Annotated in this window: 27 protein-coding genes (1 of these 27 running past the window's edge); 7 read left to right on the top strand and 20 right to left on the bottom strand. The window is 70.4% G+C overall.

Features of this window, described 5'->3' with window-relative positions; genetic code table 11:
- Window positions 1-660: the final stretch of an adenylate/guanylate cyclase domain-containing protein gene (locus tag D7X99_RS07000; protein ID WP_121777066.1), read on the top strand. Its footprint begins 882 nt before the window's first position; the window shows 660 of its 1,542 coding nt (coding positions 883-1,542); its start codon lies beyond the left edge, outside the window; its stop codon occupies window positions 658-660.
- A gap of 3 nt (window positions 661-663) precedes the next feature.
- Here the strand turns inward: D7X99_RS07000 and D7X99_RS06995 are convergent, their stop codons facing one another.
- The 8 genes from D7X99_RS06995 to D7X99_RS06960 all read right to left on the bottom strand — a co-directional run bounded on the left by D7X99_RS06995 (window position 664) and on the right by D7X99_RS06960 (window position 29,629).
- Entirely contained in the window at window positions 664-1,344 is a 681-nt protein-coding gene (locus D7X99_RS06995; RefSeq protein WP_120563505.1) for a Crp/Fnr family transcriptional regulator, read from the bottom strand.
- Window positions 1,345-1,762: 418 nt separating this feature from the next.
- On the bottom strand, window positions 1,763-4,198 hold the full coding sequence (locus D7X99_RS06990) for a penicillin acylase family protein (RefSeq protein ID WP_121777065.1): 2,436 nt from the start codon (window positions 4,196-4,198) through the stop codon (window positions 1,763-1,765).
- On the bottom strand, window positions 4,195-5,586 hold the full coding sequence (locus tag D7X99_RS06985) for an MFS transporter (RefSeq protein WP_121777064.1): 1,392 nt from the start codon (window positions 5,584-5,586) through the stop codon (window positions 4,195-4,197). The genes D7X99_RS06990 and D7X99_RS06985 overlap by 4 nt, the downstream gene beginning before the upstream one ends.
- A gap of 92 nt (window positions 5,587-5,678) precedes the next feature.
- Entirely contained in the window at window positions 5,679-10,214 is a 4,536-nt protein-coding gene (locus tag D7X99_RS06980) for a type I polyketide synthase (RefSeq protein ID WP_158626939.1), read from the bottom strand.
- Window positions 10,207-13,530 (bottom strand): non-ribosomal peptide synthetase, encoded by a 3,324-nt coding sequence (locus D7X99_RS06975; RefSeq protein ID WP_121777129.1) that lies wholly within the window; start codon window positions 13,528-13,530, stop codon window positions 10,207-10,209. The genes D7X99_RS06980 and D7X99_RS06975 overlap by 8 nt, the downstream gene beginning before the upstream one ends.
- 2 nt (window positions 13,531-13,532) lie before the next feature.
- Entirely contained in the window at window positions 13,533-19,505 is a 5,973-nt protein-coding gene (locus D7X99_RS06970; RefSeq protein ID WP_121777062.1) for a type I polyketide synthase, read from the bottom strand.
- A gap of 39 nt (window positions 19,506-19,544) precedes the next feature.
- Window positions 19,545-24,203, bottom strand: coding sequence for a type I polyketide synthase (locus tag D7X99_RS43505; protein ID WP_121777061.1), 4,659 nt, complete (start codon window positions 24,201-24,203; stop codon window positions 19,545-19,547).
- A 44-nt stretch (window positions 24,204-24,247) separates the two neighbouring features.
- Window positions 24,248-29,629, bottom strand: coding sequence for a non-ribosomal peptide synthetase (locus tag D7X99_RS06960; RefSeq protein ID WP_158626938.1), 5,382 nt, complete (start codon window positions 29,627-29,629; stop codon window positions 24,248-24,250).
- Between the two features lie 741 nt (window positions 29,630-30,370).
- Between D7X99_RS06960 and D7X99_RS06955 the strand changes: the two genes are divergently transcribed.
- The 3 genes from D7X99_RS06955 (at window position 30,371) to D7X99_RS06945 (ending at window position 31,948) form a co-directional block, all read left to right on the top strand.
- Complete coding sequence (locus tag D7X99_RS06955; protein WP_147476045.1) at window positions 30,371-30,925, top strand: hypothetical protein; 555 nt, start codon at window positions 30,371-30,373, stop codon at window positions 30,923-30,925.
- A gap of 94 nt (window positions 30,926-31,019) precedes the next feature.
- Entirely contained in the window at window positions 31,020-31,739 is a 720-nt protein-coding gene (locus tag D7X99_RS06950) for a YcnI family protein (protein ID WP_121777058.1), read from the top strand.
- 8 nt (window positions 31,740-31,747) lie between these two features.
- Window positions 31,748-31,948, top strand: a complete 201-nt coding sequence (locus D7X99_RS06945) for a hypothetical protein (RefSeq protein WP_121777057.1) — start codon at window positions 31,748-31,750, stop codon at window positions 31,946-31,948.
- Here D7X99_RS06945 and D7X99_RS06940 read toward each other — a convergent pair.
- The 8 genes from D7X99_RS06940 to xdhC form a co-directional block, all read right to left on the bottom strand.
- The gene (locus tag D7X99_RS06940) at window positions 31,942-33,198 is read right to left on the bottom strand and encodes a hypothetical protein (RefSeq protein ID WP_233613168.1); all 1,257 of its coding nucleotides are present in this window, start codon (window positions 33,196-33,198) and stop codon (window positions 31,942-31,944) included. The two genes, D7X99_RS06945 and D7X99_RS06940, sit on opposite strands and share 7 nt — an antisense overlap.
- A gap of 56 nt (window positions 33,199-33,254) precedes the next feature.
- On the bottom strand, window positions 33,255-34,991 hold the full coding sequence (locus D7X99_RS06935) for a hypothetical protein (protein WP_233613166.1): 1,737 nt from the start codon (window positions 34,989-34,991) through the stop codon (window positions 33,255-33,257).
- Window positions 34,992-35,479: 488 nt separating this feature from the next.
- Complete coding sequence (locus D7X99_RS06930; protein WP_121777055.1) at window positions 35,480-36,823, bottom strand: hypothetical protein; 1,344 nt, start codon at window positions 36,821-36,823, stop codon at window positions 35,480-35,482.
- On the bottom strand, window positions 36,820-38,556 hold the full coding sequence (locus D7X99_RS06925) for a hypothetical protein (RefSeq protein ID WP_233613164.1): 1,737 nt from the start codon (window positions 38,554-38,556) through the stop codon (window positions 36,820-36,822). Before D7X99_RS06925 ends, D7X99_RS06930 begins: the two co-directional genes overlap by 4 nt.
- 334 nt (window positions 38,557-38,890) lie before the next feature.
- Entirely contained in the window at window positions 38,891-40,039 is a 1,149-nt protein-coding gene (locus tag D7X99_RS06920) for a methanobactin export MATE transporter MbnM (RefSeq protein WP_121777054.1), read from the bottom strand.
- Between the two features lie 15 nt (window positions 40,040-40,054).
- Window positions 40,055-40,921 carry an MbnP family copper-binding protein gene (locus D7X99_RS06915; RefSeq protein WP_121777053.1) on the bottom strand — a complete coding sequence of 289 codons (867 nt, stop codon included), beginning with the start codon at window positions 40,919-40,921 and terminating at the stop codon, window positions 40,055-40,057.
- A gap of 84 nt (window positions 40,922-41,005) precedes the next feature.
- The gene (gene xdhB / locus D7X99_RS06910) at window positions 41,006-44,839 is read right to left on the bottom strand and encodes a xanthine dehydrogenase molybdopterin binding subunit (protein ID WP_121777052.1); all 3,834 of its coding nucleotides are present in this window, start codon (window positions 44,837-44,839) and stop codon (window positions 41,006-41,008) included.
- Window positions 44,836-45,666: a xanthine dehydrogenase accessory protein XdhC gene (gene xdhC / locus D7X99_RS06905; protein WP_121777051.1), complete on the bottom strand. Its 831-nt coding sequence runs from the start codon at window positions 45,664-45,666 to the stop codon at window positions 44,836-44,838. Before xdhC ends, xdhB begins: the two co-directional genes overlap by 4 nt.
- Window positions 45,667-45,820: 154 nt before the next feature.
- Between xdhC and D7X99_RS06900 the strand changes: the two genes are divergently transcribed.
- Both D7X99_RS06900 and D7X99_RS06895 read left to right on the top strand, forming a co-directional pair.
- Complete coding sequence (locus D7X99_RS06900) at window positions 45,821-46,258, top strand: DUF2383 domain-containing protein (protein WP_120597892.1); 438 nt, start codon at window positions 45,821-45,823, stop codon at window positions 46,256-46,258.
- A gap of 168 nt (window positions 46,259-46,426) precedes the next feature.
- Window positions 46,427-47,266, top strand: a complete 840-nt coding sequence (locus tag D7X99_RS06895; protein ID WP_121777050.1) for a hypothetical protein — start codon at window positions 46,427-46,429, stop codon at window positions 47,264-47,266.
- Between the two features lie 12 nt (window positions 47,267-47,278).
- On the opposite strand, the gene D7X99_RS06890 is transcribed toward D7X99_RS06895, so the two are convergent.
- The 3 genes from D7X99_RS06890 to D7X99_RS06880 form a co-directional block, all read right to left on the bottom strand.
- Complete coding sequence (locus tag D7X99_RS06890; RefSeq protein ID WP_121777049.1) at window positions 47,279-48,373, bottom strand: hypothetical protein; 1,095 nt, start codon at window positions 48,371-48,373, stop codon at window positions 47,279-47,281.
- Between the two features lie 12 nt (window positions 48,374-48,385).
- Window positions 48,386-48,943, bottom strand: a complete 558-nt coding sequence (locus D7X99_RS06885; RefSeq protein ID WP_121777048.1) for a DUF2378 family protein — start codon at window positions 48,941-48,943, stop codon at window positions 48,386-48,388.
- Window positions 48,944-49,073: 130 nt separating this feature from the next.
- Complete coding sequence (locus D7X99_RS06880; protein WP_121777047.1) at window positions 49,074-50,963, bottom strand: M4 family metallopeptidase; 1,890 nt, start codon at window positions 50,961-50,963, stop codon at window positions 49,074-49,076.
- A 258-nt stretch (window positions 50,964-51,221) separates the two neighbouring features.
- Between D7X99_RS06880 and purL the strand changes: the two genes are divergently transcribed.
- Complete coding sequence (purL, locus tag D7X99_RS06875; protein WP_121777046.1) at window positions 51,222-55,118, top strand: phosphoribosylformylglycinamidine synthase; 3,897 nt, start codon at window positions 51,222-51,224, stop codon at window positions 55,116-55,118.
- Window positions 55,119-55,148: 30 nt separating this feature from the next.
- Here purL and D7X99_RS06870 read toward each other — a convergent pair whose 3' ends face one another.
- Window positions 55,149-57,041: a glycoside hydrolase family 18 protein gene (locus tag D7X99_RS06870; RefSeq protein ID WP_121777045.1), complete on the bottom strand. Its 1,893-nt coding sequence runs from the start codon at window positions 57,039-57,041 to the stop codon at window positions 55,149-55,151.
- Between the last annotated feature and the right edge of the window lie 630 nt (window positions 57,042-57,671).

Below are 57,671 nucleotides of genomic sequence, written 5' to 3'. Positions count from 1 at the left end.
CGGCTGGAGGAGGAGGCGGTGCTGAGAAATGCCTACCAGCGCTTCTTCCCGCCGGACGTCGTGCGCCAGCTGAAGGCGCTGCGAGGCGTGCCGCTGGAGGTGCGCGAGGCGAACGTCACCATCCTCTTCTCCGACATCACCGGCTTCACCGCCATGTCCTCGCGCCTCAAGCCCCGGCAGGTGGTGGACATGCTCAACGCGTACTTCCCGGTGATGGCGGACGTCGTCTTCCGCCACGAGGGCACGCTGGAGAAGTACATCGGCGACGCGCTGATGGCCGTGTGGGGCGCCCCCTTCGCCCGGCCGGACGACGCGGACCGGGCCGTGCGCGCGGCCGTGGAGATGCAGCAGGCCCTGGCGGACCTCAACGCCCGTTGGCGGGCGGAGGGCGTGCCGGAGATTCAAGTGCACATCGGGCTCAACTCCGGTCCGGTGGCCGCGGGCAACATCGGCTCGGAGCGCTACCTTCAGTACGCCACCGTGGGAGACGCCACCAACGTCGCGGCCCGCGTGTGCGGCGTCGCGCGGCCGGGCGAGGTGCTGATCACGGAAGCCACGCGAGCCCTCCTGGACGCGGACGGCTTCGCGCTGGAGCCCCTGGACCCGGTGCTGGTGAAGGGCCGTGACGAGCCCCTGTCCCTCTTCCGCGTGCGCGGCTGACAGCTACTCCGCGTCCTGTCCCAGTCGCTCCGGCTGGAGGAGGATGATCTGCCCGCCCTCGAAGCTGAGCATCCCCTCGCGCACGTAGTAGCGCAGCCACTTGTTGACGCTCTCGCGGGTGACGCCGCACAGGTTGGCCAGCTCTGACTGCGTGAGCTTCGGGGTGATGACCAGCCCGTCGGGGGCCTGCTTCCCCTGCGTCTTCGCCAGCTCCAGCAGCACCCGCACCAGCCGGCTTCGCGCGTCCAGGAACGCCGAGTCGTACACGAGCTGCGTCGTGCGCCGCACCAGCCGGCTCATGTTCGCCAGCAGCGCCAGGCTCACCTGCGGCCGCGTCTCCAGGTAGCGCCGGAAGTCATCGCGCTGGAGCGTCAGGAGGTGGGCCTCCTCGCGCGCCATCGCGTCGGTGGAGCGCATCTCGCCGTCCAGCAGTGACAGCTCTCCGAAGGCGTCCCCCCGGTCCAGCAGCGCCAGGGTGATTTCGCGCCCCTCGCTGGAGGAGAGCCGGATGGCCACCTGTCCGCGCCGGATGATGAACAGCGCGGTGCCCACGTCCCCCCGGTGGAAGATGACCTCCCCCCTCGCGAAGCGCCGGGGCTGGAGGAGCGACGACATGTTCTCCAGGTCCTCCCGGCCGAGGCTCTCGAACATGGGGATTTCGGCCAGCAGCTGCGCGTAGGACATGGGGGGAGGTCCATTCTGCCCGGAATCCCTGGATACAGGTAGGGAAGCCTCCCATCCAGGTCCGGTGGACAAGTCCGGCGGGTGTGAACGCCTTCACACCGGGCTTGTGGGCCGCTTCACAGATCGAAACAGGGGGTCCCGGTACTGTTCCTTCATCGCAGCACGGGAAGCAGGGGGGCCCGCGCAGCAGCAACACGGTGAGTCACGGAGTCGGGGGACTTCTTAGCTCACCGCGGCATGCGCGGGAAATGGGGGGGACCGCAGGGGCTGGCACATAGAAGGGGGAAGCGTCGAGTTTCTGAGGGGGAATTCGACGCGAATACGAGTGCCGGCTCCCGCTGGAGCCTGAAAGCAATGGAACCCGGGCCTGAAGGCCTGTCGCTCCGGGGGGAGTGACGGCCTTCAAGTCCGGGTTGTTTTATTTGGCCAGGGCCACCGCGGGCGTGAGCGTCAGCGTGGCCTCGCGGTGCTGCTCCACGGCCTGGCGCGTGTGGAGCATGGGGTGGAACTCCACCTTGCGGTTGAGCTCCATCAAGTCGTCGCGGTGCTTGTGGAACAGGTGTTCCGACTGCCCCGGCGAGTGGATGGACACGGAGCGGGACAGGTCCCCCAGGTCCACAATCATCCGCAGCGCGGTGCCGTGGACCACCTTGAAGGGGTTGCTCCAGACGAACGACGCGCCGTCCACGGAGTAGTTGTCGCCCCGGGCCGGCACCGGGCGGCTGTTGAAGACGCGCCGGATGGGGCCGGGGATGGCGGGCCCGCCCAGCATCTGGTGCGCGTACGTCAGCTGGTGCACCTGGCCCCAGGCCCACGCCTCCGGCTTCGGGCCGTACGTCTTCGTAAGCCACGCGATGGCCACGCCCAGGGCCGCGCGGAGGATGTCGTCGCGCGTCTCCTTCTCCGGCGTCTTCGGGTCATCCCACCAGGCGCTGTCCGGCTGGGACATCAGGCCGATGACGAAGGGCATGTGCAGGCTGCCGTGCCGTTCGTACTGGCCCATCAGGTATTCCTTCACCAGCGACGGCTCCAGCTTGTGCTGGAGCAGCTTGCGCAGCACTTCGATGTACCAGGCCTGGAACACCGTGGCGCCCACGGCCTCCGGCTCGAAGCGCAGGTCCCACGCCTTCAGCGCGTCCACCGCCTGGCGCTGGAGGTCGTCCGCCGGGAGCGCCGCCGCCAGGAAGTAGGGGCGCAGCGTCTCCGCGGGCAGCGAGTACGTCTGCGCCTGGATGTCCCGCATGGACTCCACGGTGTGCTGCGTGCCCGCCTCCAGCAGGTCGGTGATGCGCTTCGCGCGGTAGCCGGGGAACCAGTTGTGCGCGATGAGGTGCGGGTAGTCGTCGGACGTAATCTTGTTGTTCGCCGTGGCCGCGTAGCCCGCGGGCGGGTTGAAGGACGCGGGCAGCTCCTCGAAGGGGATGAAGCCCGTCCACTCGGATTCGCCCGTCCAGCCCGGCATGGGGACGAGGCCCTGGTGGCCCTGGCGGATGGGAATCTTCCCCGTGGCCTGGTAGCCGACGTTGCCGGCCGTGTCCGCGTACACGAAGTTCTGGCCCGGTCCCTCCCAGCACTTCATGGCGGCGCGGAAGGACTCCCAGTCCGTCGCCAGGTTGAGCTTGAGCACGGCGTTGATGAGCGGCTGGCATTCGCGGTGCGCCCACCTGAGCGACAGGGGCTCGCTGTCCTTCAGGTCCTCCGCCATGACGACATTCATCAGCGGGCCGTGGCGGGTGCTCTGCACCTCCAGCACCACGGGGGCGCCGCCCTTGACGGGGATCTCCTCGCGGCGCACCTCCAGGTCGTGCCAGACGTCCTGGTAGAGGTACTTCTTGGGCGCCTTCGGGTCGTCCAACTTCTCGATGTAGAAGTCCTGGGTGTCCGGCCCCAGGTTGGACATGCCCCAGGCCACCTTCCCGTTGTGGCCCACGATGAGCATGGGCACGCCGGGCAGGGAGAAGCCCACGTGCTGGAAGCGGCCGCCGTGCAGGCCGTTCTCGTACCAGGTGGACGGCATGCTCAGCGGGATGTGCACGTCGTTGGCGAGCAGCGGCTGGCCGCTCTTCGTGCGCTGGCCGTGCACCACCCAGTTGTTGCTGCCGGAGACGATGTTGGGGTCGCCCAACACATCATCCACGCTGTCCAGGCCGGACATCGCCTTCACATTCTTCAGGCCCGGCAGGCGCGCCTCCTTCGGAACGATGAGCGGCGTCTCCGGCGCGTTCTGCGGCAACAGCGCGTTGGCCACCTCCTCACCCACCGCCGCCACCAGCCGCGCGCGGAAGAGCTCGATGCGGTGATTGCCGCCCAGCATCAGCGCCAGCATGTTGCCGCGCGCGAGCGAGTCCACGGGCGTCCACGGCGCGGGCGCCGTGGCCATCACGGTGAACTCGTAGGGCAGCGGCTCCGCGGCGATGCGCGCGTTCATGCCCGCGCTGTAGGCCTCCAGGATGGCGCGCGCCTCCGGGTCCACCTGCGCCCAGGCCTTTTCGGCCATGTCGCGCAGGCCCATGGTGAGCAGGAACTTGTCCGCGCCCACGCCCATGGGGCCCAGCAGGGTCCCGAGCCGTCCGTCCACCAGCCGGCGGCCCATCTCCAGCTGCCACAGCCGGTCCTGCCCGTGCACGTAGCCCTGGGCGAAGAACAGGTCGTGCTCGTCACTGGCGAAGATGTGAGGCACGCCCCACGTGTCGCGCAGCACCTCCACCTTGCCGTGCAGGCCGGGCAGGGTGAGCGTGCCTTCCTCGCGCGTCCAGCGGCGGCGGGCGAGCCAGGGGCCCACGCCCGGGGTGGCCACGGCCATGGCGGACGGCAACATGCGCAGCATGCGCAGGACCTGGGAGATGGCACTCATGACGCGGAGGCTCCGGCGGTGGGGGCGGCGGTGTCGGGGGCTGCGGGCGGCGTGTCCGGGAGCGCGTCCGGCAGCTCCTTGTCCAGGTTGCGCAGGCGCGGGTTGAGCCACCCGACCGTGACGTTCGCGAGCGTCAGCAGGCCCAGGACGATGAAGATGACGGCGATGCCGCGCCCCGGGCCCACGCCCAGCAGGCGGCCCATGGTGCTGGCGAGCGCGCCCCCTTCGCGCATGGCGGGCTCGAAGATGTCATCCGCGAGCGGCCCCGCGATGAGGCTCGCGAACGGCGACACGCAGAGGATGATCATCCGCTTCACGGCGGCGGCGCGGCCCTGGAGGTCCGAGGGAATCTTGCGCTGCCAGATGGACTGGATGCCCGCCATCACGGGCGGCATGGTGAACAGATAGAGCGCGGCGGCGGCGGCGACCAGCGGCACGCTGGGCGACGGCGCGGCCATGAAGAGCACCACGCCCGAAAACGCATGGAAGCCGAGGATGCCGTACAGCGGGTTCTTGGGGCCGCCCCACACGCCCATGCCGATGCCGCCCAGGAGCGCGCCCACGCCCGCGATGGACGCGATGCGGCCCAGCGTGGAGATGTCCGTGAAGGCGAGCACCAGGGGGGTGATCAGCAGCACCACCAGGTCCATGCACAGCACGGCCACGCCGGTGAAGGCCATCAGGGACAAGAGCCCCTTGCGCGCGCTGATGAAGCTCCAGCCCTGCTTCATCTCCGTGAGCAGCGACCCCTTGCCCTGCTGGCCCGCCTCGGAGGCGACGGGCCGAGGGAAGCGGACCATCAGCAGGGTGGTGACGGCGATGAGGAAGCTGCAGACGTCCACCGTCAGCACTCCCACCAGGCCCACGCTGTCGATGAGCGCTCCCGCGATGATGGGGGAGAGGATCTGGCTGGCGCCGCTGGCCACCTCCGCCATGGCGTTGGCGCGGCCCAGGTGCTGCTTGGGCACGATGAGCGTCACGGTGGCGAAGAAGGCCGGCCAGCGGAAGGCGCCGAAGCACGAGCCCAGGGAGACGGGCAGGTAGAAGTGCCAGGTCTCGAGCTTGAACATCCCCCGGTCGCTGGCCATCAACATGCCGAAGATGAGCATGGTGGTGAAGCCGTTGCCCAGGTCCGCCAGCAGCATGGCGCGGCGGCGGTCCCACCGGTCGATGAGCGTCCCCGCGATGGGGGACAGCACCACCATGGGGGCGAGCGCGAAGAAGGACAGCAGCGCGAACTGCGTGGTGGAGCGCGTGTCGAGGAAGACCTTCGCGCCCACGCCGAAGGACGTGAGGCCGGAGCCGAGGATCGAGATGAGCTGGCCGAACCAGGTGATCCAGAAGACCCGCATGGGCTGGGTGATGGTCAGGCGTTGCGCGAGGCTCATTCCACGTCTCTTTCTCCTGGGGGGCAGGAGGGTCAAGGGCCCGCGCACCGTACTACGGGAGTGCGCGCGGGCCCGGCGTTGCTAGGGGGATTTCAGCTCTGCTCCAGCTCCGCGAGCATGGCTTCCAGGGCTTCGGGGTCGAGCTGACTGGCGCTCGCCTCCACGATGGCCACCGTCATCACCTCCACGGTGGGGGACTCGAAGAGGGCGCGCATGGACAGCTCGACCTGGAAGGCCTCGCGGATGCGCGACAGCAGCTGCACGCCCAGCAGCGAGTGGCCGCCCAGTTCGAAGAAGTTGTCGGTGATGCCCACCGACTCCAAGCCCAGCAGGTCCTGCCAGAGCGCGGCGACCTTCTCCTCGGTCTCGTCGCGCGGAGCGACGAAGGCGTTGGCCAGAGGGGGACGCGGGTGCTTGCCGCTGGCGCTTCCGCCCGCGCGGGAGGCGGAGGCACCGTCGCGAGCCACCTGACGCCGAGCCTCCAGTGACCCGAGCGACGCGAGGAAGCGTCCACCGGTGGGCTGGGTGAGCAGCGCGCGCAGGAGGCGGAAGCCCTCGGCGGGGGGGATGACGGCGTCGGGACGGAAGCCCTCACCCACACCCCACACGTCCCAGTCCACGGTGTACCAGCGGGTGCCGCCCAGCCGGGCCTGCCGTGCCGCCACCGCGTCCATGCCGGCGTGTGCCGCCGCCACCGCGCTGACCGCCATGCCGCCCAGCACCACGGTGAGCGAGGACTGCACGACGACGAAGTCCGGCTGCCGTGACGACAGGGCCTCCGCCAACTGCGTGAGGCCTCCGAAGCGGCCGGACAGCAGCGGGGTGGTGGCCTCCGGCGTGGCCTCGGCCACGGAGATGCGGGTGGCCATGCCGCCGTCGCCGGCCGCGTAGAAGACGCCGTCGATGCGGCCGAACTTCGTCTCCGCGACCTGGAGCGCCTTGTCGAGCTGACCGGGGACGCCCGCGTCCGCGCGCAGCGCAAGGACCTGTGCGCCCGAGCGTTCCAGCGCGCGCATGCGGTCAATGGCCTTGGACGTCGCGTCCTGGGCGTCATGGCCCGCGCGCCACGCGTCCCATTCGCCGGGGGCGGGGAGCGTGCGGCGCGACAGCAGCACGAGCTTCGGCTTCACCGCCTGCGTGAGCTGCTCCGCGAGCGCAAGGCCCACGCGGCCCAGGCCACCGACGATGACGTAGACCCCGCCGTCCTTGAGGCCGGCCTGTTCCGTGGGGGCCGGGACGTCGATGGTCTCGAACGCCTCGACGTGGCGGTACGGACCGCGCAGCGCGACCACGGGGTCCTTGCCGGTGGCGAGTTCCGTCACCATCCGCTCCAGCCACGGGCCCGACGCGGATTCGCCCGGCGCGGGCCAGGTGACGTCGACGGCGCGCACGGTGAGTCCGGGGTACTCCTGCGGCAGCACGCGGCTGGCACCGACTGCGGCCGCCTGCCAGGGCAGCAGCGGCTCTTCGCCCGTGACGTCCTGGGCGCCGGTGGTCACCACGTCCAGCGACACGGGCGTCTTCGCCGCGCCCGGGCCCACGGCCTTCGCCAGCGCGAGCAGCCCGTGGAACGACGTCGCGAGCCCAGACTCCAGGTCGCGCGGCTCCTTCACCAGCGGCCACAGGTAGGCGATATGCGCGGGCGTCCAGTCCTCACCGCGCAGACGCTCCAGGTGCTCGCCCAGCGCGTCCGGGGACGACGGGTCCACGGCGAAGCGCTTCGTCACCGGATCCGACGCGCCCTGTCCCGCGACGAGCGACACCACGTCCGCGCCTGCCTGGCGCAGCCGCTCCGACACGCGCGCGGCCACCGGCGTGTCCGCCTCCAGCACCAGCCAACGCTGGCCCGTGAGCGACGGCACCTGCGGTGACGCGCGCGTGCGCGGCCACGCGGGCACGGTCAGCTCCATGCCCTGCGTCGTCACGGTCCGCGCGGCGGCGGCGCGGGGCAGTGCGGGCGGCGGACCCTTGAGCAGGTCGTAGCGCTCGCGCTGGAAGGGGTAGGCGGGCAGGGGGATGCGGCGGCGGGCCTCGCCCTTGTAGATGCGGCCGGCGGTCGACTTCGCGCCCGCGAGCCACAGCTTCGCGAACGCGTCCGCGGCGTGCGTGAGCGCGTCCTGCTGGGCGTCGCGCGGCGCGGGCAGCGTCGAGAGGATGGCCGGGAAGGTGCCTTCGGGGGCGTTGCGGCGCACCAGCGTGGCCAGCGCGTTGCCGGGACCGACCTCCAGGAAGACGTGCTCGGGGTCGTTCAACAGCAACGTCGCCGAGTCCTGGAAGCGCACGGCGTCGCGCAGGTGACGGGCCCAGTACGCCGGGCTCACCGCGTCCTCGCGCGTCACCCATGTGCCGGTGACGTTGGACAGGTACAGGTCCTTCGGCTCCTTGCGCGAGACCTTCGCCACCGCCTGGCGGAACTCCTCCACGATGGGGTCCATCATGTGGGAGTGGAACGCGTGCGACGTGTGCAGCCGCGACACCTCCACCTTCTGCGCCTCCAGCTTCGCCTGGAGCGCGTCCACCGCGTCGGTGGGGCCCGCCACGACGGTGAAGCCCGGCGCGTTCACGGCGGCCACGGAGATGCGCGCGTCCATCAGCGGCGCCAGCGCCTCCGGCGTCATCCGCACGGACAACATGGAGCCCGAGGGCAGCGACTGCATCAGCCGGCCGCGCGTGGCCACCAGCGCCAGCGCGTCATCCAGGCTGAACACGCCGGACAAGCACGCGGCCACGTACTCACCGATGCTGTGGCCCACCATCGCCTGCGGCGTCACGCCCCACGACGCCCACAGCTTCGCGAGCGCGTACTCGATGACGAACAGCGAGGGCTGCGTAAGCGACGTCTGCTTGAGCTGCTCCGTCGCCTTCTCGCGCCCGTCCGCGGGCGGATAGAGCACGGTGCGCAGGTCCAGGCCCAGGTGCGGCTTGAGCTTCTCCGCGCAGGCGTCCACCTCCGTGCGGAAGACGGGCTCCTGCTCGTAGAGGCCCCGGCCCATGTCCACGTACTGCGAACCCTGGCCGGAGAAGAGGAACACCACCGGCCGGCGCGTGTTGGTGCCGGAGCCGCCCAACAGCCGCCGAGCGTCCCGCAGCGCCGCCTTCGCGTCCGCGACGTCCTTCACCACCACCGCGCGGCGGTGCTCGTGCGCGTGGCGTCCCACCTGGAGCGTGTAGGCCACGTCCGCCAGGGACACGTTCGGGTTCGCGTCCAGGTGCGCGGCCAGCCGCTCCGTCGCCGCGTCCAGCGCCGCGGGCGTGCGGGCGGACAGGGGCAGCACATGCCACGCGCGGCGCGACGGCGCGGGGGCGGCGCTCTTCGGGGCCTCCTCCAGGATGACGTGCGTGTTGGTGCCGCCGATGCCGAAGGCGCTCACGCCCGCGCGGCGCGGCCCGTTCGGGGACGTCCACGGCCGGGGCTGCGAGGGCACGAAGAAGGGGCCCGCGTCGAAGTCGATGACGGGGTTGGCCTGTTGGAAGTGGGGGCTCGCGGGAATCTCGCCGTGCTCCATGGCGAGCACCGTCTTCACCACGCCCGCGATGCCGGCCGCCGCGTCCAGGTGACCGATGGCCGCCTTGAGCGAGCCCAGCGCCACGCGCTTCTGGCCCGTCTCCTTGCCGCCGAAGGCCTGGTTGAGCGCGGCCACTTCAATCGGGTCGCCGAGCGGGGTGCCTGTCGCGTGGGCCTCCACGTACTGGATGTCGTCCGGCGTGACGCCGGAGATGGCGAGCGCCTCCGCGATGACCGCGGCCTGGCCCTCCACGCTGGGCGCGGTGAAGCCCACCTTGCCCGCGCCGTCGTTGTTCACCGCCGTGCCCAGCAGCACGCCGTGGATGGTGTCGCCGTCCTTCAGCGCGTCCGACAGACGCTTGAGTACGACCACCGCCGCGCCCGCGCCGCGCACGGTGCCGTTGGCCTTCGAGTCGAACGCGCGGCAATAGCCGTCCGGCGAGAAGATCATCCCCTCCTGGTAGAGGTAGCCCGCCGTCTGCGGGAAGGACACGGACGAGCCGCCCGCGAGCGCCATGTCGCTCTCGCCGGACAGCAGGCTCTGGCACGCCAGGTGGAGCGCCACCAGCGAGCTGGAGCACGCCGTCTGCACCGTCGCGGAGGGGCCGCGCAGGCCCAGCCGGTGGGACACGCGCGTGGCCACGTAGTCCTTGTCGTTGGCCAGCATCACGCCGAACGAACCGGCCGCGTCCATCAGGTCCGGCTGCCGCATCAGCGCGCGCAGCAGGTACGAGCTCAGGCTCACGCTCGCGTAGACGGCCACCGCGCCCTTGAAGCGCCCCGGGTCGTAGCCGGCGTTGTCCAGCGACTCCCACGCGCACTCCATGAAGATGCGCTGCTGGGGGTCCATCAGCTCCGCCTCGCGCGGACTGTAGCCGAAGAGGCCCGCGTCGAAGTCCGTCGCGCCCTCCAGCACGTAGCTGGAGCGCACCCACTGCGGATGGGCGCGCAGGGCCTGGGGAACGCCCGCGTCGTCCAGCTCCGCGTCCGTGGGCACGCGACGCGCGTCGCCACCACGGCGGAGCATCTCCCAGAAGCCCTCCAGCGTCCGCGCACCCGGGAAGCGGCCCGACAGGCCGACGATCGCGATGCGCTCCTCGCCACCATCCACTGCATCACTCATCCGCGTCTCCATCCGTTTCCACCCGACCGCGCGAGGCCCCCGCGCGGCGGTTGACCGTGCGTCGCGCCTCGGCACGGGAGCGGCCCGCCTGCGCCGCGTCCTCCGAGGGCGTGTCCTCCCGACGCGACAGCCGCGCCGCCAGTGCCCGCACGGTGGGGTACTGGAAGAGGTCCGTGAGCGCCAGCGTCACGCCCAGCTCCGCCGTCAGCCGGCGGTGGAGCTGGAGGGCGAGCAGCGAGTTGCCACCCAGCTCGAAGAAGGGGTCGTCCAGGCCCACCTGCTCCACGTGGAGCAGGTCCTTCCACGCCTGGGCGATTTGCTGCTCGATGGCCGTCCCCGGCGCCACGAAGGGCCGTGAAGGATCCGCGCCACCGGACTCCGGCGCGGGCAGCGCCTTGCGGTCCGCCTTGCCGTTGGGGCTGAGCGGCATGCGCTCCAGCACCACGATGTTGGACGGGACCATGTACTCGGGCAGCCGCTCCAGCAGGTAGGTGCGCAGCGCCGCGCCCTCCGGCTTCGCGTCCTTGCCGGTGACGTAGGCCACCAGCCGCTTCTGTCCCGGCCGGTCTTCGCGCGCGAGGACCACCGCCTGGCGCACCGTGGGGTGCTTCTCCAGCGAGGACTCAATCTCGCCCAGCTCGATGCGCAGGCCGCGGATCTTCACCTGGAAGTCCGCGCGGCCCAGGTATTCGATTTCTCCGTCCGGCAGCCACCGCGCCACGTCGCCCGTGCGGTACATGCGCGCGCCCGGCACCGTCGCGTACGGATCCGGGATGAAGCGCTCTGCCGTCAGCGAGGGCCGCGCCAGATAGCCGCGCCCCACCTGCACGCCGCCGATGTACAGCTCGCCCGCCGCGCCCTGGGGCACCGGCTGGAACTCCGCGTCCAGGATGCAAATCCGCGTGTTGTCCACCGGCCGGCCAATGGGCACGGAGCGGCGGCCGTCGTTCGCCTGGCACGCGTGGAACGTCACGTCCACCGCGGCCTCGGTGGGGCCGTAGAGGTTGTGGAGCCCCGCGCCGGGCAGCGTGCGCAGGCACAGTTCCTTCAGCTCCAGTGGCAGCGCTTCACCGCTGCACACCACGCGCTTCAGCGACGTGCACTCGGCCACGCCCGGCTCGTCCAGGAAGGCCTGGAGCATGGACGGCACGAAGTGCAGCGTGGTGACGGACGCGGAGGCAATCAGCGACTTGAGGTAGCCCGGGTCCTGGTGCCCGCCGGGCTTCGCGACCACCAGCTTCGCGCCCGTCATCAGCGGCCAGAAGAACTCCCAGACGGACACGTCGAAGCTGAACGGCGTCTTCTGGAGCACCACGTCCTGAGGCGTGAGCCGGTAGGCGGACTGCATCCACAGCAGGCGGTTCACCACCGGGCCGTGCGCGTTCATCGCGCCCTTGGGTCGGCCCGTGCTGCCAGACGTGAAGATGATGTACGCCAGCGAGTCCGGCGTGGCAGTGGGCGCGGGCGCGGTGGTGGGCTCGCGGGCAATCTCCTCCCAGCCCGTGTCCAGCTTCACCACCTTCGCATCCGACGCCGGCAGCCGCGCCAGGAGCCGCTCCTGCACCAGGAGCACCGGCGGACGCGCGTCGTCCAGCATCCAGCCCAAGCGCTCCTGCGGGTAGCCCGGATCCAGAGGGACGTAGGCGCCGCCCGCCTTCAGCGTGCCCAGCAGGCCCACCACCATCTCCAGCGAGCGCTCCACGCACAGGCCCACGCGGACTTCCGGTCCCACGCCGTGCTTGCGCAGCGCGTGCGCCAACTGGTTCGCGCGGGCGTCCAGCTCCCGGTAGGTGAGGCGGCTGCCCTCGAACTCCAGGGCGACGGCGTCTGGCGTGCGCGCCACCTGCGCCTCGATGAGCGACGTCAGCGTCGCGTCCTTCGGGTGCGTGACGGCGGTGTCGTTCCAGTCCTTCAGCACGCGCTGCCGCTCGGCGGAAGGCAGCAGCGGCAGGCGGGAGATGGGCAGGTCCGGCTGCGCGACGATGCCTTCGAGCAGCGTCAGGTAGTGGCCCAGCAGGCGCTCCGCGGTGGAGCGCTCGAACAGGTCGGTGCTGTACTCGGCGATGACGCGCAGGCCCTGCGGCAGGTCCACCAGCAGCAGGGACAGGTCGTACTTCGTCGTGCCGGTGTCCACCGGCTTCGCCTCCATCACCAGACCCGGGGCCTCCAGGGTCGGCATGGGCGCGTTCTGCAGGACGAACATCACCTGGAAGATGGGCGAGTGGCTGAGGTGCCGCTCCGGCTTGAGCGCGTCCACCAGCCGCTCGAAAGGGATGTCCTGGTGCGCGTACGCGTCCAGCGTGGACTCGTGCACTCGGTTCAGCAGCTCCTTGAACGTGGGCTTGCCGGACAGGTCCGAGCGCAGCGCCAGCATGTTCACGAACAGGCCGATGAGCCCCTCCACCTCCGCGCGCGGACGGCCCGCGATGGGCGTGCCCACCACGATGTCGTCCTGGCCGGTGTAGCGGGACAGGAGCACGTTGAAGGCGGACAGCAGCGTGACGAAGAGCGTGCGTCCCTCGCGCTGGCCCAACGCCTTGAGCGCCTGGGTGAGGGCAGGGGACAGGTGCATCACCTGCCGCTCGCCCTTGGAGCTCATCAGCGCCGGACGCGGCTTGTCCTGGGGCAGCTCCAGCAGCGCGTTGGGGTTGAGGCGGTTCTTCCAGTAGGTGAGCTGGCGCTCCAGCTCCGCGCCCTGGAGCCACTCCTTCTGCCACGCCGCCCAGTCCGCGTACTGCAGGGGCAGGGGCTTGAGCGGCGAGGGCTGGCCCTCCAGGCACGCGCGGTACAGCACGGCCAGTTCGTGCACGAGCACGCCCATGGACCAACCGTCGGAGACGATGTGGTGCTGATCCACCAGCAGCACCTGCTCTCCGTTGCCCAGGAGCATCAGCACCGCGCGCAGCAGCGGCCCCTGCTCCAGGCTGAACGGCTGCTGCGCGAGCGTGACCACGCGCCGCTGGGCCTCAGCCTCGCGCTCGGTCACCGGCAGCCCCTGGAGGTCCATCACCTCCAACGGCACCTCGCCCGTGGACGCGATGACCTGCGCGCCGCCGCCTTCGCGCTCCTGGAAGGTGGTGCGCAGCGTGTCGTGCCGCTCCACCAGCAGGGCCAGGGCGCGGCGCAGCGCGTCCGTGTCCACGGTGCCGCTCAGGCGCACCGCGGTGGGCATGTGGAAGGCCGCGCTGCCGGGGCTCCACTTGTCCAGGAACCACATCCGCTCCTGCGCGAAGGACAGGGGCGCCTGCTTCGAGGCAGGGCGCGACTTGTCCTTCAGGAGCTGCGCCAGGCGTGCTCGCTTCTCTTCGGGCGTCATGTTCAGGCCGCGTCCTCGCTGCTGCTGCTGTCACCACCGTCACCGCCGCCCGCGTCTTCCAGCACCGCGAGCAGCTCCGCCACCTGTTCGTCCGACAGCTGGTCCATGTTCTCCAGCAGCTTCTCCGCTTCCGCCGCGGACACCTTCTGCTTCGCGGCGGGCGTGACCACCGGCGGCGCGGTCACCAGGGGCTGCGCGGGCGTGGCGCCCTCCACGGAGTAGCCCAGCCGCTCAATCACCGCGTGGGTGGAGGCGTCGAAGGGGCGGGGCCATTTGATCCGCTTCCAGGACTCGCCCATCTTCTTCTCGATGCCCTGGTGCTGGAGGATGTTCGGATCCCCCAGGCCGCCCATCATGCGGTCCTTCTTGCCGTCGTACGGCTGGACCATGCGCTCGTCGAACTCGAGCCCCAGGAACCGGGCCACGCCGGTCATCACCTTCGTGGGGTCCGCGACCAGGTCCTCGTAGCGCACCCAGTGGCAGCGCTCGCGGCCGATGCCGTCGAAGAAGTTGAGCAGGTTCCGGTTGGACAGGGCCCACACCGTCTCCGCCACCACGTAGGGGTCCACGTCCGCGTCGCCGAAGAGGCCGGCGGCGAAGAGGCGGTCGAAGCGCATCCGGAGGATGGACTCCATCACCGGGAGCGGGTGGCGGTAGAGGTAGATGTACTTGTTGCCCTCGAACATCCGCTCCGCGCGCTCCAGCGTCTCCACGTCCATGGCGTACGTGGGCGTCTTGTCCACGAGCAGCCGGGGCGAGGACTTCTCCTGGAGGCGGCGGTAGACGTCCTGCGCGGACAGGTCATCCGCGACCAGCCGGTCCACCAGCGCGGCGCCGGCGGGCGAGTCCAGCTTCTCCAGCTCCATGAGCGCCCACTGCAGGCCGCCCGTGGTCCACTCCATCTCACTGCCGAAGCCGATGTTCTCGCGCCACTCGCGCATGCCCTCGAAGAAGAGCAGGTTCACTTCCGGCGGGCAGAACAGCCGCGGGTGTCCCGCGAGCATCACGCGGAACAGCGTGGAGCCCGCGCGCGGGCTGGAGTGCACGAACACCATGGGCGGGTTCTTCTTCGCCTTGTTGGTGCGCTGCATGCCGGACGTCTGGGCTCGATAAGGCTTGAGCGGGTACGCGGACAGCGGCTTGTTCTCCGCGAAGCGCTGCGGGTCCTGCAGGCGGTCCATCTCCACCAGCAGGTACTTGGACAGCTCCGGGATGGACGGGTGCGCCTGCACCTCGTGCGGGTAGAGCTGGAACTTGAAGTCCTGCCGCAGGTCGTACTCCAGCTCCGCGCCCAGCGCGTGCAGGTCGTAGCCCTTGAGGCTGCCGTCGGCGGGCAGCTTGTCCAGCGGGATGCGCAGCCCTTCGGAGATGTGGTGGCGCAGGTACTCGGTGAGCAGGGCGGGGCGCTCGGTGGGGAACGCGGTGCGCAGGCGCTCCGCGATGGGCTTCTCCGTGGAGGCCGCGCGCTTGCCCAGCTCCTGCTCCACGCGCCCGGCGACGCCCGCGACGGTGGGCGTCTCGAAGAGGCCGCGCAGCGACAGGTCCACCTTCAGCACCGCGTGGATGTGGTTGCGCAGCTGCGTGGCCAGCAGCGAGTGGCCGCCCAGCTCGAAGAAATTGTCGTGGATGCCGATGCCGCCGATTCCCAGCACCTGCTCCCAGATGCCCGCGACGGTCTTCTCCAGCTCCGTGCGAGGCGCGGCGTAGGGCGTGAGGATGGAGGGCCGCGCGTGCTTGTTGCCCTTCGCCGCGTCCTTCTTGCCCTTCTCCGTCTTCGCGGCACGAGGCCCCTGACGGCGGCGCGCGGCCAGGTCACCGGTGGAGACAGCCAGCCGGCCGCTCTCGCCATGCGACAGCGCGCGGCGCAGCGCCTCCAGGCCTTCGGCGGGCTGGATGGCGAACTGGGCCAGCGTGGGGGACAGCTCCGCCATGGCCTGCGCGTCCGCGAACTGCCACGCGTCCCAGTCCACGCTCAGCCACGGGTAGGCGAAGCCCTCCGTGCGCGCTTCCGCGAAGGCGTCCATGAAGGCGCTGGCGGAGGCCTGCGCCACCTGGCCCAGGCCGCCCAGCACGGACGACAGCGACGACACGAGGAGGCAGAACGTGGGGCCTTCCTTCGGGAGCACCTCTTCCAGCACCCGCACGCCGTGCACCTGCGGGCGGAAGTGCCAGGCGCACTCGTCCGGGCCCGTCTCCGCGATGGTGCCCAGCGTGGCGCCCTGCATGCCGCCCGCCGCGTGGATGACGCCGTCGATGCGGCCGAAGCGCGCCACCGCCGCGTCCACCACGCCGCGCATGGACTCCACCTCGGTGAGGGACGCCGGCAGCACCAGCATCTCCACGCCCGTGCGCTCCAGGGCCAGCGCGCGCTGGATGCGGCGGGACACCGCGTCCTGCACGCCGTGCTTCTCCACCCACGCCGTCCACTGGCCGCGGCTGGGGAAGTCCGCCGTCTCCACCAAAGTCAGCTTCGCGTGGTGCACCGTGGCCAGCTCGGACGCCAGGGCATGGCCGATGCCGGTGAGGCCGTCCGTGATGAGGTACGCGCCACCGTCGCGCAGCACCTCCGCGCCGGCCGCCTCCAGCCGCACGGGCTCGAAGGTCTGCACCCAGCGCTGGCGGCCACGCAGGGCCACCACCGCGTCACGCGGTTCGGCGCGCAGCTCCGCGGTCAGCCGGTCCGCCACCGCGCTTGCGTCGCCGGGCACCACGTCCACGAAGCGGCACGCCAGGTTCGGGTACTCCTGCGGCAGCACGCGCGAGGGGCCCACCAGCAGGGCCTGCTCCGGCAGCTGCGCGTCCGCCTGCTCCACGCGGGCGGAGCGGCTGGTCACCACGGACCAGGTGAGCGGCTCGATGTGGCCCGTGTCGCCCAGGGCGCGAGCGAGGAACAGCTGGCTGTGGAAGCCCAGGTCCAGCGACTTCTCCTGGGACACAGGCTCGCGCGACAGGCTCCACAGGTGCACCACGTTGGAGAACGCGCGGCCCTGCTTCTTCAGCGCCTCCAGCACCGCGCAGAAGTCCTCGCGGCGCGCCGGGTCCACCGTGAACGTGCCGTCCGGACGCTGCTCGAAGCGCGCGCCGGGGACGACGCGGAAGACGTCTCCCTCCAGCTTCGGCGCCAGGGCCTCCGCCACGCCGGTGTCGTCCGCGAGCACCAGCCAGCCCGCGCCCGCCGCGTCCTTCGCCTTGGGCAGCGGGGACAGCTTCCACGACGGCGCGTAGAACCAGTCCGCCACGTCCGAGCGCTTCGCCAGCGACGCGGGCGCGTCCGTACGGGCCCCGCCGCCCAGCGGCTTCGCGTCGATCCAGTAGCGCTCGCGCTGGAAGGGGTAGGTGGGCAGCGGCACGCGGCGGCGCTGCTCGTTGCCCGCGAAGCCCTTCCAGTCCACCGTCACGCCGCCCAGCCACAACCGGCCCAGCGCGCCCAGGAGCACCTGGAGGTCCGGCGCCTGCTCGCGCGGGTGACGCGTGGAGGAGATGAGTACGCGCGCTTCCGCGCCCGGCTGCTGCTTCGCCAGCGTGGTGAGCACCGTGCCGGGGCCCACCTCCAGCAGCGCTGCCTGCGGCCACTTGCGGGACAGCTCCTGGAGGCCCACGGAGAAGCGCACGGCCTGACGCAGGTGCGTGGCCCAGTAGCCCGGGTCGGTCGCCTGCGCCGCTTCAATCCAGGTGCCCGTCACGTTGGACAGGAAGGGCAGGGTGGGCGCGTTGAGCTTCACGTGGCGCACGCGCTCGGTGAAGGGCGCGAGGATGGGGTCCATCATCGCGGAGTGGAACGCGTGCGACGTGTGCAGCCGCGACACCTCCACGCCCTGCGCCTCCAGCTTCGCCTGGAGCGCGTCCACCGCGTCGGTGGGACCGGCCACGACGGTGAAGCCCGGCGCGTTCACGGCCGCCACGCTGACGTTCGCGGGGAGCATCGGTTTGAGCGCGGACTCGTCCAGCTTCGCGGACAGCATGGCGCCCGAGGGCAGCCCCTGCATCAGCTTGCCGCGCGCGGCCACCAGCGACAGCGCGTCGTCCAGGCTGAACACGCCCGCGAGGCACGCGGCCACGTACTCACCGATGCTGTGCCCCAGCATCGCGGAGGGCTTCACGCCCCACGCCATCCACAGCTTCGCCATCGCGTACTCCAAGGCGAAGAGCGCGGGCTGCGTCAATTCCGTGCGCGTCAGCGCCTGCGTCGCCGCTTCCGCCTTGGATGCATCCGGGAAGAGGACCGTGCGCAGGTCCAGGCCCAGGTGCGGCGTCAGCTTGTCCGCGCACGCGTCCAGGTGCCGCTTGAAGGTCGGCTCGGACGCGTACAGGTCGCGCGCCATGCCCACGTACTGCGAGCCCTGGCCGGGGAACAGGAAGGCCACCGGCCGCTCATGCACGTCCGGCGTGTTCGTCCACTGGCGGGGGCTGTTCTCCACCTCCAGCGCGGCGAGCGCGTCGTCGCGGTCGCGGCACACCAGCACGCGCCGCTTCGCCATGGCCTGACGGCCCGCCTGGAGCGTGAAGGCCACGTCTGACAGCGCCTGCGCGGGGTGCGCCTTCATATGCGCGGCCAGGTTCTTCGTTGCCGCATCCAGCGCCGCGTCGCTCTTCGCGGACAGCACCAGCAGCTGCGCGGGCCGGGACGCGCCGGACGCGGGAAGGACAGGCGCCTCTTCCAACACGATGTGCGCGTTCGTGCCGCCCACGCCGAAGGAGCTCACGCCCGCGCGGCGCGGATGCTTGGGGTTCGCCTGCCAGTCGGTGAGCTTCGTGTTGACGAAGAACGGGCCGCCCGCGAACGGAATCTCCGGGTTCACCTCCGTCACGTGGAGGCTGGGAGGAATCTGCCGCTGCTCCAGCGTCAGCACGGCCTTGATGAGGCTGGACACGCCGGCCGCGTTGGCCAGGTGGCCGATGTTGCTCTTGAGCGAGCCCACCGGAATCCTGGGCGGGTTCGCCTTCGCCGCCGCCGAGCGGAACTTGAACGCCTTGTTGAGCGCGCGCACCTCGATGGGGTCACCCATCTTCGTGCCGGTGCCGTGCGCTTCCAGGTAGCCGATGGTCTCCGGCGCCACGCCCGCCGCGCCCAGGGCCTCGGTGATGACGGTGGCCTGGCCTTCCACGCTGGGGGCGGTGAAGCCCACCTTCAGCGCGCCGTCGTTGTTGATGGCGCTGCCCTTGATGATGGCGTGGATGTGGTCGCCGTCTTCAATGGCGTCCGCCAGCCGCTTGAGCACCACCACGCCCACGCCGCTGCCGAACACCGTGCCCTCCGCCTTCGCGTCGAACGCGCGGCAGTGGCCGTCCGGGGACACGATGCCGCCGGGCACGAAGGGGTAGCCCTCCGGGTGCTTCACGTGGACGGACACGCCACCGGCCAGGGCCAGGTCGCACTCCTCGTTCAGGAGGCTCTGGCAGGCCGCGTGCGTGGCCACGAGCGACGTGGAGCACGCGCTGGTGATGGAGTAGCTGGGGCCGCGCAGGTTGAGCTTGTACGCGACGCGGGTGGCCAGGAAGTCGCCGCCGTTGTTCACGTCGATCTGCACCTGGTCCATGCCGCTCAACTGGTCGAAGTTGGGGACCAGGTGGAACACCAGGTACGTGTTGGTGGCCGCGCCCGCGAACACGCCGATGGAGCCGTCGAAGCCCTCCGGCGTGTGGCCTGCCTTCTCCATCGCCTCCCACGCGCACTCCAGGAAGACGCGGTGCTGCGGGTCCATCAGCTCCGCCTCGCGGGGCGTGAAGCCAAAGAAGCCCGCGTCGAACAGCTCCATTCCGGCGAGCGCGGCGCTGGCCTTCACGTGGCGCGGGTCCTTGCGAAGGACGGGGTCCACGCCCAGCTTCTCCAGCTCCGCGTCGGGGACGGGCTGGATGGACTCCACGCCGTCACGCAGGTTCTTCCAGAAGGAGTCCAGGTCGGGAGCGCCGGGGAAACGTCCGGCCATGCCGACGATGGCGATGGCCTGCGCGTCGATGTTCGATTCAGCGGACATGGGGTGTGCTCGGGCGGCGAAAGGTGGGGGAGGGGACGGCTACTCCTCGTCGGAGGCGCTGTCGCCCTGGCGGTTGGCGCGGCGCGCACGGCGGCGCTCCCCGCGGCTGAGCGCCTCGGTCTCCTCGGGCGCGGCTTCCGTGTCCTCGGTGCCGCTGGCGGCCTTGAGCAGCCTGGCCAGCGCCCCCACGGTGGGGCCTTCGTAGAGGGTGACGGCCGGCAGCGCGACGCCGAACTGCTCGCGCACGCGGGCAATCAGCTTCACGCCGACGAGCGAGTTGCCACCCAGCTCGAAGAAGTTGTCGTGCACGCCGACCTGGTCGATTCCCAGCGTCGTCTGCCAGAGGCGGGCAATCTTCTCCTCCAGCTCGTCGCGAGGCGGCACGTAGGCGTTCTGGAGCGCGGGCCGGGGCGTGGTGCCCAGGGACGAACCCGCCTCCTGCTTCGCCTCCGCCTGCTCCTGCGCGGCGGCCGGCTGGGCCCACTTGCGCGCGCGGGCGCGCAGGTTGCTCGTGGACACGGCCACGTGCGACACGGCGCCCAGCTGGAAGAGCTGCTCGAAGGCGTCCTCGCCCTCGGAGGCGGTGATGGCCAGCGCGCCGAACGGGCTCTGCGCGCCGCCCGCGCGGGACTCGTACTGCCACGCGTCCCAGCCCACGCTCATCCACGGCACCGGCGACGTCTGCGCCTGCTTCGTGGCGAACGCGTCCATGAAGGACGTGGCCGCCGAGTACGACGCGAGCCCCAGGCCGCCCAGCACCGCCGCCAGCGACGACGACAGCACGCAGAAGTCCAGCGCGCGTCCGCGCACGGCCTCCTCCAGCGCGTACAGCCCGCGCACGCGGCCGTGGAAGGTGTCGCGCACGTCCTCGGGCCGGGTGTCCGGGATGGCGCGGAAAAGCGCCTGGCCCACGTCACCCGCCGCGAAGACCACGCCGTGCAGTGCGCCGAAGTGAGTCAGCGCCACGTCCACGGTCTCCTTCACCTGTACCTTGTTGCCCGCGTCCACGGACACGGTGTGCACTTGAGCGCCCAGCGCCTCCAGCTCCCGCACCTGACGGATGCGACGGGAGACGGCGTCGTCCTCGCCATGGGCGGACAGGTGCGCGTCCCACTGCGAGCGCTCCGGCAGTGCCGTGCGGCCCGCGAGCACCAGCTTCGCCTTCGTGCGCTTCGCCAGCGACTTCGCGTGGGAGAAGCCCAGCGTGCCGAAGCCGCCGATGAGCAGGTACACGCCCCCGTCGCGCAGCGGCAACTGCGCGGCGCGCGGCGCGTCCGCCGGCACGTGCTCGAAGTGCTGGACCCAGCGGGCCCCACCCCGGTACGCGATGACGGTCTCCAGCTTGGACGGCGTGGCGGCCTCGGACAGCAGGGCCTCCACCAGCGCCGTCTCCTGCCAGCTGCCGGACGGCGGCAGGCGCACGTCCACGGCCTTCGCGGACAGGTGGCCGTACTCCTGCGGGATGACGCGCACCGGGCCCAGCACCGTGGCCAGCTCCGGGTTCGGCGCCTCGTCGCCCAGCGCCTGCATGCGGTTCGTCACCGCGACCAGCGACACCGGCCGCGTGCCCGGCTGACGGCCCAGGGCCTGCGCCAGGGACAGAAGCCCCAGGAAGCCCTTGCCCAGCGCGGACTCGAAGTCCGCCTCGCCGTGCGCGTCACCCAGGCCCAGCGTGCCCAGGTGCAGCACGTGGTCCGGGGCGCGGCCCTGCGTGGTGAGCGCCTCCAGCACCGTGGCCTCGCCGCCCAGCGCGAGCGACCAGTGATGCTCGTCATGCTTCGCGGTGACTGCGGCCGGGGTGATGCGCACTACGTCCTGGCCGGCCTCGCCCAGCTTGAGCGCGAGCCGCGCGCCCACGCCTTCGTTGGAGTCGTCCGGAAGCAGCAGCCACCAGGTGGCCTTCTTCTCGCTCCAGGTGCCCTGCGGCGACGGCAGCGCGCGCTGCCACGACGGCAGGTAGAACCAGCGGGCCACGGGCTGCTTCTGGTCCGCGGACGCCCACTCGGCGCGCTCGCCGTCGGCGGCGGTCTCCTTGCGCGGGTCCACCCAGTGGCGCTGACGCTCGAACGGGGACGTGGGCAGCGCGATGCGGCGGCGCTTCTCACCGCCCCGGAACGCATCCCAGTCCGCCTCCACGCCCTCCAGCCACAGCCGGCCCAGCGTGGCCAGCACGTGGTCCAGGTCCGCGACCTGCTCCTTCGGGTGGCGCAGCGAGTTGATCAGCGCGTGCTTCGCGCCCTTGTCCGGATGCTGCCGGGCCAGCGTGACGAGCGTGTTGCCCGGGCCCACCTCCAGCAGGATGGCGTCGGACTCCTTGAGCAGCTCTCCCACTCCGTCCGCGAAGCGCACCGCGCCGCGCAGGTGCTTCGCCCAGTAGTCGGGGCTCGTGGCCTGCTCGGCGGTCACCCAGGTGCCGCTGACGTTGGACAGGTAGGGCTTCGTCGGCGCCTTCCGGGCCACCTTGCGCACCGCCTCGCGGAAGGAGTCCAGGATGGGGTCCATCATCGCGGAGTGGAACGCGTGCGACGTGTGCAGCCGCGAGGACGCCAGGCCCTGGAGCTTCAGCGTCTCAGTGAACGCGTCCACCAGCGGCGTGGGGCCGGCGACCACGCACGTGGCCGGGCTGTTCACCGCCGCCACGGACAGGCCCTCCGGCAGCATGGGCGTGACGTGCTCTTCCGGCAGGGACACCGCGAGCATGGAGCCCGCGGGCAGCGACTGCATCAGCCGGCCGCGCGCGGCCACCAGCGCCAGCGCGTCGTCCAGCGTGAACACGCCCGCGAGGCACGCCGCCACGTACTCACCGATGCTGTGGCCCACCATCGCGTGCGGCGTCACGCCCCACGACTCCCAGAGCTTCGCCAGCGCGTACTCGATGACGAACAGCGCGGGCTGGGTGAGGCCCGTCTGCTTGAGGCGCTCCGACGCCAGCTCGCGCGACTCCGCGGCCGGGTACAGCACCGTGCGCAGGTCCAGGCCCAGGTGCGGCTTGAGCTTCTCCGCGCAGGTGTCCACCTGGGCGCGGAAGGACTTCTCCGTCTCGTACAGCTCGCGGCCCATTTCCACGTACTGCGAGCCCTGCCCGGAGAACATGAACATCACCGGACGGCCGCTGTTCTCCGCGCTGCCGGAGAAGACACGGCCCGGGGTGCGCTCCGCCAGCGTGGAGGCCAGCTCCGCCGTGGTGCGCGCCACCACCGCGCGCCGCTTGCCGAAGCGCTTGCGGCCCAGTTGGAGCGTGTGCGCCACGTCCGCCAGGTCCACGTTGGGGTTCTCGCGCAGGTGCGCGGCCAGCCGGTCCGTGGCGACCTCCAGCGAGTTCTCCGTGCGCGCGGACAGCAGCACCACCTGCGCGGGCAGGCGGGCCTTGTCGGTGGCGGGTAGCTCCGGCGCCTCCTCCAGGATGGCGTGCGCGTTGGTGCCGCCCATGCCCAGTGATGTGACGCCCGCGCGGCGCGGCGTCTCACCGCGAGGGAAGTCGCGCAGCTCCGTGTTCACGTAGAACGGGCTGTTGGGGAAGTCGCACGCCGGGTTGGGCTTCTTGAAGTTGAGGCTGGGGGGAATCACCTTGTGGTGCAGCGTGAGGGCCGCCTTGATGAAGCCCACCGCGCCCGCCGCCGAGTCCAGGTGGCCGATGTTGCTCTTCACCGAGCCCAGCGCGCAGAAGTTCTTCTTGTCCGTGCCCTGACGGAAGGCCTGCGTGAGCGCCGCGACCTCAATCGGATCACCGACCTTGGTCGCCGTGCCGTGCGCCTCCACGTAGCCGATGGAGTCCGGATCCACGCCCGCGACGGCCTGCGCCAGCGCGATGACCTCCGCCTGACCCGCGACGGCAGGGGCCATGTAGCTGACCTTCTGCGAGCCGTCGTTGTTCACCGCCGAGCCGCGCACCACCGCGTAGACGGTGTCGCCGTCCTTGAGCGCGTCCGACAGGCGCTTGAGCGCGACCACCGCCGCGCCGTGGCCGGCGACGAAGCCCGCGGCCTCCTCGTCGAAGGTGTGGCAGTGGCCGTCCGGCGCCGTGGTGCCACCCTCGTGGTACAGGTAGCCCGCCTTCTCCGGGAAGTGGATGGACACGCCACCGGCCAGGGCCATGTCGCACTCGAACGACAGCAGGCTCTGGCAGGCGTAGTGGATGCACGTGAGCGACGTGGAGGACGAGGACTGGACCGTGACGGCCGGCCCCTTCAGGTCCATCCGGTACGCCACTTCCGTGGTGAGGCTGTCCTTGTCGTTGCCGATGGACGCCTGGAGGCTCTCCACCGACGCGACGTGCGCCAGGTGCGAGTACAGGTTGGAGAGCAGGTACGTGTTCATGCTCATGCCGCCGAACACGCCCACGCGGCCGGGCTGGCGCTCCGGGCTGTAGCCGGCGGCCTCCATCGCCTCCCACGCGCACTCCAGGAAGACGCGGTGCTGCGGGTCCATCAGCGCGGCCTCGCGGGGGTTCATCCCGAAGAAGGCCGCGTCGAACTGATCCGTGTCGCCCAGCGTGCCGCGGGCCTTCACGTAGTTGGGCGCGCGGACCATCGCGGGGTCGGCGCCCTCCGCGATGAGCTCCTCATCGGTGAAGAACGTGATGCTCTCCACTCCGCCGGTGAGGTTCTTCCAGAACTCGGAGATGGTCTTCGCACCGGGCAGGCGGCCGCCCAGGCCGATGACCGCGATGCCATCCACTTCGGGAGTTTCAGTGCTCATGGAGCCGTCCTTCGAAATCTTGGGGTGTGCCTGAAAGTCGTTGGTTACTTGCCACGGCCGCGCGCCTGCTGGCGCCGCGCCTGGGCGGCCCGGCGGCGCTCCGCCTCGTCCTTGATCTTCTGGGAGGCCGCGCCCGAGTCCTCGCCCTTGTTCGCCAGGTGCTGGGCCAGCGCGCTCACCGTGGTGAACTTGAACATGTCCACCAGCGCGAGCTCCGCGCCCAGTTCTTCCTTCAGCCGCCGGTGGGCCTGCGCGATGAGCAGCGAGTTGCCACCCAGCTCGAAGAAGTTGTCGTTGAGGCCGACGCGCTCCACCTTGAGCACCGCCGCCCAGATGGCCGCCACGCTGCGCTCCACCGCGCTCTGCGGCTGGGCGTAGGCGACGCCGGAAGCGAGGCGCGCCCCTTCCGGCGCGGGCAGCGCCCTCGCGTCCACCTTGCCGTTGGGCGACAGGGGCAGCGCGGACAGCGGCACATACGCGGACGGCAGCATGTACGGCGGCAGCCCTTCCGCGAGGAAGGTGCTCAGGTCCGAGTGCGTGGGCGCGGGCTCGCCCAGCACCACGTAGGCCACCAGGCGCTTGTCGCCGGGTGAGTCCTCGCGCGCCATCAGGAACGCGTCCTTCACGGCCGGGTGGCGGCGCACGGCGGCCTCCACCTCACCCAGCTCGATGCGGAAGCCGCGGATCTTCACCTGATCATCCGCGCGGGACAGGAACGTGAGCACGCCGTCCGGCAGCCAGCGCGCGCGGTCGCCCGTGCGGTACAGGCGCTCGCCCTTGTCGGAGCCGAACGGATTCGCGACGAAGCGCTCCGTGGTCAGCTCCGGCCGCTTCCAGTACCCGCGCGCCACGCCCAGGCCGCCTACATACAGTTCACCGGCGACGCCCACGGGCAGCAGGTTGCGTTCCGCGTCCAGCACGTACACGTCCGTGTTGATGACGGGCCGGCCAATGGGCACCCACGCGTGGCCCTGCAGGTCCTCCACCGCCATGCGGTGGTAGGTGGAGCATACGGTGGTCTCCGTGAGGCCGTAGCCGTTCACCACCGGCACCGTGGCGAGCAGCTTCTCCACGTCGCTGGCCACCAGCGCCTCGCCGCCGGAGAGCACCAGCTTGAGCGGCGGCAGTTGCTCCAGGCGCGCGTTGAGCCCGGCGATGACCGCGGGCACCGTGCTCACGATGGTGACGGTGTGTCGGGTGATGAGCTGGTACAGCTTCTCCTGGTCGAGGATCTCATCCTCGGTGGGAAGCACCAGCGCGCCGCCCGTGCACAGGAGCGGGAGGATTTCGCCCACGAAGCTGGCGGAGGCCACCGACGTGAGCGGCAGCATCCGGTCCGTCGCGCCAGGCGCGTAGGACTCGACGAACGAGCGCACCAGGTTCGCGAGGCCCCCGTGCTCGAGCATCACGCCCTTGGGCTGACCCGTGGAGCCAGAGGTGTAGACGAGGCACGCCAGGTCCCCGGCCGCCACCGTCGCGGCGGGCGCGGAGGACAGCGCGCCGTCCAGCGGCTGGTCCACGAACAGCGTGCGCGCGGACATGCCGGAGGGCAGCGTGCGCTGGAGCCAGGACTGGGTGATGAGGACCGGCGCCTGCGTGTCGCCCAGGATGAAGGCCACGCGCTCGGAGGGGTAGGCCGGGTCGATGGGCACGTACGCCGCGCCCGCGGCCATCACGGCCAGCACGGACACCAGCGTCTCCACCGAGCGCTCCAGGCAGATGCCCACGATGTCGCCCGGCTTCACGCCCGCGCCGCGCAGCCACGCGGCGAGCTGCCCCGCGCGAGCATCCAGCTCACGGTAGGTGAGCTGCGCGTCCTTGAAGAGGACCGCGACGTTGTCAGGCGTGCGAGCCACCTGCGCCGCGAAGAGCGCGGGCAGCATGTCCGCCTGCGTGAGCGGCACGCGCGGACCCTTCCAGGTCTCCAGGAGCTGCTGCTGTTCGGCCTGCGTGAGCAGCGGCAGCCCCGCGAGCGCGCGGCCCGGCTGGGCGGCGATGCCGGACAGCAGCGTGGCCAGGTGCCCGGCCATGCGCTCGATGGTGCCGGCCTCGAAGAGGTCGGTGTTGTACTCGAAGGAGGCCACCAGCTCGCCGTCCGCCTCGCCCATGGTGAGCGTGAGGTCGAACTGCGCGCCGCCGTGCGACAGCAGCAGCGATTCAATCGGCAGGCCCGCAACGGTGGACTTCGCGCCCGGGATGTCCAGGGCGAAGGGCGTGAGGCCGCGCTCGTCCAGCTTGGAGGCGCGCTGGTAGACGAACATCACCTGGAACAACGGCGAGCGGCTCTGGTCCCGCACCGGCTGCAGCCGGTCCACCAGCGCGCTGAAGGGGTAGTCCTGGTGCTCCAGCGCGCCCAGCATCGTCTGGCGCGTCTGGGCCAGGTAGTCCGTGAAGGACAGCGAGGGGGACGGCCGCGTGCGCACCACCAGCGGGTTGACGAAGTAGCCGGTGATGCCCGCCAGCTCCGCGCGTCCGCGGCCCGCGCTCACCACGCCCAGCGTGAAGTCCTGCTGGCCGGTGTAGCGGTGCAGCAGCACCTGGAACGCCGTCTGGAGCACCATGTTCGGCGTGGCGCCGTTGTCGCGCGCCAGCGTCTTCACCGCGCTCGCGATGTTCGCGTCCAGCCGGGTGGTGTGGACGCGGCCGTTGAAGGTCTGCGCCGGGGGCCGCGGGTGATCCGTCGGCAGGTCCAGCACCGGCAGCGTGCCGGACAGCTGCTCGCGCCAGTACTTCTCCAGCGCCTGGCCGCGAGCACCGGTGAGCATCTCCGCCTGCCAGCGCGCGTAGTCCGCGTAGGTGCGCGCGGGCTGCGCCAGCGTGGGCCGCTTGCCCAGCTTGAGCGCCGGGTAGAGCGCGTCCAGCTCCTCCGCCATCACCGCCAGCGACCAGAAGTCGGTGACGATGTGGTGCATGGCGATGAGCAGCGCGTGGTCCTCCGCGGACCGCGACACCAGCCGCACGCGCAGGAGTGGCCCCTTCTCCAGGTCGAACGGGCGGCGGGCCTCGGCGGACAGGTGCTCCGCGACCTGCTCGTCGCTCCAGCCCTTCGCGTCCGTGGTGGTGAAGTCCAGCGGCAGCTCCGCGTGCACGCGCTGCACGGGGCCGGTGGCCGCCATGACGAACGTGGTGCGCAGGGCAGGGTGGCGGGCCACCAGCGCCTCGAAGGCGCCCTTCAGCGCGTTCGCGTCCAGCCCCGCGCGCACTCGCACCGCGACGGGCACGTGGTAGGCGGCGCTCTCCGGCGCGAGCTGGTGCATGAACCACAATGCCTGCTGCCCACCGGACAGGGGCGCGTCACCCGTGGCGGACGAAGCGGCCACCGCGCTGGAGGACTGCTGGGACGGGGGCGCCGACATCAGCGTCACCACGACCTCCGCCAGCTTCGACAGCGACACGCCCTGGAGCACGTCCGACAGCGGCAGGTCGATGCCCAGCCCCGCGTCCACCGCGCTCTTGAAGTCCACCGCCATCAGCGAGTCCACGCCGTAGGCATGCAGCGGCTTCTGCACGTCCACCTGCGCGGTGGGCAGCCGCAGCACCTGCGCGGCCTGCTCCTGGAGGAACACCGCCACCATGGCCCGGCGCGCGGTGTTGTCCGTCACCACCGCCAGCATCTTCTGCAGCATGCTGGTGTCCGGTCCCACCGGCGCGGGCGCGGCGGCGGCTTCCGGAGTGGCGGTCTTCACGGCCTCGGGCACCTGCGCGGGCGCGGCGGCGATGACGCTCTTGTGCAGCGCCTCCAGCGTGTCCGCGACGTACTCCGCGCGGGTGGCGAAGCGTTGGATCTTGCCGCTGGACGTCTTCGGGATGGCGCCCGGCCCCAGCAGCACCACGCCCTGGGCCTGCAGGTCATGCCCGGCCGCGACGGCCTGCCGGATGCCCTGCGCCAGCGCGTCCAGGTCCACGCCGTCGCGCTCCACCGCGCGGCGGTCCACCTCCGTCACGACGATCAGGCGCTCCTCGTCGTCCTGCTCGATGGAGAACGCCGCCGTGCAGCCGGGGCGGATGGCGGGGTGGGCGGACTCCACCGTGCGCTCGATGTCCTGCGGGTAGTGGTTGCGCCCGCGGATGATGATCAGGTCCTTCAGCCGGCCGGTGACGAACAGCTCGCCGTCCGCGAGGAAGCCCAGGTCGCCCGTGCGCAGGAACGGCGTCGGATCACCCGTGCCGGCCAGCGGCTGCTGGAAGGTGGTCCGCGTCTGCTCGTCGCGGCCCCAGTAGCCCTGCGCGATGCTGGGACCGGCGACGCGAATCTCGCCCACCTGGCCCGCGGCCAGCGGCGCGCCCGTCTCCGGATGCGCGATGACCAGGCGCTGATCCGTGAGGTTGCGGCCGGAGCCCACCAGCGTCTGGGCGCCGGGGGTCGCCGCCTCCTTCGCCACCACGCGGTTGTCCTTCAGCGCGCCCCCGTCCACGGTGCGCTGCACGGGTAGCTCGCGCTTGTCACCGCCAGAGGCGATGAGCGTGCCCTCCGCCAGGCCGTAGCAGGGATAGATGGCCTCCGAGCGGAACCCCTGCGGACCGAACGCCTCCGCGAAGCGCCGGAGCGTGTCCGGCATGATGGGCTCCGCGCCGTTGAAGGCCAGGTCCCAGTGGCTCAGGTCCAGCTTCGCGCGCTCCTCCGGCGTGCTCTTGCGCACGCACAGGTCGAACGCGAAGTTCGGCCCGCCGCTCGTGGTGGCCTTGTAGCGGGAGATGGCCTCCAGCCAGCGCATGGGGCGCTTGAGGAAGTCCACCGGCGAGAACAGCGTCACCGGGAAGCCGCCGTACAGCGGCTGCAGGATGCCGCCGATGAGGCCCATGTCGTGGTACGGCGGAAGCCAGATGACACCCTGGCTTTGCGTCGAGTGACCGAAGCACGAGTGGATCAGCTTCGAGTTGTGCAGCAGGTTGCCGTGCGTCAGCACCACGCCCTTGGGCGACGACGTGGAGCCGGACGTGTACTGGAGGAACACCCGCGTGTCCGTGGCCACGCCGGGGTCCTTCCACCCTTCGGCGACCTCCGCGTCCAGCGTGTCCGTGGCAATCCAGTGCAGCTCCCGCAGCTCCGGCGCCTGCTCGAAGAGCATCTCCCCCATGCCGTAGATGAAGTCGGTGGTGAGGGCGATGGTGGCCTGCGCGTCCTGGCTGATGGCCAATAGGCGCGGCAGCGTGCGCGCCAGGCGCATGGGGTCCGGCGGATAGATGGGGACCGCGATCACGCCCGCGTACAGACAGCCGAAAAACCCGGCGATGTAGTCCAGCCCGGGCGGGTACAGCAGCAGCGCCCGCTGTCCCTGGGCTCCGCGAGCCTGGAGCGCCGCCGCGATCGCGCGAGCCTTCTGATCCAGCTCCGCGTACGTCAGGTGCGCTTCGTCCGTTTCCCCGTCCAGCAGGAACGTAAATCCGCGACGGTCGCCCTGGGTGCTTGCGCGAACGCGAAGCAATTCAACCAGGGTGGAAAACGCAAACTCGGGGACCGGGGAAGAACCGGGCGTGGTTCCAGTGGGCATTGACGCGACTCCTGCGAGGCGGGGGTGTTTCCGTGCACGGAGAGCACGGAGACGCGGATTCAGGGGCCGGGGGGCTGCTGTCTCCCGGCAAGACAGGGATTCAAGAGGTCAGTCGCAATCAGCACCCGCCGTGAAGGGGCGTTGTCTCGCGCATGTATCGCCTGGCGCGGGCGCGAGCAATCCCCCCCACCCACATTGGAGCCTTGCCGGCCGGTGGGCACGGCGGAGAGCTCGTGAATCAGGAGCGGAGCAGGGTGCGAATTTCATGGTGACGGAATTCGGAGAGCGTCTGGGCCGCCCGTCACTTCATCGCGCGAATGGAGGAACATTCAAATGACCCCCAAGGTCGGAAACCCGGGGACCTCCCCTGTTCGCGGGATAGTGCGCGCGGTGTCCGTGTAAACGTGACACATCGGATCATGCGACGGGAACACGCGGAGTGTATGGGTCCGTCTCCCCGCGAGCGTCTTGCCTCGGTGGGATCGCCCGGCTGCTGTCTGTGTCTGGGAATTGCCAGTGAAAATAGGATTCCTTGAATTCGTCTGATGAGTGTTTGAGGAGGATACGGGGTGGGTCCGACATGGCCCTGCGCGGTTTTGCCGCACGGGGGGAGCACTGCGCGCGTGGTAGACGCCGCCCGGGAGTGTGAGAGCCATGCCGGGATGGAGTCGGGACGTGACGGGGTGGACGTGGAAGGCGCTGCTCTTGTGTGGCGCGTTGGGGTGTTCCCCGGAGCCGGGAATGGCGGTGGTGCTGGACGTGGACGTCGACGCGGGCGTGGAGCCGGGGCCCGCGCCGACGACGTGCGCGAGCGGACGCATCTGGACCGAGGCGACGGGTGGCACTGGGGCCACCATGGCGCCTGGCTACGCCTGCCGGAACTGTCACCTGAGGCAGGCGCCCTCCATGGCGTACTTCTTCATGGGCACGGTGTTTCCGTCGCTCCACGAGGCGGACGGATGTGATGCCCGGCTGCAGGAGCCGTCGAACGTGAAGGTGGAGATCCTGGACCTGGAGGATCAGGTGCGGCTCACGCTGGTGCCGAACTCCGCGGGCAACTTCATGTCCACGACGCTCCAGCCGTCCTTCCCGATGCCGTACCGGGCGCGGCTGGTGGGGCCGGATGGCACGTCGCGGATGATGGCCACGCCGCAGAGCAATGGGGACTGCAACAGCTGTCACACCGAGCAGGGCACCCAGAACGCTCCGGGGCGCATCGCGCTGCCGTGAGGATGCCCGGTGCGGACGCTGCGACAAATGACCGCAGCGTCCGCGCCACGGGAGGCTGATATCCAGGATGTTCCTTTCTTCCTGGAGTCCGCCGATGAAGTCATGCCTGGGGCCGCTGTGTGTTGTCGCGGGTTCGCTGCTGTCCTCATCCGCCTTCGCGCACGCGGCGGTGGCGGGTGCCACGCCTCCCCATGCCGGGGCGACCTTCGAGGCTGACATCACGGTGAGCCACGGCTGTGAAGGCGCGGACACGTACAAGATGCGGGTCCAGATTCCGGAGGGCGTCACGAACGTGCGCCCGGTGGACTCCGTGTTCGGCACGGCCGAGGTGGAGAAGGACGCCTCCGGCAACGTGACGGCGGTGACGTGGACGAAGCCCACGGGCAACGTGAAGGCGGCGGACACGCACTTCTTCCACCTGGGGCTGCGCATGAAGCTGCCCTCGAAGCCGTTCACCACGCTGTTCTTCCCCACGACGCAGACGTGCAGCACGCCAGGCGGGGCGCTGACAGTGGTGGAGTGGACGAGCACCGCGGGCGGTGAGCACAGCCACGACGGGGACGCGGGCACGGTGCCTTCGGAGAACCCGGCGCCGTCGCTCTACCTGTTGCCCTCGCGGCTGCCGGGCTGGAACCAGTACACGGTAGGGGAGCACGTGCATGACCTGACCGTGTTCAAGGACGCGCTCATTGTCTGGTCTGGCACGCAGGCGTACAGCTTCAACCCCGTCACGCAGGCGCTCATCGAGAAGGAGTCCGGCGTCACCGCGCTCACGCAGATCCATCCGGGCACGGTCATTTGGGTGAAGTACTAGGAGCGACCATGCGCCACTGGATCTTCGTGTTGTGTGTCGGTGTTCTCGCCGGCTGTTCGGACAAGCCCTCGCCGCCGCCCACGGGGCAGAGCGATGCGGGCACCATCGTGGAGGACGCGGGTACGGCCTCTGGCGTCGAGCGGCCGGGGGCGCTGGAGCGTCCTCCGCTGGAGCGGTTGCCGGATGATCTCAAGCCGCCTGCTCAGTAGCGGGCGTGGCGTTCGGCGACGCGGTAGAGCTGGGTGAGGGAGTGGTCCAACAGCGCCTGCGTGGACCGCATGTAGCGGTGCGCGCGGGCGAAGGGCAGCCACACGCGGTCACCGACTAGGACCTGGGCTTCCATCCATTGCTTGCGTGGGAGCCATTGGCCGCCCAGGTGTTTGACCAGCACTTCGCCCAGGTAGGCACCCACGGCGGGGACGGCGATGGCATCGATGTTGTGCCGCTCGAAGGTGTCCGGGAAGGTCTCCTTCCAGAAGTGGAAGTCGATGTCCGTCAGGGATTCGGGGGACGCCTTGAACACGGAGGGCACCGGCGTGTGGAGCAGCGCCACGAGGCGTTCCGCGAAGGATGCGTACTGCTCGAGGGCGGCTTTCGGGTCGGCCACGTCTGAAGGCAGGGCGGCGTCCAGGGGGAGCCACTCGTCTGGCTCTGGAGGGACGTAGGCGTTGAGCTCCGCGATGCGCCGCTGGCGCTGGGCCAGGGAGGCGTATTCAGGGAGGCGTGAGAGCAGCGCGGCGACGTCCGGAGCGAAGCGGGGTTCGACGGGGGCGAGGGTGGCGCTTCGTTCGCGGAGGGTGGCCATCACGGTGTCGAAGTCCAGGTCTGGCCGGAGATGGACCCACGCGCGGGCCTGGGCGACGCGAGCGGCCTCGCTGGCGAAGTCAGCGGCGGTGGGCCAGGTGACGAGGAGGACGGAGCCGTCCGGGAGTTCTTCGACGCGGTGGGCGGGCGTGGAGCGCATGCGCTCGCGGCCAACGGTGTCCACGAGCTTCGCGCCGAAGACGTTGAGCCAGCAGAGTTCGTAGACCTTGTCGAAGCCGTCCCGGAAGGTCGTCTCGTCGTCTCGGCCGAAATTGGGGAAGTCCGCCAGTTCCTTGTCGGCCAGGCTGTGGGCCGAGGCGTGGGTGACGGGATAGTGGATGGCCCATGCACGGACCATCTCCACGAACGCCTGGCAGCGGGCTTCCTCCGCGAATAGGTCAATCGGGTTGATGTCGATCCATATGCGAAGGCTCGGAGGAAGAGGTGGAAAGCGAAGCAGAATCTCCATGTCCAGCTTGGGCCCCGTCGTGCGGTGGAGTCCGACGGAGGTAGTTCGCTCTTCTCGTGATTCTGTCAGGGCCTTCACAACCGCCGTGCGTGTGTAACGCTGCCGCCGTTTCCCCTGGGTGATGTCCGGCATCCATGGACCTGCACCTGACTCAAGCGCGGTGAGCAGCGGCGCCAATTCACCTATGTGATCCGCGAGTGTGTTGCAGGCTCCATTGAACGAGAGCAGCAGGTTGTCGTCTGTCACTGAATTACGACCTCCACGCCAGCGACGTTGCTAAGGACGGACTCCAACGCGCCTTTGAGCGTGCTTCCCTTGGCGGGTTTCAATCTGCCACCTTCATAGACAAGGCGAACCCTCTGGATTCGCACCGATCCTTCGAGTCCTGGCCGACGGATGTTCACGGTCTCGCCGTAATACTGGACCGCTCCACGCGCGTCCGCCTTCATTTGAGCTGTCAGCTCGCCCAAGCTCAGCAGATGCAGATCGCGGCTCTTGAAGCTGAAGGTCTCCATGCGTGGCGGTTGGCCTGACGGTGGCTTCGTTTCAACGACCAGCACGTCCGCGAAGCGCAGGTCCGATTTCGTCATGCCCACGTGCGTTTCGATGCGGGGCTGATCGAAGTCCTTGAGCCACCGACGCGGTGCCCGCGGCAGTGCCGCATCCGCTCGGAGTTGGGCGACCATGTCTCGCTCGAACATCAGCCCGCGGACGAACTGCCCGCGCAGATCCAGGTATCCCTCCCAACGCAGGGGACCCTTCGCGGGCGTGCCCTGTTCCAGCTCCGCGAGCCTGGCCTCGCGATAGCTCACGTACTCGGCCCAGAGTGGATGCCCTTCGGCTCCAGGCGGTGCCCCCCGCTCGGGTGGATGCTCCTTCAGGAACGACACATCGCGGGACAGCCGTGCTCCCGTGGCCTCCCACTCCACCTGGGCGAGCCGTGCTTCCAGGACCTCCGGTGGTACTCCCGCGAAGTCCTTCGACAGCGCGGCGGCGTCTCCACTTCTGCCGGTGCTCTTCTGTGTAGTGCCCGGGCGTTCGCGGCTTGCCTCCGCCAACAGGGCCTGGGCCTTCGCCGGGTTGCCTCGGGCCTCGTACAGCGCGAGCGCTCCGGCTTCTCCCCACTCGGCGGCGAGGAGGGCACCTTCCCGGCTCGCGCGGAGCTGACGCAGCAACTCCCGGGTGGCGTTCACTCCGAGCTGGTCCTCCAGCCGCTCCACCGCGGCCTTGAGCGCCTCCAGGTCGAAGGGAGGCCGTTCTCCTCGCAGCGCCCGTGCGCCCTTGCCTCCCGCGTACAGCGCGACCATGAGCGCGGCGGGTGCCAGCTCCCGCGTGGCCTGTTCGTACCGGCCCTTCGCCAGCGACGTTGTCCCCTGGGCCGTTCCCGCGAGCAGGTGGAAGAAGCCCATCGGGACGCCGAACGTCAGGTGGTCGAAGCCGCCTCGCACCACGTTGCCCGGTGAGAAGTGCCCCGCCAGCAGGGCCCGCTCCACCGCGTCGAGCGCTTCCTGATACGGCGGCGGCAATTGCGCACGCTTCGCGGAGAACTCCACGTAGCGGGCCCCCGCGCTCACGTCGGTGCTGGACAGCGCGTCCCGTCCCGCGCGGCCCAAACCCCGCAGGACGTCACCGGCCCTCTCTTCCCGCTCCGGATACGCCGTGACCTTCAAGCCCCGGCGCAACAACTCCTCGCGCACGGTGGGCATGCCGCCCAGGGTCTCCCCGAGCTGCTTGTCGCGGGCCAGGTGCTGGAGCAGGTCGCGCAGCTCGTCATCGAAGCTGGTGTGCAGGATGAAGAGGGCGAACACCTCCGCGCGGGGTGGGCCGTACTTCTCGACCACGGAGACGAGGACGGCCGCGCGCTTGCGCTGAAGGACGCCGGAGGACTTCGCGTCCAACGGCCCCAACGCTCCCAGCCGGACGGCATCCCAATCATCAAGGGACTCCACCACCCGGGCCATGTCCACGCCTCGCTGCATGGCCACGAAGGCCGCGGGCGAGGCACAGGCCAGGAAGGGCGCGAGGCGCTGTTCGCTTCGCTCCAGGTCGGGCCAGCCAGGCGGTAGCGACCGACTGCCACAAGCCCATCCCTTGTCGTCACGAGACTCAGCGGAAGCCTTCCGGACCCCTCCAGCCCAGGGGCGCCATGCTGAGCGCGCCGCCGGAGTGCCGTAGCCCCAGGTGCTCCCGTGGGACGGTGACGAAGCACAGCCCGCGATGAGCAGGGCCATGCAGGTCAGCAACGCCCACCGCCGCACGGTGGAGCCCACGAGGAATCGCCATGGCTGAATCACAGCCCGTGACGATCCCTCAAGGGGATTCCACGCGCTACGGGCTCACCGCCCTTGGACTCTGGAGGAGGAGCACGTGCACGACCTGCCCGTGGCTTGGAGGCCGCCGGCACGGGCTTCGGAGTGGAGCGGCCGGGAGCGCTGGAGCAATTGCCGGACGACCTCAAGCCGCCGGCTCAGTAGCGGGCGTGGCGTTCGGCGACGCGATAGAGCTGGGTGAGGGAGTGGTCCAGCAGCGCCTGGGTGGACCGCATGTAGCGGTGCGCGCGGGCGAAGGGCAACCAGACGCGGTCGCCGACACGGACCTGGGCTTCCATCCAGTTCTTGCGTGGGAGCCATTGACCGCCCAGGTGCCGGACCAGCACCTCTCCCAGGTAGGCGCCGATGGCGGGGACCGCGGTGGCATCGATGTTGTGCCGCTCGAAGGTGTCCGGGAAGGTCTCCTTCCAGAAGTGGAAGTCGATGTCCGTCAGGGATTCGGGGGACCCCTTGAAGACGGAGGGCACCGGCGTGTGGAGCAGCGCCACGAGGCGCTCCGCGAAGTATGCGTACTGATCGAGGGCGGCCTTCGGGTCGGCCACGTCTGACGGCAGGGCCGCGTCCAGGGGGAGCCATTCGTCTGGCTCTGGCGGGACGTAGGCATTGAGCTCCGCGATGCGCCGCTGGTGCTGGGCCAGGGATACGTATTCGGGGAGGCGTGAGAGCAGCGCGGCGACGTCCGGAGCGAAGCGGGGCTCGACTGGGGCGAGGATCGCGCTTCGTTCGCGGAGGATGGCCATCACCGTGTCGAAGTCGAGGTCCGGCCGAAGGTGGACCCACGCGTGGGCCTGCGCGACGCGGGCGGCCTCAGTGGCGAAGTCCGCGGCGGTAGGCCAGGTGACGAGGAGGATGGAGCCGTCGGGAAGTTCTTCGACGCGGTGGGCGGGCGTGGATCGCATGCGCTCGCGGCCGACAGTGTCCACGAGCTTCGCGCCGAAGACGTTGAGCCAGCAGACTTCGTAGATCTTATCGAAGCCGTCCTGGTAGGTCGTCTCGTCGTCCCGGCCGAAATTGGGGAAGTCCGCCAGTTCCCTGTCCGCCACGCTGTGAGCCGTCGCGTGTGTGACGGGGTAGTGGATGGCCCAGGTTCGGACCATCTCCACGAGCTCTTTGCAGCTTGATTCCCGCGCGAAGAGGTCGAGCGGATTCACCGTGAGAGAAAGATCCAGGCTGGGTCGTAGTGGCGGAAATCGAAGGTGGAGTGACGTGTCCAGGTCGGGCCCCGTTGTGCGGTAGAGCCCCACGGATGTCGTTCTTTCCTGGCGCGATTCGGCCAGTCCCTTGGCGACGGCCTCTCGTGTGTATTTGCGGCGCCGCACCCCTTCGACGATGTCTGGTATCCACTCGCCAGCGCCTGATTCAAGTGCTTCAAGAAACGGCGCGAGTTCCCGTTCGAGGACGCCGGGGGTGTTGCAGGCGCCATCAAACGAAAGGCGCAGGTAGTCCGCCGCGATGAGCCTAGGGGGGCTTTCCAAAGTCATTGGATTCGGACCTCCACATCCGGGAACTCGTCCCGGAGGAACCTCAGGGGTCTCTTCATGTCGACCATACGCCCAGGCTTGAGATCGCCTCCTTCGTAGATGAGGCGTACCCTGCGGATTCGTGCCGGCCCTTCCAGTCCAGGTCTACGGACGTTCACGGCCTCACCGTAATACCGAAGAGCCGCTCGCGCGTCCGCCCTCATTTGGGCCGTCAGTGCTGCCTCACTGAGGAGATGCAGGTCGCGACTCTTGAAGCTGAAGGTCTCCATGCGTGGCGGTTGGCCTGACGGTGGCTTCGTTTCAACGGCCAGCACGTCCGCGAAGCGCAGGTCCGCTTTCGTCATGCCCACGTGCGTTTCGATGCGGGGTTCCTCGAAGTCCCGGAGCCACCGACGCTGCGCTCGGGGCAATGCCGCGTCCGCCCTGAGGCGGGCGACCATGTCTCGCTCGAACATCAGCCCGCGGACGAACTGCCCGCGCAGATCCAGGTATCCCTCCCAACGCAGGGGACCCTTCGCGGGCGTGCCCTGTTCCAGCTCCGCGAGCCTGGCCTCGCGATAGCTCACGTACTCGGCCCAGAGTGGATGCCCTTCGGCTCCAGGCGGTGCCCCCCGCTCGGGTGGATGCTCCTTCAGGAACGACACATCGCGGGACAGCCGTGCTCCCGTGGCCTCCCACTCCACCTGGGCGAGCCGTGCTTCCAGGACCTCCGGTGGTACTCCCGCGAAGTCCTTCGACAGCGCGGCGGCGTCTCCACTTCTGCCGGTGCTCTTCTGTGTAGTGCCCGGGCGTTCGCGGCTTGCCTCCGCCAACAGGGCCTGGGCCTTCGCCGGGTTGCCTCGGGCCTCGTACAGCGCGAGCGCTCCGGCTTCTCCCCACTCGGCGGCGAGGAGGGCACCTTCCCGGCTCGCGCGGAGCTGACGCAGCAACTCCCGGGTGGCGTTCACTCCGAGCTGGTCCTCCAGCCGCTCCACCGCGGCCTTGAGCGCCTCCAGGTCGAAGGCGGGCCGTTCTCCTCGCAGCGCCCGTGCGCCCTTGCCTCCCGCGTACAGCGCGACCATGAGCGCGGCGGGTGCCAGCTCCCGCGTGGCCTGTTCGTACCGGCCCTTCGCCAGCGACGTTGTCCCCTGGGCCGTTCCCGCGAGCAGGTGGAAGAAGCCCATCGGGACGCCGAACGTCAGGTGGTCGAAGCCGCCTCGCACCACGTTGCCCGGTGAGAAGTGCCCCGCCAGCAGGGCCCGCTCCACCGCGTCGAGCGCTTCCTGATACGGCGGCGGCAATTGCGCACGCTTCGCGGAGAACTCCACGTAGCGGGCCCCCGCGCTCACGTCGGTGCTGGACAGCGCGTCCCGCCCCGCGCGGCCCAAACCCCGCAGGACGTCACCGGCCCTCTCTTCCCGCTCCGGATACGCCGTGACCTTCAAGCCCCGGCGCAACAACTCCTCGCGCACGGTGGGCATGCCGCCCAGGGTCTCCCCGAGCTGCTTGTCGCGGGCCAGGTGCTGGAGCAGGTCGCGCAGCTCGTCATCGAAGCTGGTGTGCAGGATGAAGAGGGCGAACACCTCCGCGCGGGGTGGGCCGTACTTCTCGACCACGGAGACGAGGACGGCCGCGCGCTTGCGCTGAAGGACGCCGGAGGACTTCGCGTCCAACGGCCCCAACGCTCCCAGCCGGACGGCATCCCAATCATCAAGGGACTCCACCACCCGGGCCATGTCCACGCCTCGCTGCATGGCCACGAAGGCCGCGGGCGAGGCACAGGCCAGGAAGGGCGCGAGGCGCTGTTCGCTTCGCTCCAGGTCGGGCCAGCCAGGCGGTAGCGACCGACTGCCACAAGCCCATCCCTTGTCGTCACGAGACTCAGCGGAAGCCTTCCGGACCCCTCCAGCCCAGGGGCGCCATGCTGAGCGCGCCGCCGGAGTGCCGTAGCCCCAGGTGCTCCCGTGGGACGGTGACGAAGCACAGCCCGCGATGAGCAGGGCCATGCAGGTCAGCAACGCCCACCGCCGCACGGTGGAGCCCACGAGGAATCGCCATGGCTGAATCACAGCCCGTGACGATACCGGCTCACGGCACGGTGGCGGGATCCGCGAAGCGCGGGTCGGTCAGGAACGCCGTGTCCGTGAGCGACTCCAGGAACGCGATGACGTCCGCCTTCTCCTCGGGCGTCAGCTCGAAGCCGCGCACGAAGGCGCTCTGCAGGGGGCTCGGTTGTCCGCCGTTCGCCGCCCGTGCTCGGCCTCCCGCCGCGTAGTGGTCCAACACGTCGGAGAGCGTCTCCACGCTGCCGTCGTGCATGTACGGCCCGGTGACGGCCACGTTGCGCAGCGACGGCGCTTTGAAGCGCCCCATGTCATCCGGACGGAACGTGATTTCGAAGAGGCCTGTGTCCCCGGCGGGATACGCGCCCTGGCCGTCTTCGTTGTAGAGCCCCGTGTTGTGGTACGGCAGCACCGGCTCCTTCGTCGCCTCGTGCACGGTCGCGTCCTGGAAGTTGAAGCCGGAGTGGCAGTGGTCGCACTCCAGGCGCTCGGACAGGAACAGCTGCAAGCCCCGCTTCGCCGCGGGACTCAGCGCGTCCACCTCCTTGCCGTACAGATAGCGGTCATACGGCGACGTGCCGGAGATGAGCGAACGCTCGAACGCGGACAACGCCCGCGTCAGCGTGGCCAGCGACACCGGCGTGGCCTCGTTCGGGAACGCCTCCGCGAAACGGGCCGTCAGGTCCGGATCCTCGCGAAGCCGCTCCAGCAACACGTCCTGTTGATCCGCGAAGCCCAGCTCCACCGGCTCCCGCCCGAACAGCGGCACCAGCGCCTGGGCCTCCAGCGTGGTGAGCGCGGAGTTGGCCCAGGTGAGGCTGGTCGCGTACGCCACGTTCGCCAGCCCCTGTCCGTTGCGACGGTGCGCCTGTCCCGTGCTGCCCACCGCGTGCACTCGCCCGTCCGTGAAGGCCCGGGCCTGCTCGTGGCAGGAGCCACAGGACTGCGTGCCGTTCAACGACAGGCGCTTGTCGTAGAAGAGGCGCCGGCCCAGCTGGACCTTCGCCTCCGACATGGGGTTGTCCTCCGGCACGCGCGGCTTGGGGAAGCCCGCTGGCAGCTTCCAGTCGTAGGGCACGGGCTCCTCGGTCGGACCCGAGGGATCCGCGCAGCCCGCGGCCAGCAACGCCACCGTCGCCAGGGCCTTCCACGCCTGTCCTTGTCGTCGTGCCACGTCGGACGTCCTCTCCTACTCGGCCCGGATGAAGGTCTGCGCGGCCGGGTTCGCCGCCTGGCCGCCGAAGGCCAGCCCCAGGGGCTGGAAGAGGGCACCGCAGTCCGTGTCGTTGGGGGACGACATGCAGCCCGCGGCCGTGCCAGGCGCGTTCACGTCCAGGTTGGCGCCCGCGAAGAGCGTGCCCAGGTCCATCACCACCTTGTTCTTCGTCACGTCGAAGCCGTCCAGGTGGAACTCCGGACGGTTGTTGTTCGCGCACCCGGCGGTGCCCTGCGTCTGGCCCTCGGGCGGCGGCGCGCAGGCCGTGCTGCCCAGGTGCAGGACGTGCTGGGGAAGGCCCTGCGTGCGGCCTTCGATGCGCGTGAAGATGAAGCCGCTCTGCCAGCTCCAGTGCAGGCCCGTATCATCCATCGGCGCACCGAGCGTCGTGGGGTCGCCGTGGTTCACGTCCTCCGGCACGCCCACCGTGAAGCGCAGGCCCGTGTAGTCACCCTGGGGTGCCGTGCCCTTGATGGATGCGTTCATCGCCGCCGTGCCTTGCGTGCACAGACCGTCCTTGTTCGCGAAGTCCAGCAGCACCACGCCCGAGTGCTGCCACGTGCCGTCCTCGGTCAGCGTCACGGGCACGTCCTTCCCGTCCCGCGTCACCAGCCGCACGTTGTGGACATACACGCGGAAGTCCATGGGCTCGTAGGTCGTCCCCGTCGTCCCGACGTTCGTGTACGTCTTGCCGCACTCGAAGGACTGCGTGCCCACGCGGGCGACGACAGGCAGGTTCACCGTCAGCAGCTCGGGCGTCTGGGGTTCGTCGTCCCCACAGCCGAGCGCGCCCACGAGGGCCAGCGGAAGGAGGAGGCGGGAGCGGAGCAGGGAGCGCATGGCAATCATCCTTGGAAGGTGCCCCCGTCTAACGCACTGGCTGGGAAAGCTTGCCGTGGCATGTTGCCGCACCCGCCGCCCTGCTCAGGCCACCTCGCGCGTTTCGTCCGGAACCGGGAGCCCCGCGCCCCTCGCCTTGCGCCGCTGGATGGCCAGGAAGAGGGCCTCGTGCGTGGCGGGCGAGGGCAGGTCCACGTCGCCGCCCGGCGCTCCGAAGGCGGCCACCGCGTCGCGCAGCGCCTCCCGCACGGACAGGGCCAGCATCAGCGGCGGCTCGCCCACGGCCTTGCTGCCGTGGATGACGCCCTTCTGCTCGGCCCGCTCCATCAAGGCCACGCGCAGGTCGATGGGCGCGTCGCTGAACGCGGGCACCGCGTAGGTGCTGGCGGAGTGCGTGAGCAGCCGCCCGTTCGCGTCCCACTTCAGCTCCTCGCCGGTGAGCCAGCCCATGCCCTGCACGAAGGCGCCCTCCACCTGACCCCGGTCCAGGCCGGGGTTGAGCGAATCCCCCACGTCCTCCAGCAGGTCCGAGCGCAGCACGCGTTTCATGCCCGTGTCGCCGTCCACCTCCACCTCGCTCACCGCCGCGCCGTAGGCGAAGTAGAGGAACGGCTTGCCCCGGCCCAGGGTCCGGTCGTAGCCGATGCCCGGCGTGCGGTAGTAGCCCGTGACGGACAGGCCCACGCGGTCGCGGTAGGCCTCCTCCACCACGGTCCCGAAGGGCAGCCCCTGGTCCGGCCGCGACGCCGCCGCGATGCGCCCGTCCTCGAACACCAGCGCGTCCGGAGACACCGCCTGCCCGTGCAACTGCACCAGCATGCGGGCGGCCACCGGAGCCAGCCGCTCGCGCACCTGGATGCAGGCCTCGCGCACCGCCGCGCCGTTGAGGTCGGAGCCGCTGGAGGCCGCCGTCGCGGACGTGTTGGGCACCTTGTCCGTCGCCGTGTGCGCCACGCGCACCAGGTCCGCGGGCAGGCCCAGTTCGCGCATGGCCACGCCCTGGATCTTGGTGTGCAACCCCTGGCCCATCTCCGTGCCGCCGTGCGACAGCAGCACGGAGCCGTCGCGGTACACATGCACCAGCGCGCCCGCCTGGTTGAGGAAGGTGGCGGTGAAGGAGATGCCGAACTTCATCGGCGTGATGGCCAGTCCGCGCTTGATGCGGGGGCTGGATGCGTTGAAGGCCTCCAGTTCCGCGCGGCGCTTCGCGAAGTCGGACGACTCCATCAGGTCGTTCCACAGCTTCGGCAGCCGGTTGTCCTCCAGCTCCTGGCCGTAGTGCGTGGTGTTGGTGTCGCCCACGCCGTCGTAGAGGTTGCGCTGGCGCACGGCCTCCGGGGCCAGGCCCAGGGCGGCCGCGATGCGCGCCAGGATGTCCTCCATCACCAGCATGCCCTGCGGACCGCCAAAGCCTCGGAACGCCGTGTTGGAGACCAGGTGCGTCTTCGCCACGCGGCCGGTGTAGCGCACCGACGGCACGAAGTAGCCGTTGTCCAGGTGGAAGAGGGCGCGGTCGGTGATGGACTCGGACAGGTCCAGGGACCAGCCGCCGTTGGACGTGAGGTCCGCCTTGAGCGCGAGCAGCCGGCCCGTGGCGTCGAAGCCCACCTCCCAGGCCGCGTGGAACGGATGGCGCTTGCCCGTGACGACCATGTCCAGGTCGCGGTCCAGCATCCACTTCACCGGCCGGCCCGTGTGCACCGCCGCCAGCGCCACCAGCGCGGCGGGCGCGTTGCCTTGCGTCTCCTTGCCGCCGAAGCCGCCGCCCATGCGCGGCGCCTTCACCACCACGCGGCTGCGTGGCATGTGCAGCACGTGCGAGATGATGGCCTGCACTTCGGATGGGTGCTGCGTGGAGGACGTCACCGTGACGTCGCCGTCGTCGCCCACCTCCGCGAAGGCCGCGTGCGTCTCCAGGTAGAAGTGCTCCTGGCCGCCCATCGTCAGCTCTCCGGCCAGCCGGTTCGGGCTGGAGGCGAGCGCGCTGTCCACGTCGCCCCGGCGGATGATGTGCGGGTCGGTGTGGAAGCTGCCTTGCTTCAGGGCCTCGGTCAGCGTGAGCACGGCGGGCAGGGGCTCGTAGTCCACCACCACCTGGCGCGCGCCCTCGCGGCAGGCCTCGGGCGTCTCGCCGACGACGAGCGCCACCACCTGCGCGTGGAAGAGCACCTCGTCCTTCGCGAGCAGCGGCTCGTCATGGCGGATGGGGCCCGTGTCGTTCATGCCCGGGATGTCCTCCGCGAGCAGCACCTTCACCACGCCGGGCACCTTCAGCGCGGCGCTGGCGTCGCGGCGGAGGATGCGCGCGTGCGCGTGCGGCGACAGCACCGGCCACACCGTCAGCATGGGCTGGCGTTGCGCGAGGTCATCCACGTACTGCGCGCTGCCCGTCACGTGGCCCAGCGCGCTCTCATGGCGCAGCTCTCGGCCCGCGTCCGCCGTGGCGACAGGCGCGCCCGGGGCGAAGCGGGGGCGTCCGTCCAGCGCGGCGCTGCGCTCGCCGGACGCGAACTTCTCCAGCAGGGACACCACCAGCCCGCGCCGGTACTCCGCGCTGCCTCGCAGGTCCGTGAGGGGCGTGAACTCGCGCTCCAGCGTGGCGCGCACGCGGGCCACGGCCTCCGCGTTCCACGGGTGGCCCACGAGCTGGGCCTCCGTCTGCTTCGCCCGCGCCGGGGTGGCCGCGACGCCGCCGTAGCCCAGGCGCGCGGTGCGCACGAGGCCCAGCGCGTCCGTTTCGATGCAGAAGCCCGCCGCGACGATGCTGATGTCCAGCTCGCGGCGCTTGGACACCTTGAAGCTGTCCGAGTGCCGGGTCAGCCCGCTGTCCTTCGCCGGGGCGTGGGGGATGACGACGAAGCGGACCACCTCGTCCGGCTGGAGCGCCGTCTTGCGGTAGGCGAGGAAGAAGTCCGACAGCGCCACCGTCCGCTCGCCGCGCACGGACGCGAGCACCAGCCGGGCGTCCAGCGCGAGCAGCACCGGCGCCGTGTCCCCGATGGGCGAGGCCGTCACCAGGTTGCCCGCGAGCGTGGCGCGGTGGCGGATCTGCCGCGAGGCGAAGACGTTGAGCATCTTCGCCAGCTCCGGCACCTCGTGGCCCAGCGCGTCCTCCACGTCCACCAGCGACGCGGCGCCGCCCACGTACCAGCCGTCCTCCTCGCGGCGGATGGCGCGCAGGGCCTCCACGCCTTCCGTCGAGATGAGGAACGGGTAGCGGCGGGACTTCTTGGTGATGTCCACGCCCAGCTCGGTGGCGCCGGCCACGAGCATCGCCTCCGGGTGCAGGGCTCGCAGCGCGAGCAGGTCCTCCCACGTGGTGGGGCGCAGGAACAGGCCGTCGCGCGCCTCGTAGCGCAGGGGCGGGGTGGGGGAGGGCGGCCCCTCCAGCGAGACGCCGGGAAGCCCGGGGCCCGCGCCCTTCGCGTCGCGGGTGGCGAGCGCGTCCACCATCGCGTCGCGGATGGGGCGGTAGCCGGTACAGCGGCAGATGTTGCCGCAGAGCTGATCCGCGATGGCCTCCGGAGAGCCCGCGTCCTTGCGACAGTACGCCTCCACCATGGAGACGACGAAGCCCGGCGTGCAGAAGCCGCACTGCGAGCCGTAGTGCTTCACCATGGCCTGCTGCACGGGGTGGGGCGCGGCGCGGCTGCCCACGCCCTCCACGGTGACGAGCTCGCGCCCGGCCGCCATGGGCAACAGCGCGATGCAGCTGTTGAACGCGCGCAGCGTCTTCTGGCCGCTCACGCCCCGGTCCACCATGGCCACGGTGCACGCGCCGCAGTCGCCCTCGGCGCAGCCCTGCTTCGTGCCCGTCAGTCCGCGCGCACGCAGGTAATCCAGCAGGGTGGTGTTGGGCGACGCGTCGTCGACCTGGACCGTCTGGCCGTTGAGCCGGAATTCGAAGGGGGTGCTCATTCCCCCGAGGATAGCAGGGGCGCGGGCGCTGGCTGAGCGCCTGCTTCCTGGGCCAGGCCCGAAGCCAGTCCATGGTGGAGCTGGAGCAGCCCGGCGGCGATGCTCACGGCCACTTCTTGCGGTGACTTTCCCCCGGTGGGCAGCCCCATGGGGCACTGGACGCGGCCCACCTGCCGGGCGGGCATCCCCTTCGCCTCCAGCCTCTGCCGGAAGCGGGCCCACTTCGTGTCACTGCCAATGAGCCCGATATAGCGGGCCGGCTTCTGGATGGCGAAGGCGATGATGTCCTGATCCACGTCGTGCCGGTGCGTCATCACCGCCACGTAGGTGCGCTGCTCGTCCCAGACCGCGCGCGACGCGAAGTCGTCCCAGGCCTCCTCGTGGCGCACCACGCCAGCGGGCACCTGCGGGGACTGGACCCACTCGGCGCGCTCGTCCACCAGGTGCACGCGAAAGGGGGTGCCCTCCAGGATGCGGCACAGCGCCTGTCCCACGTGGCCGGCGCCGAAGAGGTACAGCTGGGGCCCGTGGTTGACGGGCTCGACGAAGACGTCCACGACTCCTCCACAGCACTGGCCCAGCTTCGCGCCCAGCGGATAACGGAACGTGCGCGCCTCGCCCCTGGCCAGGCACGCGCGGGCGTCCTGGAGGACCAACTGCTCCAGGTGGCCGCCGCCGATGGTGCCGTGGAAGGTGCCGTCCGCGCGCACCAGCAGCTTCGCGCCAGGGGGCGCGGGCGTGCTGCCCTTGCACTCCGTCACCGTCACGACGGCGAACGGCGTGTCCTCGCGTGCCCACTCCGCCAGCTGGTGAACCCAGTTCCACATGCCGCCGGTGAGTCTGCCACGGCCGCCATCCCGGTGGAGCTTCTCCGGACGCCTGCCGTGGAGGCGAGGAGGCCGGCGCTCGTTGCCGGGCCGGGGAGGCGCACCACCTTTGCGCCAGTCGATTCCCGTTCACCGGAACCAAGGAGATGACGTCATGGCCAATACCGACATCGAGACGCTGAACTCCTTCCTGCGCGGTGAGCTCTCCGCCGTGGAGACCTATCGGCAGGCGAGCAAGCACATCAAGAGCGACCTGGCTCGCACGGAGGTGGACGCCTGCCTCCATGACCACGAGGCCCGCGTCGACGCCATCAAGGAGCGCATCCAGAAGCTGGGCGGCAATCCGGCGGAGAGCTCCGGCGTCTGGGGCGTCTTCGCCAAGGTGGTCCAGGGCGGAGCGGACCTGTTGGGTGAGAAGGCCGCCATCGACGCCCTGGAGCAGGGCGAGGACCATGGCCTGGCGGACTACAACCGCGACGTGGGCAAGCTCCACGGCGAGGCGCGCAGCTTCGCGCGTCAGCAGCTGCTGCCGGCCCAGAAGCAGACGCATGACCGGCTCAGCCGCTTGAAGCACAACCCGACCCTGCACTGAGCGTAGGGGTTGCGCGGTGCCGGACATCCCGAGGTGCCCATCCAGACTGAGGGGGTGGGCGCCTTGTGGTGCATCACACGTCCCCGCATCCAGGCCTGGAGGCTTTCAGGGGGCGTGCGATATTCGGAAGGAGGGCACTTCCACCGGCGAACGAGGGCGAAGAAGCACATGGCGCGCGAGCACACGGTGCCGGGGCCGCACGGGCCCGGGACCGTCACCGACAGCGAGGACGCGGGGCCGCCGGCTTCCCGCTCGCCCGACGTGCGCGCCGAAGTCGAGGGGACGCCCTCCGTCCCCTCTCCGACGACCGCCGACACCAGCTACGCCGCGGGCGCCCTGGGCACCGGCATCGAGGTGCTCTTCACCACCTCCGAGCGCGCCCTGCAGTGGGCCTGGCGCGTGCTCCAACTCGCGCGCGGCGTGGTGGAGGCCACGCCCCGGGGCGACGCGTTCATCCGCGAGGCCCGCGCGTCCGTGGTGGACTTCCTGGACCACATCCCGCCCCACGTGCGCCGCAGCGTCGAGGAGGTGCTCGTCTTCTGCAACCTGTGGCAGGCCGTGGGCGTGCGCCTGCGCCGCCGGGGTGGCTTCCCCGCGGGGGACGACGCGGCCTGGCGCCAGCTCTGCGAGGACGTGGAGTTGCTCCAGCGCGCCGCCCAGGCCCGGCTGGGCACCGCCGCCGCGCTGGAGCAGGGGCTGCTCAAGGACCTGGGCCACCTGCGCGCGCTGGCCCTGTCCTGCGGCGACAGCGCCAACGAAGTCACCGTGGGCATGGAGGTGTTCACCCGCTGCATCGCGGAGCTGATGGCCGTGGCCAGCGCCGTGCGCCGCGCCTGGGAGGCCGCCGCCCATGAGCTGGCCGAGTCCGCCGCGTGGCTGCGCGCGGGAGACCCGGCCTTCAGCGCGTGGCTGGCGGAGCACCTGGTCGCCGCGGAGCCCGCGTGGGAGCGCACCCAGAAGGTCGCTCGCTGGCTTCACGACGTGGGCGCCTTCGCGGGCCAGCCCTGAAGCGCGGCCCTCTCAAGGCTCGATGAGGATGCGGTGCCGGTGCAGCTCCAGGAGGATGTCTGGATCCAGGTCCGCCTGCTTGTGGTCGCGCAGGTGCTGGCGGACGGCGTCCACGGGCTTCTGGCCGGTGAACTCCACCAGCAGCGAGTAGGCCTCACCGGGCAGCGCCACCGCGTCGTATTCGCTGTAGAAGCCCAGCGCGACGCTGCCGTCCGGCAGCCACTTCACCGTCGCGTCCGGGTTGAAGCGCAGCACGCGCGGCAGCGTGGGCGCGGAGGCCTGGGTGTACAGCTTCTCCAGCACCTTCTGTTCGATGGTGCCGTCCAGGCCCAGCATCCGCTCCAGCCCGTCCCGGGACACGGCGCGCACGGCGTCGTAGCAGGCGCGGTAGAAGTCCTTCTCCATCCCGGCGTACCCCTTCCAGAGCGCGGCGTACACCTTCGCCGGGGGCGCCGCGTCGTCCAGGTCCTCCACGGACAGCGGGCCGGTGGCCACCTCCGCCTTGTCGCGGCCGTCCAGGAGGAACTCCGGCATCAACTGGAGCAGCGCGTGGCGTGACAGCTGGAACTCCGCCAGCGTCAGGTACGTCTTGAGCGACATCCAGAAGCGCTGGCCGTCCCGGCCCGCCACGTACTTGCAGAAGAACGTGGAGCAGACGGACTCGCGGTACGCCCAGATGGTGCAGCCGCCGGACTCCAGCGCGTAGTACGGGCAGCGCAGCGACGACGCGCGGCCGAAGAACTGGTGCGCGTTCTTGTACAGGTGGTTGAACTTCGCGGGCGGCTTCACCCACTGCGGGCTCACGCCGATGCGGCTGTCGATTTTCGCCTCGATGCGCCGGCGCCCCTCCGCCATCTGCGGCGAGTCATCCGACAGGAGCGCGCCCACGAGGTAGTTGGGCAGCCGCGGCTGATACGTGCAGCACTTGGTGTCCGGCCGGAACAGGTGCTCCGCCCCGTCCACGGACTCCACCGTGGCCTGCGCGGAGGCGCGGCTCATGGCGCAGTTGGAGCAGGTGGCCTTCTCTTCCGTGGGCGCGTCCTTGCGGAAGAAGGCCGGCAGGAGGTCCTGGTAGAGGGCGGGCAGCGTCGAGAGGATGGAAGACATGAAGGCAGGGTGTCAGGAGGACCGGTCGGCCCACTCCAGGTGATAGGTGGCGGAATCGGGCGAGTGGCGGGTGCGGTGCAGGGTGAAGCCCTGGACTCCCACGCGCAACATCCCTTCTTCCAGCACGCCGTCCACGAAGCCCTCCAGGGCCTCCGGTTCGTTGAACCAGAGGTCCGCCTGGGCGGGGCCCAGCACGGTGAGGCGCGTCTCCGTGTAGTTGTTGCCGCTGCGGAAGTTGTGCTGCATGCGCTCCAGCGAGCGCATGGGCCCCACCACGCGGGCCAGCGTGAGGACCGCGCCGCCCACCAGCGTCTGCGCGTAGCCCTCCACCATCCGCCGGCCCATCAGGCGCCGGCCCTGCTCCACCGGCTGGTCGGGGTGGAGCGTGCGGGCCGTGTCCTCCAGGCAATCCACCCAGACGGCCAGCGGGTACGCGGCGAGCAGCGGGGCGTGCAGGTTCATCCCCCGCGCGCGCAGCCGGTCCACCAGCTCGGGCGTCAGGGAGGGCGCCAGCACCTTGCGGTACAGGCTGTCGATGCTGCTGCTGAAGATGACGCGCTCGTCCCTCATGGCCCTCCGTCCTTGCCGGGACCTGAACAGGCCCCGGGCGCGCATTCTTCGCCCAGGGCCCGCGAGGAGGCCAGCCCCCTGGGCACCCACCCTCACCGCAAGTCCGCGGTGAGGGGAAGCGCCCGGTGCTTCAGTAAGCCACGGAGAGGCTCACGCCGCTGTAGGCGGTGTATCCCCGGAGCAGGATGTACTGCCGGCCGGCGATGGGCCGCGCCACCAGGTTGCACGTCTCGTTGTTGCCCGTGAGGTAGGGACGGCAGTCGTAGATCTGCGCCGTGGGCGCCAGGTCGAAGCGCGTGTAGAGGTCCACGTCCCCGGTGCCGCTGGAGATGCTCACCGTGGAGGGCGTGTTCGCGGGCACGTCGAAGCAGTAGTACTTCTGCGACGAGGCGTTGCCGGAGATGAGCGACACCGTGGTGTTGTTGGGCAGCGGAATACACGAGGGCGTCGTCGTGACGCCCACGCCCACCGCGTTCCAGGCTGCATCCACCGCATCCTGGACGGCGGTGTTGTAGCCCAGGCTCTGCGCCGCCACCCGCGTCGCCAACCTGGCCGCGTAGAGGTTGGTGTTGCGGGTGAAGAGGTTCATGTTGGCGTACCAGAAGATTTTGGCCGCGGCCTCCACGCCGATAGCCGGCACGTTCACCAGCGACTTGCCTCGCGGGTGCACGCCGCCGGTGGCCATCAGCTTGAACGCCAGGTTGGCCACGCCGGAGCCGTAGTGCACGTCCGTGCCGCTGCTCAGGTCCGGGGCGTAGTCCACGGAGTATCCATCCGCCGCGGGGTCGTTCATGTAGCGCAGGGCATCCCCGGACGTGCCGGGGGTCCAGGCCGTCTCCGCGATGTGCCACACGGGCGTCGCGGTGCTCCAGGTGCCCGAGGCCCAGCTGCCGCAGGTGGCGGCGTAGATGTCCGACAGGGACTCGCTGAGCGCGCCGGACTCGCCGCTGTAGATGAGGTCGGACGTGGTCTCGGTGACGCCGTGCATGAACTCGTGCACGACGATGTCCGGGTCCTCGCACGGCTGCCCCATCTGGGGCAGGCTGCCGTCACCGCAGACCAACTTCGTGCCGTCGAAGTACGCGTTCACGTAGCTGATGCCGTAATGCACCTGCGCCAGCAACTGGCCTCCCGAGCCGTTATACGAATCGCGGCCGAAGTTCGCCTGGAAGCAGTCGTAGAAGAGGCCCAGGTTGTCGTACGTCTTGTCGATGGCCGTGTCGCCGGTGGCCACCTGGCCTTCACTCCGGCACGTGCCGCTGTTGGTTCCGCCCACCGAGCACACCTGGCGGTTGCGCGCGGCGTGGATCTCCGGCGTGCGCAGCACCTCCTGGCCGTCCGCCGCGCTCACGTAGACGCGGTCGCGCAGGGGCATGCCGTCCGCGTCCTGTCCGGACACCAACACCTCGAAGGCGCGGACCAGGGACGCGTCCGGGTCTGGCCGGACAAAGACTTCGCGGGGCGCTCCCGCGCTGCTGCCCGGGGGGGACTCCGCCAGCGCTGCCTCGCTCGCGGCCTCTGGCGCGATGCGAGCGGGGGCCGGCTCGGGCTCGCCGTCACGCGCGGTGCCGTTCACCGCGTACACCTGGCCCCGCGCATCCAGGTGGACGATGAGCTCCTCGTTCACCACCGGGAGCCCGCCCTTGGTCTGCGTGTAGCGCAGGTGCGTGTTGCCCAACTCGTCCGTGTGGATGCGCTTGGGCACCACGTCCTTCGCCGTCAGCCGGAAGGCGGGCAGCACGCGCAGCAGGGTGGGCTCCAGGAGCGCGTGTGCCTGCCAGGCGCTGGCGCCGGAGACGGGCCGGCCCGTCGTACCCAGCGCGCCCTGGATGAACTGGGGCACGCCGTCCGCATGCACCCCGCGCACCTCCGCGCCGGGCAACGCTCCCAGCGCTGACTTCAGGTCTCCCAGGCGGGTTTCAGAAGGAGCGGCAGGCGCCTCGGCGTCAGGACCTCCCGCACCACATGCGGACAGCGTGAACGTCAGTCCGGCGAGGAGCCAGCGGTTCTTTCGCGTCATGACATGCCCCCAGTGTGACGAAACGAGTCTGTAAAGCCTTGCGAGCAAAGCATGGAGCACTGACTGGTATGTGAATTCCTGGATGACTGGGAGTGTTGGAAAGGAGGCTGAGGCCGGAGGAGCGCCCACGTCGGCGGTGGTTCACCCACCTGGGTGCTGTGCGGGCGTCCTGGCACGAACTCCGGACGTTGTGACGCGAGGCGCGGTGATAAGGACGGCCCCGCTGTTACCTCCCGTCACCCGTTCGCAAGGACCTTCATGCTCACGCTGCGCGGGGCTCCGGCCCTCTCCGAATTCAGGCTCGCCAAGCTGCTCGTCCGTTGCCGGGAGCGGGTGCCGTCGGTGGCCACCCTCTATTCGGAGTTCGTGCACTTCGCGGACACGTCGGCGCCGCTGACGCAGGACGAGGCGGAGCGACTGGGGCGCCTGCTGGAGTACGGCCCCCACACGGCGAAGCGCGAGCGCACGGGCACGCTGCTCCTGGTGGTGCCGCGTCCGGGCACGGTGTCGCCCTGGGCCTCCAAGGCGACGGACATCGCGCACCACTGTGGCCTCACGCAGGTGCGCCGCATGGAGCGCGGCATCGCGTTCTTCCTCACCGGCCCCGGTGGCCGGCCGCTGGACGCGAACGAGGCGGAGGGCGTGCTGGCGGTGCTGCACGACCGGATGACGCAGGCGGTGCTGCCCCGACTGGAGGACGCGGAGGTGCTCTTCCGCACGGACTCGCCCCGGCCGCTCACGCGCGTGGACGTGCTGGGCGGAGGCCGCGCGGCGCTGGCGAAGGCCAACGGCGAGCTGGGCCTGGCGCTGGCGGAGGACGAAATCGACTACCTGGTGGCGCGCTTCACGGAGCTGAAGCGCAACCCCACCGACGTGGAGTTGATGATGTTCGCGCAGGCGAACAGCGAGCATTGCCGCCACAAAATCTTCAACGCGTCGTGGACGGTGGATGGCGAGCCGCGCGAGCGCTCGCTGTTCCAGGCCATCAAGAACACCTACGCCCAGAGCCCGGACGGCGTGCTGTCCGCGTACAAGGACAACGCCGCCGTCATCGAGGGCTTCGAGGTGGAGCGCTTCTTCCCCCAGGGCGAAGGGCGCGAGTGGGGTACCGTGCGCGAGCCGGCCCACATCATGGTGAAGGTGGAGACGCACAACCATCCCACCGCCATCTCGCCGTACCCGGGCGCGGCCACGGGCGCGGGCGGCGAAATCCGCGACGAGGGCGCCACCGGGCGCGGCGCGAAGCCCAAGGCGGGGCTCACCGGCTTCTCCGTCAGCCACCTGCGCCTGCCGGACTACGCGCGGCCGTGGGAGCTGGCCTACGGCAAGCCGGACCGCATCGTGTCCGCGCTGGACATCATGGTGGACGGCCCGCTGGGCGGCGCCGCGTTCAACAACGAGTTCGGCCGGCCCAACCTCACCGGCTACTTTCGCAGCTTCGAGCAGCAGGTGCCCACGCCGGAGGGCGTGGAGGTGCGCGGCTACCACAAGCCCATCATGCTGGCGGGCGGCCTGGGCAACATCCGCGCGGGCCACGTGAAGAAGGCCCTGTTGCGCGCGGGCGACAAGCTCATCGTGCTGGGCGGCCCGGCGATGCTCATCGGTCTGGGCGGCGGCGCGGCGTCCTCCATGGCTCAGGGCGCGAGCGCGGCGGACCTCGATTTCGCCTCCGTGCAGCGGGACAACGCGGAGATGGAGCGCCGCTGCCAGGAGGTCATCGACCAGTGCTGGATGCTGGGCGATGCGAACCCCCTGCGCTCCATCCACGACGTGGGCGCGGGCGGCCTGTCCAACGCGCTGCCGGAGCTGGCGCACGACAACGACCTGGGCGGCCGGCTGGAGCTGCGGGAGGTGCCCAACGACGAGCCGGGCATGTCCCCGGTGGAAATCTGGTGCAACGAGGCGCAGGAGCGCTACGTGCTGGGCGTGGCGCCGGAGGACCTGGCGCGCTTCGCCGCGCTGTGCGAGCGCGAGCGCGCCCCCTTCGCCGTGCTGGGCGAGGCCACGGCGGAGCAGGTGCTCACGCTCACGGACCGCGAGCTGGGGGACACGCCCATCGCGCTGCCCATGGACGTCCTCTTCGGCAAGGCGCCGCGCATGCACCGCGAGTTCGCGTCGCGCCCCCTGACGCACGCTCCATTGAGCATCCCGTCCGACTTGAAGGCCGCGGCGCACGCGGTGCTGTCGCACCCGACGGTGGCGGACAAGTCGTTCCTCATCACCATTGGCGACCGCTCCGTGGGCGGCCACACCGCGCGCGACCAGATGGTGGGTCCGTGGCAGGTGCCGGTGGCGGACTGCGCGGTGACGCTGGCGTCGCTGATGTCCAACACGGGCGAGGCCATGGCGCTTGGCGAGCGCACGCCGGTGGCGCTGGTGGACGCGGCGGCCTCCGCGCGCATGGCGGTGGGTGAGGCGCTCACCAACCTGGCGGCGGCGCGCATCGGGAAGCTGTCGGACGTGAAGCTGTCAGCGAACTGGATGGCGGCGGCGGGCAGCCCCGGCGAGGACGCGAACCTCTACGCCGCCGTGCACGCGGTGGGCATGGAGCTGTGCCCCTCGCTGGGCATCGCCATCCCGGTGGGCAAGGACTCCATGTCCATGCGCACGCAGTGGCATGAGGACGGCCAGCAGAAGGCGGTGACGGCGCCCCTGTCGCTCATCATCACCGCGTTCGCGCCGGTGCTGGACGCGCGCGTCACGCTGACGCCGCAGCCGGTGGAGGTGGCGGGTGACACGCGCCTGTTGCTGCTGGACGTGGCCAAGGGCCGGCAGCGGCTGGGCGCGTCCGTGCTGGCGCAGGTGCACCAGCAGGTGGGCCCGGAGTGCCCGGACGTGGACGACGCGGCGGCGCTGAAGGGCTTCTTCGCCGCGGTGCAGGAACTCCATGCGGCGGGCGTGCTGCTCGCGTACCACGACCGCTCCGACGGCGGCCTCTGGGCCACGCTCGCGGAGATGGCCTTCGCGGGCCACTGCGGCCTGGACGTGGACCTGGCCCCGCTGAGCGGCGACGCGGTGGCGGCCCTCTTCAACGAGGAGCTGGGCGCGGTGGTGCAGGTGCGCGCGTCCGACGTGGCTCGCGTGCGGGATGCCTTCACTCGCCACGGCCTGGGTGCGCACGTCCACGAACTGGGGCGCCCCACGTCCCAGCAGGTCGTGCGCGTGCGGCACGGCGGCAAGGAACTGCTCGCGGAGGAGACGGTGGCGCTCAAGCGCACCTGGTCGCGCGTGAGCTACGAAATCCAGAAGCTGCGCGACAACCCCACCTGCGCGGAGGAGGAGTACGCCGCGAAGTGCGACGCGCAAGACCCGGGCCTGTCGCCCAAGCTCACGTTCGACCCGGCCGTGGACGTGGCGGCGCCGTACATCGCCAAGGGGGCTCGGCCGCGCGTGGCGGTGCTGCGCGAGCAGGGCGTCAACAGCCAGCAGGAGATGGCGGCGGCGTTCACCCGCGCGGGCTTCGCCGCGGTGGACGTGCACATGAGCGACCTGCTGTCGGGCCGCGTGTCGCTGAAGGACTTCCACGGCGTGATGGCGTGCGGCGGCTTCAGCTACGGCGACGTGCTGGGCGCGGGCGGCGGGTGGGCCAAGTCCATCCTCTTCAACCCGCGCACGCGCGACGTCTTCTCGGAGTTCTTCGCGCGGCCGGACAGCTTCGGCCTGGGGGCGTGCAACGGCTGCCAGATGTTCGCGCAGCTGCGCGAGCTCATCCCCGGTGCGGAAGGCTGGCCCCGCTTCGTGCGCAACTCCTCCGAGCAGTTCGAGGCCCGACTGGGCACTGTTGAAATCGCGCCGTCGCCGTCGCTCTTCTACAAGGGCATGGAGGGCAGCCGGATGCTCATCGTCGTGTCCCATGGCGAGGGGCGGGCGGAGTTCGCCAACGCGGATGCCGCCGCGCGCTTCAACGCCTCCAACCTGGTGACGACGCGCTGGGTGGACAACCGGGGCCAGGTGGCGGCGAAGTACCCGGCCAACCCCAACGGCTCGCCGCACGGCATCGCGGGCGTCACCACGAAGGACGGGCGCTTCACCATCACCATGCCGCACCCGGAGCGCGTGCACCGCACCGTGCAGCACTCCTGGCACCCGCCGGAGTGGGGCGAGGACGGCCCCTGGATGCGCATGTTCCGCAACGCCCGTGTCACGCTGGGCTGACGCGTCCGCGGGACTGAGCCTTCCTCGCCTTTACGGGAGGAAGGCCGCCTTCACCGCGTCCAGCAGCGGGTTGGCGCCGGTCTCCGCGTCCGTGCAGCCCTGGTTGAGCGTCCAGATGATGGTGCCGCCGTAGCCCTCCTGCCTCACGAAGGCGCCCTTGGCGGCGATGGCCTGCTGGCTGTCGTAGGAGATCCACGTCACCGTGCCGTCCTCCACGAGCTTGTCCGGAGCGAACGTCACGTAGCTGGCATGGGCCTTCTCATCCCACTGGTACTTCCCCTGCTTCGAAAAGCGGAGGATCTTCTTGTAGGTGAACGAGTTGTCCCCGCCCACGTAGTCGGACCAGTTCGTGAAGGGCTGGTAGGGCCCGGTGATGTGGCGCCACGCGAGGCCATAGAAGGGGATGCCGATGCCCAGCTTCGCCTTGGGGATACCGGCCTTCACCCACAGGTCCAGGCTGGACGCGATGGACGTGGGGTGCAGGCCCTGTTCGCCCTTCAGCGCGGACGTGTGCCAGGACTTCCAGCCATCCCACGCGCCAATCATCTCGTAGGACATCAGGTTCATCTGGTCGAAGTGCGTCGCCAGCTCCGCGAACCAGGGGTCGGCGTCAGTGGGGAAGTTGGTGTTGATCCAGTGGAGGGGGAAGGTGAGAAGCATCTTCGGCCGTGCCTCGCGCAGGGCCTTCACCAGGGCCAGCAGCTTCGGACGGTCCTCCTTCTCCACGGGCTCCCAGTCCAGGTCCAGCCCGTCGTAGCCGAAGTCGTCCATCGCCTTCAGCAGCGAGCGGACGAACTTCGCGCGGTTCGCGTCGGACGCGGCGCCCACCCAGCCGTCGTGCTCACCGGATCCGCCCACCATGATGAGCGCCTTGCGGCCTGCGGCATGCGCGCGCTTCGACAGCGTGCGGGCGATCTCCGGCCCCCGGTCGTTGTCGAACTTCGTGCTCAGCGTGCCGTCCGCCTTCGGAGTGACGCGGCCCACGAGGATGTGCGTGAGCGCGCTGAAGTCCACCTTCTCCGGCGGATAGTCATCCGCGTTCCAGCCCGTGTAGTAACCCGATACCCACTTGCCACCCTGGCCCGGCGGACCCTTCACGGCCGGGGATGCACTCACCACCACGCTGGCCTGGGCGACCTGGCTCGGGTCCGCCTTGCTCCGGACCATCACCCGGTACGTGCCCGGCTTGCGAGGAGCGGTGTAGATGCCGGCGGCGCTGATGGAGCCCCGCTCGTTTCCAGGCTCCACGCTCCAGGCCACCTCCGTGTCCGAGCTGTTCGTCACGGTGGCGCGGAAGGCGTGCGTGGCGCCCGGAGCCAGGAAGACCGCGGGCGTCTCCATCGTGAGGGTCACTGGCCGGAGACCCTGCTCGATGCCGATGTCGTCGAAGGAGAGGGGCGGCAGCGTCCTGCCACTGTCCTCCTGGAGCCACAGGCCGGTGATGCGCGTGCGGCCTTCGGGCAGCAGCTTCGCCATTGGCACGCGGCAGGTCGTCCACTTCCGGGCCGGGATGGCGCCGCCCTCGCAAGCAGGGCCCAGCGGCACGCCCACGGGTTGCTCGGAGCCGATGACGACGCGGGCGCGCACCGCCGCGTTCGCGCCACCCTTCCCGCCATTCACCTTCAGCACCAGCGTGTCATCCGGTGACACGTCGAAGCCCGGGTGGCCGAAGTACAGCGCCTCCCAGGGCCCCATCATCACGGTGATGGCGTGGCTGCCCGACGCCCCAGCCACGGTGGCGCTCATCAAGTGCGCCCCGGCCCATGTCAGGTCCTCCCAGGGCGGGGTCAACCGGTCCTGATAGAGCCACGTCACCAGAGCCGGCGTGGGAGGCGCTGCTTTCGGAGGGGGAGCCCCCTGGGAAGCACCGCCCAGCAAGAGCGCGGTCAGCAGCACCCGGAGTCCAGCCGGAGGTCGTCGCATGGTCTCCCATCCTCGCAGAGGGAGGGGAGGCGCGTCCTGCACCGAGGCACCAGCCAGGCCGGCACGGGTTCGTCAAAGAGTCCCGAGACCGGAGGTCTTCCGTGAACTCTCGATCCCAAAGGAGCGCCGCGATGGGCCGCGCTGTCCTGAGTGCGCGGACGCCAGGGTTGGCGCGCGGACTGAGGCCTCCGCCCGGGGCCGGTTCCCTCAAAACCTGTCCGACTGTCGGACCGGTTTCCGCCGCATGAGTCCCCATGCCGAGCCGACCCGGCAGGTGACGAGGACGGTTTGCTTGTCCGACAGTCGGACGGATTTCTCCGCATGGGCTCGAGGCCGCACCGAACCGACAGGGGCGCGACGATATGCGTGCGCGAACACCAAAGTAGGGCACGGACAGAGGCGCCCGCCCGGGGCCGGTTGCCTCAAAACCTGTCCGACAGTCGGACAGGTTTTCGTCCCATGCGGCCCGGGGGCGCGCTGGCCTGGCAATCGACGCGGAGGGTGTGAGCCTGGCCCGGTTCCGTGGACACCCGAGATGTGATGGAAGGAGCACGGGATGTCCGCGACTGACGAAAAGCAGAGGAAGCCCCGCAGGCCGCGCCGGGAGTTCACGGCGGAGTACAAGGCCGG

This window comes from Corallococcus sp. AB032C (genome assembly GCF_003668935.1).
In the GTDB taxonomy this organism is placed as follows: domain Bacteria; phylum Myxococcota; class Myxococcia; order Myxococcales; family Myxococcaceae; genus Corallococcus; species Corallococcus exiguus.
This window is presented reverse-complemented; position numbering and strand designations above follow the sequence as displayed.

What these genes read in the sequence shown, in the direction of transcription:
- D7X99_RS06995 (WP_120563505.1), bottom strand. Translation starts at nt 1,344, where the DNA reads ATGTCCTACGCGCAGCTGCTGGCCGAAATCCCCATGTTCGAGAGCCTC.
- D7X99_RS06990 (WP_121777065.1), bottom strand. Translation starts at nt 4,198, where the DNA reads ATGAGTGCCATCTCCCAGGTCCTGCGCATGCTGCGCATGTTGCCGTCC.
- D7X99_RS06985 (WP_121777064.1), bottom strand. Translation starts at nt 5,586, where the DNA reads ATGAGCCTCGCGCAACGCCTGACCATCACCCAGCCCATGCGGGTCTTC.
- D7X99_RS06980 (WP_158626939.1), bottom strand. Translation starts at nt 10,214, where the DNA reads ATGAGTGATGCAGTGGATGGTGGCGAGGAGCGCATCGCGATCGTCGGC.
- D7X99_RS06975 (WP_121777129.1), bottom strand. Translation starts at nt 13,530, where the DNA reads ATGACGCCCGAAGAGAAGCGAGCACGCCTGGCGCAGCTCCTGAAGGAC.
- D7X99_RS06970 (WP_121777062.1), bottom strand. Translation starts at nt 19,505, where the DNA reads ATGTCCGCTGAATCGAACATCGACGCGCAGGCCATCGCCATCGTCGGC.
- D7X99_RS43505 (WP_121777061.1), bottom strand. Translation starts at nt 24,203, where the DNA reads ATGAGCACTGAAACTCCCGAAGTGGATGGCATCGCGGTCATCGGCCTG.
- D7X99_RS06950 (WP_121777058.1), top strand. Translation starts at nt 31,020, where the DNA reads ATGAAGTCATGCCTGGGGCCGCTGTGTGTTGTCGCGGGTTCGCTGCTG.
- D7X99_RS06945 (WP_121777057.1), top strand. Translation starts at nt 31,748, where the DNA reads ATGCGCCACTGGATCTTCGTGTTGTGTGTCGGTGTTCTCGCCGGCTGT.
- D7X99_RS06935 (WP_233613166.1), bottom strand. Translation starts at nt 34,991, where the DNA reads ATGCAGCGAGGCGTGGACATGGCCCGGGTGGTGGAGTCCCTTGATGAT.
- D7X99_RS06930 (WP_121777055.1), bottom strand. Translation starts at nt 36,823, where the DNA reads ATGACTTTGGAAAGCCCCCCTAGGCTCATCGCGGCGGACTACCTGCGC.
- D7X99_RS06925 (WP_233613164.1), bottom strand. Translation starts at nt 38,556, where the DNA reads ATGCAGCGAGGCGTGGACATGGCCCGGGTGGTGGAGTCCCTTGATGAT.
- D7X99_RS06915 (WP_121777053.1), bottom strand. Translation starts at nt 40,921, where the DNA reads ATGCGCTCCCTGCTCCGCTCCCGCCTCCTCCTTCCGCTGGCCCTCGTG.
- xdhB (WP_121777052.1), bottom strand. Translation starts at nt 44,839, where the DNA reads ATGAGCACCCCCTTCGAATTCCGGCTCAACGGCCAGACGGTCCAGGTC.
- xdhC (WP_121777051.1), bottom strand. Translation starts at nt 45,666, where the DNA reads ATGTGGAACTGGGTTCACCAGCTGGCGGAGTGGGCACGCGAGGACACG.
- D7X99_RS06900 (WP_120597892.1), top strand. Translation starts at nt 45,821, where the DNA reads ATGGCCAATACCGACATCGAGACGCTGAACTCCTTCCTGCGCGGTGAG.
- D7X99_RS06895 (WP_121777050.1), top strand. Translation starts at nt 46,427, where the DNA reads ATGGCGCGCGAGCACACGGTGCCGGGGCCGCACGGGCCCGGGACCGTC.
- D7X99_RS06890 (WP_121777049.1), bottom strand. Translation starts at nt 48,373, where the DNA reads ATGTCTTCCATCCTCTCGACGCTGCCCGCCCTCTACCAGGACCTCCTG.
- D7X99_RS06885 (WP_121777048.1), bottom strand. Translation starts at nt 48,943, where the DNA reads ATGAGGGACGAGCGCGTCATCTTCAGCAGCAGCATCGACAGCCTGTAC.
- D7X99_RS06880 (WP_121777047.1), bottom strand. Translation starts at nt 50,963, where the DNA reads ATGACGCGAAAGAACCGCTGGCTCCTCGCCGGACTGACGTTCACGCTG.
- purL (WP_121777046.1), top strand. Translation starts at nt 51,222, where the DNA reads ATGCTCACGCTGCGCGGGGCTCCGGCCCTCTCCGAATTCAGGCTCGCC.
- D7X99_RS06870 (WP_121777045.1), bottom strand. Translation starts at nt 57,041, where the DNA reads ATGCGACGACCTCCGGCTGGACTCCGGGTGCTGCTGACCGCGCTCTTG.